Genomic DNA, 56924 nt, shown 5'->3' on the forward strand with positions numbered 1-56924 from the left:
GCCCGAGCGGATGTCCCACTCGTCCAGCCACTCGCCCATGGTCTGGGAGTGCACGGTGTGGACGTCCTCGTTGAGCAGTCCCCCGCGGCGCAGCTCACCCAGGATGGCGGGGATGCCGCCGGCGCGGTGCACGTGCTCGATGTGGAACTTCGTGGAGTTCGGCGCCACCTTCGCCAGGCACGGCACGCGGCGGGAGAGGGCGTCGATGTCCGAGAGGGTGAAGTCCACCTCCGCCTCCTGCGCGGCGGCCAGGATGTGCAGCACGGTGTTGGTGGAGCCGCCCATCGCGATGTCCAGGGCCATGGCGTTCTCGAACGCGGCCTTGGTGGCGATGCTGCGGGGCAGCACGGACTCGTCGTCCTGCTCGTAGTACTTCTTGGCCGACTCCACCGCACGGCGCCCGGCCTCCAGGAACAGCCGCTTGCGGTTGACGTGGGTGGCCAGCGTGGTGCCGTTGCCGGGCAGGGAGAGGCCCAGTGCCTCGGTGAGGCAGTTCATGGAGTTGGCGGTGAACATCCCGGAGCACGAGCCGCACGTGGGGCACGCGTTCTCCTCGATCTGGGCCAGCTGGGCGTCCGTGACGGACTCGTCCACGGCCAGGGACATGGCGTCCACCAGGTCCACGCGGTGCTCCACCACGCCCTCCACGCCCTCGCCGGACTCCATGGGCCCGCCGGAGACGAACACCACGGGGATGTTCAGCCGCAGCGCCGCCATGAGCATGCCCGGGGTGATCTTGTCGCAGTTGGAGATGCACACCAGCGCGTCCGCGCAGTGGGCGTTGACCATGTACTCCACGGAGTCCGCGATGATGTCCCGCGAGGGCAGCGAGTACAGCATGCCGTCGTGGCCCATGGCGATGCCGTCGTCCACCGCGATGGTGTTGAACTCCTTGGCCACACCCCCGGCCTCCTGGACCGCGGACGCCACCAGGTCCCCCATGTTCTTGAGGTGCACGTGACCCGGGACGAACTGCGTGAACGAGTTCGCGATCGCCACGATCGGCTTGCCGAAGTCCTCGCTCCCCATGCCCGTGGCACGCCAGAGGGCGCGCGCTCCCGCCATGTTGCGGCCGGTGGTGGACGTTGCTGAACGCAGCTGCGGCACTGTGGTTCCTTCCCGAAAGACAGTGCCGGGGCGGGCCGTCACTTTCCAGCCCTGCCCCGGCACACGTGTTGCGTCCCAGCCTACGCGCGGCCCCGGGGTGGGTTTCACATTCCGGGCACGGGTCTCACATTCCGAACTTCGGTCAAAGGCACCGTTCCTCCCGCCGACGACGCCGCACGGCCGTCTCCCCGCCCCGCCTCACCGTTCTCCGCCGTTCAACCGCCCCGCTGAGCAGGCTGCTCCCCTGTGCCTCGGTCCGCAGCGTCTGAGGTGCAGTTCTACCCGGAATTTTCGTGAAATCCGGGGCAGAACCGCACCTCAGGCGTTCCCGCCCCAGGGGCTGCGAAGGCGCCCCGCCCGCGGGAGCCTCCGAGCGGCGTCGTGCCCCGTGGCGCGGCGCCCCCGGCACCCGTTCCTAGACTGGACGGACGGCACGCCCCTTCGGGGGCACACGACTGCGCAGGAGCAGGAAAGACATGGGCAAGCACAAGAAGACACCCCGCCCGGACGACCACGCGGGCTTCGCCGTGGACCTCGAGGACGCCCGCGACCCGCTGGTGATGACCCTGGACATCGGCTCCACCGCCACGCGCGGCTCCCTGTACGACGCCACCGGGACGCCCGTGCGCCACTACCGGGACAAGGTGGAGCACTCTTTCACCACGGCGGGGGACGGCACCTCCGTGATGGACCCGGACCGGGTGGTCGAGGAGATCGCCCAGATCCTGGACCGCGTGTGCGACCGGGCGGAGCTCGCGGGGCGGGTGGGCGGCGTCGGCCTGGACTCCTTTGCGTCCTCCCTGGTGGGCGTGGACGCCCAGGGGAATGCGGTGACCGAGTGCTTCACGTACGCGGACTCCCGGTGCGCGCCGCAGCTCGCGGAGCTGCGGGAGGAGCTGGACGAGCTCGAGGTGCAGCAGAAGATGGGCGCGCGGCTGCACACGAGCTACCTGGCGCCGCGCTTCCGGTGGCTGCGTGAGACCCGGCCGGAGGACTTCGAGGCCGCGGAGCGGTGGCTGAGCATCGGCGAGTACGTGTGGCTGCGGCTGCTCGGGACCACCGCCGCGGGCACCGCGACCGCTGCGTGGACGGGGCTGCTGAACCGGCGCTCGGGCAACTGGGACCCGCGGATGCTCCGGATCGCGGGGATCACCGAGGAGAAGCTGTCCCCGATCCTGGAACCCCACGAGTCCCTGCCGGACGTGGACCCCGAGCGCACGGCCCGCTGGCAGGGGCTCTCCGAGGCGCGCTGGTTCGCGCCCGTGGCGGACGGGCTGTGCGCGAACATCGGGGTGGGTGGCACGGACGAGCGCACCATCGTGGCTTCCGCGGCCACCTCCGGGGCGATGCGCGTGCTGCTGCACCACCGCCCGCAGGACATCCCGCCGGGGCTGTGGTGCTACCGCATCGACTCCTCCCGGTGTCTGCTGGGTGGTGCGCTCAACGACGTGGGGCGCGCGGTGAGCTGGCTGCAGGGCACGTTCGCCCTGGACACCGAGGTGCTGAACGGGATCGCGGCCGCCCCCGTGAGCTCCGAGACCCCCGGCGTGCTGCCGTTCCTCACCGGCGAGCGTTCCACGGGGTGGGCCGGCAGCGCCCGGGCGGTGTTCTCGGACGTCTCCGCCGCCACGGACTGCCGGGCCATGGCCCGCGGGATGCTCGAGGGCATCGCCGGGTCCTACCGGAGGGTCGCGGACGAGCTGGAGCAGGCCGCCCCGCACGTGGAGCGGGTCATCGCCGCGGGGCGGGTGACCCAGGAGTTGCCCTCGTGGCTGCAGATCCTGGGCGACTACCTGGAGACCCCGGTGATCCACCAGACCATGAAGCGCTCCACGTGCCGGGGCAACGCGCTGCTCATGCTGGAGTCCTTGGCGCCGGACGTGGAGCGCGCAGATCCGGAGCCCGCGGGAACGTACTCCCCGCGCGAGGCGGCGCAGGAGCACTACCGCGGTGTCCATCGGAGGTTCGAGCACCTCTACGGCGCCACCGTGGCGGAGGCCTGAGGGCGGGACCGCGCTGCTGGGTGGGCCCCTGCCCGTGCCGCCCCGCTCCCTGCGGCCCGGGCGCCCCGCTTCCTGCGGCTCGAGCCCCACGTCCCGAGTCACTCGGGGCGAGGGGTTCCGTGGCGCCGCCGCCCAGGACTAAGTGCAGAATGTGCCGCTCCGAGCGCCAGATCCGGCAAATTCTGCACTTGATCTTCGGGTGGGCTCGGGGGGGGGACAGGGTAGTTCGCCGCTCGCGGTGTCCGCTTCATGCATTCACCGCCCGCCGACGACGCCGCTCCCCACCTCCCCCACGATCAGCGGCTCTCGTGCCCCCACCCTTGCGGCACGGCGCCCAGCAACGGGATGCGCTGTCCATGGATGGTCGGCAGGTCCGCCAGGTACTCCCGGTTGGAGACCTGCAACCGGTCGGGATCACCGGGCCAGCTGCCCAGCACCACACCGGCCACCCGCACCCCGCGGTGCAGCAGGGCCTCCAGGCTCAGCAACGTGTGGTTCAGGGTGCCCAGGTCCGGGCGGGCCACCAGGACCGTACGTACCGTCGTGTCGGTATCGCCCTCGGCGGGCAGACCACTCTGCACCGCCGCCGCCAGATCGGCAATGGTGTGCCGCTCTCCGTCCAGCTCCACGAGCACGCCCCCGCTGCCCTCCACAAGCACGAGGTCGTGGGATTCCTGTAATTCCACAATTTTCGCCACGTGGGTCGAGATCGACAGCAGCTCCACCCCGTCGATGGCCGCCGCGGGTGGGGGTGCCATGGGCTCGGTGAGTCGCTGCCCCTCCGCGGTGGTGAGCGCCTCGGAAGGCACACCGGCGGCGCGGACCAGCCGGGCGACGTCGTGCACGTCCCCGGGATCGTCGCCGCGTATGCCCGTCTGCTGCGGCTTGTAGACCGCGATCCGGCGGCGCCCCGCGAACCACCCGGCCACCGCCAGCGCTGCCGTGGCGTAGGTCTTGCCCACGTCCGTGTCCGTGCCGGTCACCAGCACGGTGCGCCCGAGGGACTCGAAGATGCCGTCCAGCGGATTGTTCATGAGGTCTCCTGCGTGGTTGTCGTGGGGGTGGGCGCGGGTGACGGGGCCGCGGTTCGGCACCCGCGGGGAGCGATCGCTCACTGCAGTGCGCCCGCACCGCGGACCCACCAGTACGGCCAGGGCTTCGTAGCGTTCACCGAGCCGGCAGTTCGGGCCCGGGCAGTCCCGCCAGCACTTCTCGGATTCTTGTCAGCGCGTCCGACAGTTCCTGCAGTTCCATGTTTCCCGGTGCCGTGATGCGCAGCCGACTGATGCCGTCCGGTACCGAGGGCGGGCGGAAGCATCCCACCGCGATGCCGCGGGCACGCAGCTGCTCCGCGGCCCGGACGGCCGCCTCCGGGGTGGCGACCGGCACGGACTGCACCGCCGCCCGGGCCTGCGCAATGTCCAGGGTCTCCGCCACGAAGCGCGCACGCTCGTGCAACCGGTCCGTCAGCTCGGGGGTCGTCCGAATGATCTGCGCGGCCTCGGTGGCTGCCGCCGCAGAGGTCGGTGCGAGTGCGGTGTCGAAGATGAACGGGCGGGCCGTGTTGACCAGGTGCTCGCGCAGCGCCTCGGACCCGAGCACCGCGCCGCCCTGCGCGCCGAGCGCCTTGGACAGGGTCATGGTCACGGCCACGTGCGGCGCGCCCGCGAGCCCGACCTCGTGCACCAGGCCCCTGCCGCGTCCGGCCACCCCGATCCCGTGGGCCTCGTCCACGAGCAGCAGGGCGTTCTCCGTGCGGCAGACCGCGGCCAGTTCCACGAGCGGCGCGTGGTCGCCCCACACCGAGTACACGGACTCCACCACTACCGCGGCGCGTTCCTCCGAGCGCTTGGCCAGCAACCGCCCCACGTGGGCCACGTCCGAGTGCCGCGCGATCCGCACCGGGGAACGTGACAGTCGCGCCCCGTCCACCAGGGATGCGTGCGCGTGGGCGTCCGAGACGATGAGCGTGTCCGCGTCCCCCAGCGCCGTGAGCACCCCCGTGTTGGCGGCGTAGCCGCTGGAGAACGCGAGGGCGGCGGGCTGGCCGGTGAGCTCGCACAGCTCCCGTTCCAGCACTTCGTGGATCCCCAATGTCCCTGTGACCAGGCGCGATGCGCGCGATCCCGTGCCGTGGGCGTCCAGCGCCTCGCGCGCCGCCGCCACCACGCGCGGGTCCCGGGACAGCCCCAGGTAGTCGTTCGAGGCGAGGTCCACGCACGCCCCGGGCAGCGTCCGCAGCCGACGCCGCAGTCCCGCTTCCTCGCGCCGCTGCCGCCGGTCGCGGAGCCAGTCGTCGAGGGGTCCCGCAGCGGTTGGGGCGGGGACGGCCGGGTGCTCCGGAACTGGCGCGTCATCCCCCGGCGCGGCCATGCGGAACCCCGCGATCGAGTGGGCGGGTGCGGGCGCCGTCGTGAACGCGTCCGGGCGGTGGGCCGTCATGCGCCCGCCCCGTCCTGCAACGGCGCATCCACCGCGTGGGGCGCGGCACCCCGACCCGTGCTCGTGAGCTCCACTTCCTGCGCGGCCCGGAGCAGGGCGTAGGCGATCGTGCGGACCTCCTCGTCCGTGCACACGTACGGCGGCATGGTGTAGAGCAGGCGGCCGAAGGGGCGGAACCACACGCCCTGCTCCAGTGCGGTGCGCGTGAGCAGCGCGGGGTCCGGTGCCTCGTGGAACTCCACGACCCCCACCCCGCCGATCACGCGCACGTCCTTGACCACGGAAAGGTCCGCGGCCACGGGCAGGAGCTCGCGCAGCGCGGTCTCCAGCCGCGCCACGTCCTCCTGCCACGACTCCCGGAGCAGCCGCACGGACTCCAGGGCCACCGCGCACGCGAGCGGATTCGCCATGAACGTGGGGCCGTGCATGAGCGCTCGCTGCTCGGAGGCGGTGATCACGGCGCCCACGGCCTCGGACACCAGCACCGCGGCGAGGCTCATGTACCCGCCGGTCAGGGCCTTGCCCACGCACATCACATCCGGGACCACGCCCGCCCACTCACTCGCAAACCACTTCCCGGTGCGGCCGAAGCCCGTGGCGATCTCGTCCACGATGAACACCAAGTCCAGCTCGTCCGCGAGCTCCCGCAAGACCCGCAGGCAGCGCGGGTCGTACGTGCGCATCCCGCCCGCGCCCTGCAGCACGGGTTCCACGATGATCCCGGCGAGCTCCTCCCGGTGCTCCCGCGCCGTGGTGCGCACGTCCGCGAGCCACTGCTGGACGGCGGCGTCGTCGGAGGCCCAGACGCTGCCGTCCGGGGTGGCGGCCGCCGGCGGGGGTGCCACGAACAGCTGCTCCGCCACCAGCCCGGAGAACTCGGCATGCATCCCGCCCTCGGGGTCGCACACGCTCATCGCACCGGTGGTGTCCCCGTGGTACCCACCGCGGACCGTGAGGATGCGGCGGCGCTCCGGGCGCCCGCGGGCCGCCTGGCACTGCACGGCCAGCTTGAGGGCCACCTCCACGCTCACCGATCCGGAGTCCGCGAAGAACACGTGCTGCAGCTCGGGCGGAGTGACCTCCACCAGCAACTCCGCGAGCTCCACGGCGGGGCGGTGCGTGAGGCCGCCGAACATCACGTGGGAGAACTGCGTGATCTGGTCCACGGCCGCGCGGTCCAGCTCGGGGTTCCGGTAGCCGTGCACCGCGCACCACCACGAGGCCATGCCGTCGATCGCCTCGACCGTCTGCCCCTCCGGAGTCACGAGGGTGAGGGTCACCCCCTCCGCCGCCTGCACGGTGCAGGGGGCGGGCCCGTCCAGCGCGGCGTACGGGTGCCACAGCAGCCCGCGGTCCCGCGCGGCCAGGCCCTCCCCCGCGGGAGTGTTCCCCGCCGTGCCGGGTTCAGGCATTCGGCGCCACCGAGGTGCCGGCCCCACGACGCCGCACGGTCGGGCTCAGCTCCAGCCTCACCCGGGTCTCGTCCTCGTCGCGCTCGGGGCCGTCACCCGAGCCCAGCAGCGCCGCGAGAGCCGGTGACATGCCGGTGCCGGTCGGCACGGACGACGTCACGGCGCTGCGCTCGAGTGCCCGGTCTGCAACGCTGCGGGAAGCGCTCCCGGGGGCGCCGCCGGCTGCCGCGGCAGACTCGCCGTGGGGCCCGTCAGAGGGGTCGTTCTCACCGCCGGGCGCAGAGCTGCCGTCGGCCGCGACCCCGGGACCAGCGGTCGAACCGCACGCGGAGCCGCACGGCGTCGTCGTCCGCTCCGCCACGCTCTGCTCCGCACCGGCCCCGTGGGCGGCATCCGCGAGCGCGGTGTCAAAATCCCGCTCGGCATCCGGACGGGCGCCCAGAACCGTGAATCCGGCGTCCGCGATCATGTCCAGGTCCGCCTGCGCGGCCTGGCCCTCGGAGGTGAGGTAGTCGCCCAGGAACAGCGAGTTGACCACGTGCAGGGCCAGGGGCTGCAGCGAGCGCAGGTGCATCTCGCGGCCACCCGCCATGCGGATCTCCTTGTCCGGGCACACGAAGCGCACCACGGCCAGGATCTTCAGGCACTTCTGCGGGCTGAGCTGCCACGTTCCGGCCAGGGGCGTGCCCTCGAACGGCATGAGGAAGTTGACGGGCAGCGAGTCCGAGCCCAGCTCACGCAGTGCGAACAGCGCCTCGACGAGCTGCTCGTCCGTCTCGCGCATGCCCACGATCAGCCCGGAGCACGGGGAGAGTCCGGCGTCCTTGGCGCGCTCCACGGTGTCCACGCGGTCCTGGTAGGTGTGGGTGGAGCAGATGGACTCGTAGTTGGACTCGGCGGTGTTGAGGTTGTGGTTGTAGGCGTCCACACCGGCGCCGCTGAGCGTTTCCGCCTGGCCGTCCTTGAGCAGGCCGAGGCACGCGCAGACCTCCACGTCCGGGTGCTGCTCCTTGAGCGCCTCGACCGTGCGGGTCACGTTGCCCACCTCGCGGTTGGACGGGCCGCGGCCGCTGGCCACGAGGCACACGCGGCTCGCGCCGCCCTTGATGCCGTACTCGGCCTGCTCCACGGCCTGCTCGGGGCTCAGCCACGAGTACTTGAGGATGTCCGTCCCGGCGTTCAGACGCTGGGAGCAGTAGCCGCAGTCCTCGGCGCACAGCCCGGACTTCAGGTTGACCAGGTAGTTCACCTTCACGGTCATGCCGAAGTGCTCGCGGCGCAGGCGCGCGGCCGCGGCCACGAGATCCAGCATGCCGGGGTCGTCGGTGCGCAGCAGTTCGAGGGCTTCGTCCGGGGTCACGGGGGTGCCGGCGAGGACGCGGTCGGCCAGCTCTGCGGGGTTCTTGAACATTGTTCAATTATTGAACGGTGTTCAGGAAAGTCAATTCGTGGTGCGGGTCACCCGTGCCCACAGGGTCCAGCGGATGCGCGGACGACGGCGCCGCGCACGGCCGCGCAGACCGTCACGCGCCGCTCGGTAGAGTTTCCGCGTGACCCGCACCCGGGCACGTGAGCAGGGAGGAACGCCGTGGCACTGGACCGCGATCGCGTGGTGGATGCCGCGTGGCACATCCTGCAGAGCTACGGGCTCGGTGACCTCTCCATGCGCCGCCTGGCCAAGGAGCTGGGCGTCCAGCCCGGGGCGCTCTACTGGCACGTGGCGAACAAGCAGGAGCTGCTCGCGGTCCTCGCGCAGCGCATGGTCGCCCCGCTCGAGACCCCCTCGGTCCGCCCCGCCCGAAACACCGACGACGACGCCGCAGCCCTCCTCCTCATCGCCCGGTTCCGTTCCGCGGTGCTCGCCGTGCGGGACGGCGCGGACGTGGTGAGCGTGGCGCACGCGCTGGACCCGTTGGGGATGCAGCCCGTCCCACTGCTCGTCACGGCGCTGACCGGCCGGGGCAGGAGTCCGGAGGACGCCGAGACGGTGGCCCTCACGCTCACCCGCTTCACCCTGGGCTCCGTCACCGCCCAGCAGACCCGCGAGTCGATGGACCTGCCCACCGCCACCATGGACGCCGAGTTCGAGGCGGGAGTGCGTGCGATCCTGGCGTAGCGGCGTCATCGTCCTCTGTCGTGTGCGAGCAGGACGGGGCAGAATGCCCGCATGGCCACGATCCCCTTCACCCTGCGAGCGCCCGCGCCCGAGGACGCCCCGGATATCGCGGCCGTCCACACGCAGTCCTGGCGGGAGACGTACTCAGGGCTCGTGCCGGAGCGGTTCTTGGGGGACGCCGCCCGGCAGGCGCGCCAGAGGATGTGGTCCCAGCTGCTTGCTGACCCCGCCGCGCGTGACCGGCTGCGTGTGGCCGAGGTGGGCGAGATGATCGTGGGGTTCGCGGGTGCGGGCCGCCCCGAGGAGAAGGACCCTGCACGAGAGCTGGCCCTGCGCATGCTCTACGTGCTGCGGGGCCACCACGGCACGGGGGCGGGGCAGGCGCTGCTCGACGCCGTTCTCGGCGAGGGGCCCGCCCAGCTGTGGGTTGCCGAGGCCAATCCCCGCGCGATCCGCTTCTACGGGCGCAACGGCTTCCGCGGGGACGGCACCGTCCTGGTGGACCCGGCCCTGGAGAAGCTGCGGGAGATCCGCATGGTGCGCTGATTCCGCTCTCCGACGCGCGGGCTGCGGCACAGGTGCGCAGCGGTCGGCACCGCTGAAGAAAAACCGGGCGTGCCCGCGGTTCCTGCGCGGCGATGTCGTGCGCCGCCCGTGCGCTCTGCTCGATGAAACCTCCCACCCCCGATGACATGCCCCCGCGTCACTTCCCCAGGTGCTGCGCCCCACGCGCTCCCCGTGCCACACTGACCGTGATCAGCATCACACCCGGTCAGCACGAGGAGCGCACATGAGCACAGCGGACGGCGTCACCCCGCCGGTCGACATGGACCCCAACGACAGCGCCGAGGTCCGCAGCGGCCTGAAACGCGTGGTGGCCGCATCGATGGCCGGCACGGTGGTGGAGTGGTACGAGTTCTTCCTCTTCGCCACGGCGTCCACCCTGGTGTTCGGCCCGCTGTTCTTCGTGGACACCGGCAACCCGCTGGACGGGATCATCAAGGCGTTCCTGATCTACGCCGTGGGGTTCATCGCCCGCCCGCTGGGCGGCATCGTGTTCGGGCACTTCGGGGACAAGTTCGGGCGCAAGCACCTCCTGCAGGTGGCCATCGTCCTGGTGGGCGCCACCACGTTCCTCATGGGCTGCCTGCCCACGTTCCACGCGGTGGGGTACTGGGCACCGGCGCTGCTGGTGGTGCTGCGCTTCGCGCAGGGCTTCGCGGTGGGCGGCGAGTGGGGCGGTGCGGTGCTGCTGGTCGCGGAGCACTCCCCCAACAGGGAGCGCGGGTTCTGGGCCAGCTGGCCGCAGGCAGCCGTGCCCCTGGGCAACCTGCTGGCCACCATCGTGCTGCTGATCCTGTCCCGCACCCTGAGCGAGGAGCAGTTCCTCTCCTGGGGCTGGCGCGTGGGCTTCTGGCTGTCCGTGTTCATCGTGGCGATCGGCTACTACATCCGCACGCGCGTGAGCGATGCCGCGATCTTCACCGAGACCCAGGAGGAGGTCATCGAGGCCAAGGGCGCCGCCTACGGCGTGGCCGAGGTGTTCCGCCGCTACCCCCGGGGCGTCTTCGGAGCCATGGGCATCCGGTTCGCGGAGAACATCCTCTACTACATCGTGGTCACGTTCTCCATCACGTACCTGTCCACGCAGCTGAAGATGAACACCTCCAACATCCTGCTCCTGCTGCTGATCGCGCACGTGGTGCACGTGGTCGTGGTGCCGCTCATGGGCCGGTTCACGGACCGGATCGGCCGCCGCCCGGTCTACGCCGCCGGTGCGGTGCTGGCCATCGGCTGGGGCTTCGTGGCCTTCCCCATGTTCAACACGAGGAACGAGTGGATCATCCTCGCCGCCGTGGTCCTGGGACTCGTGATCCACGCGTTCATGTACGCGGGCCAACCGGCGATCATGGCCGAGATGTTCCCCACCCGCATGCGCTACTCGGGGGTCTCCCTGGGCTACCAGGTCACCTCGATCGTTGCGGGCTCCCTGGCGCCCATCATCGCGACGACGCTGCTGCGCCGCTTCGACTCGTGGGTCCCCATCTCCATCTACATCACCGTCGCGTGCCTCATCACCCTGTTCGCCGTGGCCACGCTGCGCGAGACCAGGGGCATTTCCCTGCACGCGATCGACGCCGAGGACCGCCGCCGCCTGGACGCCGAACGCGGCGCCGGCACCTGAGCGCACCGCCTCCGGGGACGACGCCGCAGCGTCACCACCCCGGCCGGGCCCGCACTTCCGGTCGGCGCGGTTTCCCCGACGCAGAGGTCGCATGCCTGCCCACACCCCACGACTCCCTGGAATGCACGACGAAAGGACACTTCTCATGAGCACCGTCACCTGGATCGGCCTGGGCCACATGGGCGCACCGATGTCCGCCAACCTCGTGAAGGCCGGCCACGACGTCCGAGGCTTCGACCTCAGTGAGCCGGCCATGGCCGCGGCCCGCGAGGGCGGCGTGCAGACCTTCGCCACCATGAAGGAGGCACTGGAGGGCGCGGAGGTGGTGATCACCATGCTCCCCAAGGGCGAGCACTCCCGCGCCGTGTACCTGGGCGAGGACGGTGTGTTCGCGCTCGCCCCGAAGGACGCCCTGCTGGTGGACAGCTCCACCATCGACGTGGCCACCGCGGAGGACCTGCACCGCGCGGCGGCGGAGGCGGGCTTCGCGTTCGTGGACGCCCCCGTGTCCGGCGGCATCAGCGGGGCCGCGGCCGGCACCCTGACGTTCATGATCGGCGGCGAGGAGGACCCCGCACGGCGCGCGGCGACGGTCGTGGAGCCCATGGCCGGGCGCGTGGTGCACACCGGGGCCGCGGGCACGGGTCAGGCCGCCAAGATCGTGAACAACATGATGCTGTTCATCTGCCTGGAGGCGTGTTCGGAGGGCTCTGTGCTGGCGGACCGCCTGGGCCTGGACCCCAAGGTCTTCTGGGAGATCGCATCCGTCTCGTCCGGCAACTCGTGGGCGCTGCAGACCTGGTACCCCGTGCCCGGGATGACGGAGTCCGCGGCGGCGAACAACAACTTCGACGCCACGTTCTCGGCCACGCTCGCCGCCAAGGACATCGGTCTGGCCCTGGCCGCCGGTGAGCAGACGGACGTGAACCTGCCCGCCGCGCGGCTGGTGGCCGAGCGCTTCCAGGAGCTCATCGACGAGGGGCTCGCGGACAAGGACTGCAGCCTGATCGCCAAGTACGCCGCCCCGGACGGCACCATCCCCGGGTGGAACCCGGACACCAAGTGAGCACCTGACGGCACGCGCCGCAGCCGGACGTGCCACGCGAGCGGATGGCCCCCGGGGAAGCCCCGGGGGCCAGCCGGCCGCCGAACCCGAAATCTTTCCGCGGAGGCGCACACCGAGGGGGCTCGTCGGGGCGTCAGGCGGGAGCGCGGGACGCCACGGCACCGTGGGCCCGCGGCGCCGTGGCCCGGTACCGGCCCAGGAACAGCAGCACGATCAGCGCCACGTCCACCACGTCCCCGCCGAAGTACATGAGCTGCGCGCCGGCCTGGGCGTCCGCCGCTGCCACTCCCGCGGGTGGGTGGACGTACAGCCACTTCGCCAGCACGGAGTGGGCGGCGATGAACACCACCAGCACCGCGGCACGCACCCGGAAGGACGAGCGGTGCGGGTCCGGATCCGGTCCGGCGATCGAAGCGGTGAACACGTACCCGGCCAGGAAGATGTGCGTGTGGACCACCGCGTGCCCCAGCGCGGACGCGTGCATCCAGTGGAACAGCCCGGTGGTGTAGAGCAGCCACAGCCCGCCCGCGTTGAGCACGGCCGCCACCGCGGGGTTCGTGACGAAGCGGATGAACGGGAACCGCAGCACGCGCGTGACCCGCCGGGCGGCCGTGGTGGGCAGGCCGCGCAGCAGCACCCGCACGGGGGCCCCCAGCACCAGCAGCAGCGGCCCGATCATCCCGACCAGCAGGTGGCCCACCATGTGCGCGGTGAAGCTGCCGTGCCCGGCCTGCGCCACGGGACCCACGAGACCCGCACCAGTGCACAGCAGGCCCGCGGAGAAGCTGACCGGACGCCAGGGGCCCACGCGGCGTCGTCCGCGGCCGGCCCACAGCGACCAGCCGTACGCGGCGGCGGCGAGGACCAGGAGCAGCACCACGAGCCCCTCGAAGACGGGCCACCCGGCCGCCATTGCGTGGTTCGCGTGCTCGGCTCCCCCGTGCCGGCCGTGTCCGCCGTGCCCCGAGTGCCCCTCGTGCGCGGGAAGTGCCAGGAGCGCGGGGAGGAGCGGAGTCCCCACGGGCATCACGCGTCCCGGTAGGCGCGGGCGCCGCGACGCAGCACCAGGAACCCGATGAGCATCAGGATCACCGCCGTGCCGTTCCACACGAGGTCGTACGGCAGGATGTCCACGCCGTAGCGGATCTGGTGGATGCCCAGCAGCTTGTGGTCCACCACGCCGTCGAAGAGCTGGAAGAAGCCCGCACCCAGGACTACCGCGCCCGCCCAGTGGGGCCAGTGCACCCCGCCGCGTCGCCGCACGTCCGCCAGCAGGAACAGGCCCCAGACGGTGATGAACCACCCGAACGCGTGGAAGAAGCCGTCCGTCACGAGCGCCACCTCGTGCGTGGAGAGGTCGTAGAAGTGGTGCCACTGCAGGCCCAGGTGGAAGATGAACAGGTCGATCATGGATGCCGCGATCCCGCAGCCGAACAGGAACCCGGACAGCGCCGCGCGCTTGCGGGTGCGGGCGGCGTCGCCGTCGGACGACGGCGCGTGGCCGGCCGCACGTCCGTTCGTCGGGGATCCTGCGGGCCGCGCGGGATGCGCCGTGGGCCTGGGTTCTGGGTGCGCCATGTCCCCTCCTGGAACGTGTCCTGGTCCGGCCCTCGGGGTCCGGCGCCCAACCCGTTCGGGGCCGTGCGCTGCCGCCCGCCGTCGGACCGCGTGTCATCGTCAGCGTACTGATCCGTGGGGCGGCTCGCACGGCTGCCGCGCCGCCCCGCCGGACATGACAGCGGGTCAAAACCGCGTGGTACGGCGGAGGTCCCGGAAGACGTCTGCGGCGGCGGCCCGCGGCACCGGGACATGACGGAGGGGCGGCCCGCCCTCCCGGACGAGCCACCCCTCATCGTGCTCGTGCCGGCCCACCGGACCGGTCACGCGACGCCGCGGGAGGGCGGCGAGCGCCTCAGCGGCTCAGCAGCAGCGCCTCACCCTGACCGCCGCCACCGCACAGCGAGACCGCGGCCTTGCCGGAACCGCGGCGGGCGAGCTCCATGGCCGCGTGCAGCGCCAGCCGGGCACCGGAGGCGCCGATGGGGTGGCCCAGGGCGATCGCCCCGCCGTGGATGTTGACCTTATCCATGTCCACGCCCAGGTCCCGGACGGACTGCACGGAGACCGCGGCGAACGCCTCGTTGATCTCGATGAAGTCCAGGTCCGCCACGGTCCACTCGGAACGGGACAGGGCGTGCTCGATCGCACGCGAGGGCTGGGAGTGCAGGGAGGTGTCCGGACCGGCCACCTGACCCGGTTTGCCCACCACGGCGAGCCAGTCCAGGCCGTGCTCCTCCGCGTAGCCGCGCGTGGTCAGCACCATGGCCGCCGCGCCGTCGGAGATCGGGGAGGAGTTGCCCGCGGTGATGGTGCCGTCCTTGGTGAAGGCGGCCCGGAGCTTGCCCAGCCCCTCGGCGGTGGAGTCCGGGCGCACGCCCTGGTCCTCGGAGACGGTCACGGGATCGCCCTTGCGCTGCGGGATCTCGATCGGCGCGATCTCGTCCGCGAGGACCCCGTTCTGCTGCGCCTTGCCTGCCAGCTGGTGGCTGCGGGCCGCCACCTCGTCCTGCTCCTCACGCGTGATGGAACGCTCGGAGTTGCCGGTCTCGGTCAGCTCGCCCATGGGCACCTGCAGCTCCACGTCCACGAGGCCGTCGTGGGCCAGCGAGTCCGCGAGCCTCATGTCCCCGTAGGACGTGCCCTTGCGGGCCCCCAGAGCCAGGTGCGGGGCGTTGGTCATGGACTCCATGCCCCCGGCGACCACCACGTCCGCCTCGCCCGCGCGGATCATCCGGGCGCCCTCGGTCACGGCCACCAGACCGGACAGGCACACCTTGTTGAGGCTCATGGCGGGCACGGTCATGGGCAGTCCGGCGGCCACGGCGGCCTGCTTGGCCGGGTTCTGGCCGTTGCCGGCCTGCACCACGTTGCCCATGTAGACATAGTCGACGTCCTCCGGGGCCACCCCCGCACGCTGGAGCGCGTGCTTGATGGCGTGCGCCCCCAGGTCCACGGCGCTCTGGGACGCCAGCGCGCCCAGCAGCTTGCCCTGCGGGGTGCGGGCCCCGTTGACGATCACGATGTCGTTGGCGTTCTCGGTCACTGTTCCTCCTGAACGGGTACGGAATCCGGGGTCACATCCACCAGTTCCACCCGGTATGTCGCTTCGGTCTTCTCGGCCACTTCTGCTTCGGTCACGCCCGGGGCCAGGGTACGCAGCACGAGCCCCGTGTCCGCCACGTCGAACACGCACAGGTCCGTGATGACGCGGTCCACCACCCCCACACCCGTGAGCGGGAGGTCGCACTCGTGCTTGAGCTTCGCGGAGCCGTCCTTGGCCACGTGCTCGGTCAGCACCAGCACGCGCGGCGTCCCGGCCACGAGGTCCATGGCGCCGCCCATGCCCTTGACCATCTTGCCCGGGATCATCCAGTTGGCCAGGTCCCCCGTCTCGGAGACCTGCATGGCCCCCAGGATCGCCATCTTCACGTGCCCACCGCGGATCATCCCGAAGGACGTGGCGGAGTCGAAGATCGCGGCACCAGGCTGCAGGGTGATGGTCTGCTTGCCGGCGTTGATGAGGTCCGGGTCCTCGTCCCCCTCGTACGGGAACGGGCCCATGCCCAGCACGCCGTTCTCGGACTGCAGCACCACGCTCACGCCCGGGGGCAGGTTGTTGGCCACGAGCGTGGGTATGCCGATCCCCAGGTTCACGTAGTCCCCGTCCGCCAGTTCCGACGCCGCGATGGCCGCCATCTCGTCGCGTGTCCAGCTCATGCCGCGTCCCCCTCCGTGCGCCGCGCCTCCGCGTGCCGGGCCTGCGCATCCTGTCCGGCGCCGCCCGCGGGCCGCGGCCGCGTGGTGCGCTGCTCGATCTCCTTGGGCGCTCCCGAGTACTGCACCACGTGCTGCACGTACACCCCGGGGGTCACCACGTGGTCCGGGTTCAGCTCACCGGGGGCCACGATCTCCTCCACCTCGGCGAAGGTGATCCTCCCGGACGCCGCACACACCGGGTTGAAGTTGCGGGAGGTCCGGCGGTAGACCAGGTTGCCGTCCGTGTCCCCGCGCCACGCGTGCACCAGGGCCACGTCCGCCACGATCCCGCGCTCCTGCACGTACGTGCGGCCGTCGAACTCCGCGGTGGGCTTGCCCTCCGCCACGGGGGTGCCCACGCCGGTGGCGGTGTAGAAGGCGGGGATCCCGGCGCCGCCCGCGCGCAGCCGTTCGGCGAGCGTGCCCTGCGGGTTGAACTCCACCTCCAGCTCACCCTCCAGGTACTGCCGGGCGAACTCCTTGTTCTCCCCCACGTAGGAGGAGAGCACCTTGGACACCTGGCGGTTCTCGAGCAGCACGCCCAGACCCTTGCCGTCCACGCCCATGTTGTTGGACACCACGGTGAGATCCTTCACACCGCTGTCCCGCACGGCCTCGATCAGGTCCCGGGGGATTCCGGAGAGGCCGAAGCCGCCCACGGCGAGCGTCATCCCGTCCCGCAGGGTCTCGGCCAGCAGCTCGGCCGCGTTGTCTCTGAGTTTGGACATGGCCACCCTTTCACGTCACGCACACGTGTGATCCGCATCTCAGACTAGACGGTCCGGCTCCCCGCCGACGAACGCACCCCGGCCGATGAACGCACCTCGCGCCGGACGCGACGCACCCGACCCCGGACGACGACGCCGTTCCCACGCCCGCAGCCCTGCGGCACCTCCTGCGGCTCGACGCGGCAGCGCAGCCGGGTGAGACCGTCAGGACCGGGGCGGCGTCGGCGCGACAGGCGGGCGGCGTCGGCTCACGAGGCCGTCCAGCCCCCGTCCATCACGTAGGACGAACCGGTGACCATTCCCGCGGAGGGGCCGGCCAGGAAGGCGATCAGCTCACCCACCTCCTCGGGCTCCACGAGCCGCTTGATCGCGGCTTCGGTGAGCATGATCTTCTCGACCACCTCGGCCTCGGGGATCCCGTGCGCGGCCGCCTGGTCCGCGATCTGCCGGTCCACCAGCGGGGTGCGCACGTAGCTGGGGTTCACGCAGTTGCTCGTGACGCCGTGCGGGGCACCCTCCAGCGCCACCGCCTTGGAGAGCCCCTCCAGGCCGTGCTTGGCGGCCACGTACGCGGACTTGTAGGCGGAGGCCCGCAGCCCGTGCACCGAGGACACGTTGACGATCCGGCCCCAGCCCCTCTCGTACATGTGCGGCACGGCCGCGCGGATCAGCAGGAACGGGGACTCGAGCATGAGCGTGAGGATCCGGTGCAGGTCCACGGGGTCGAAGTCCTGGATGGGGGAGACCTTCTGGATCCCGGCATTGTTGACCAGCACGTCCACGTCCAGGCGCAGCTCCGCGAGCGCGGCGGTGTCCGTGAGGTCCACGGCCCACGCCTCGCCGGCCACCTCGTCCGCGAGGCGGCCGGCGGCGTCGTGGTCGATGTCTGCGACGACCACGTGGGCACCGCGCGCGGCAAGCGCCCGGACGGCCGCCGCACCGATGCCGCTGGCACCGCCCGTGACGAGGGCCTTGGTGTCGCTCAGGGTCTGTTCGGACATGCTCGGTCTCCTCCGCTGCCGCGGCCCTCCGGGTCGAGTGGCCTGGCTCACTCCAGGGTACGCACGCCATGATTCGCCCGTTCGCTCCCGTGTGGGGTTGGATGGGCGGACACCCGTTCGCGGGTGCCCATCCAGAGCGGCCCAGAGATCTGGCTCGACCACGCCGCAGCAACCGGGGCATCACCGGTGCTAATGCCAGAACCGATGGAGAGGACGCACCACCATGCCCATGAACACGGATCGGATCCAGACCAGTCACGTGGGATCCCTGCCGCGCACTCCCGAGCTGCTGGCCGCGAACGAACGGTTCCAGGCCGGGGAGATCGACCTCGCCGGACTGGGTGCCGCCCTGGACGCCGGGGTGGCCGACATCGTGCGCACGCAGCGCGAGATCGGCATCGACATCGTCAACGACGGCGAGTACGGCCACACCACGTCCGGGGCCGTGGACTACGGCGCGTGGTGGAACTACTCGTTCCACCGCCTGGGCGGGCTGACTCCCACGGACGAGGACCGCTGGCAGACCGCGGAGAAGCGCCGCTCGAGCCCCGGGAACGTGGTGCTCACGAGCTTCCCGGACCGCCGCGACCGCGAGCGCTTCCGGGAGGCGTACGAGGACCCCACGGCCGGGGTGCTCGCCCACCGCGCGTCCGTGCCCCAGCCGAAGATCACGGGTCCGCTGACCTACACGGGCCAGGACGCGGTGGCCGGTGACATCCGCCGGGTCAAGGACGCCATGGCCGCCACCGGTGCCACCCAGGGCTTCCTGGCCGCGCTGTCCCCCGGCTCGTGCGCCCGCGTGCGCAACGAGTACTACGCCACGGACGAGGAACTGCTCTACGCGTGCGCGGACGCCATGCGCGAGGAGTACACGGCCATCGTGGACGCCGGGCTGATCGTGCAGATCGACGACCCCTCCATCGCCGAGTCCTGGGACCAGGTCAACCCCGAGCCCACGGTCGAGGACTACCTGGACTTCACCCGGCTGCGCGTGGCGGCGCTGAACCACGCCCTGCGCGGGCTGCCCGAGGAGCAGATCCGCTTCCACCTGTGCTGGGGTTCCTGGCACGGCCCGCACACCACGGACCTGGAGCTGAAGCACCTGGTGGAGCTCATGCTCACCATCACCGCGCAGGGCTACAGCTTCGAGGCGTCCAGCCCCCGCCACGGCCACGAGTGGAAGGTGTGGCGCGACCACCCGCTGCCCGAGGGCAAGGTGCTCTACCCCGGCATGGTCTCCCACTCCACCAACGGCGTGGAGCACCCCGAGCTGGTGGCGGACCGGATCGAGCAGTACGCCTCCGTGGTGGGCAGGGAGAACGTGATCGCCTCCACGGACTGCGGCCTGGGCGGGCGGCTGCACCCGCAGATCGCGCTCGCCAAGCTCGGTTCCCTGGTGGAGGGCGCGCGCCTCGCCTCGGAACGGCTCTTCTGACCGCTCCCTGCCACCCCCGACCGGGCGACGACGCCGCACGCGGGCCCCGCGGGCACGGCACCTACTCCCGGTGCCGGGCCCGCGGCGGCGTCGTGCCGGCTACCCGCGGCCGCGCGTAACATATACGATTTAATACACGAAAGGGGTGACGTGCTTCACACGTGTCCCCTACACTCATTTTACGACCACTCGGTCGGTTAATGCACTGCTCCCGCCACTGGCACCCCACGGACCCCTCGGGTCCGACGATCCTGGAGACCCCACATGGCATCCACCACCGCAGCGCCCGCGCAGGGCCACACCATGTCACGAGAAGAGCGCAAGGTCCTTGCGGGCACGCTCGTGGGCACCACCATCGAGTGGTACGACTTCTTCATCTACGCCCAGGCCGCCGCGTTCATCCTGGCCACCCACTTCTTCGATCCCCTCAGCGCGGACAACCCCCAGCTCGCGCAGATCGTGACCTGGGCAACCCTGGGCATCAGCTTCCTGTTCCGCCCGCTCGGCGCCGTGGTGGCCGGTCACATCGGTGACAGGTTCGGCCGCAAGATCACGCTGGTGATGACCCTCTTCGGCATGGGGGCCGCCACCACGCTGATCGGCCTGCTGCCCACGTACGGCCAGATCGGGATGGCCGCGCCCGTCCTGCTGATCCTGCTGCGCATCCTGCAGGGCTTCTCCGCGGGCGGCGAGTGGGGCGGAGCGGCCCTGATGTCCGTGGAGCACGCCCCCGTGCACAAACGCGGCCTCTTCGGCGCCTACCCCCAGATCGGCGTGCCCATCGGCATGCTCTTGGCAACCCTGTTCATGTTCGGTCTGAGCACCGCGCTGACCCCCGAGCAGTTCGAGGCCTGGGGCTGGCGCGTGCCGTTCCTGTTCTCGATCGTGCTGATCTTCGTGGGCTGGCTGATCCGCCGCTCCGTGGACGAGTCCCCCGTGTTCCTGGAGATGCAGCAGCGCGCCAAGGAGTCTTCCGCCCCCCTGGGCCAGCTGTTCAGCAAGTACCCCCGCGAGATCGTCCTGGCCGCGCTGATCTTCGCCGGCAACAACGCCGCCGGCTACCTGGTGATCGCGTTCTTCGCGTCCTACGGCAACAAGGTGCTGCACATGTCCCGCCCGGAGACCCTGATCGCCTCCCTGGTGGGCGGCGTCGGCTGGCTCGTGTTCACCATGCTGGGCGGGTGGATGTCGGACAAGGTGGGGCGCAAGCGCACGTTCCAGATCGGCTACGGCATCATCATCCTGTGGGCCGTGCCCATGTGGTGGGTGCTCAACACCGCGTCCCTGCCGCTGTTCGCGCTGGCCATCTTCATCCTGACCATCGGGCTGGGCCCGTCCTACGGTCCGCAGTCCGCGATGTACGCGGAGATGTTCCCGGCCCGCATCCGCTACTCGGGCGTCTCCATCGGCTACGCACTGGGCTCGATCATCGGCGGGGCCTTCGCCCCCATGATCGCCCAGCTGCTCCTCAACAGGACCGGCATGGCCTGGACCATCGGCCTGTACATCTCCCTGCTGTCGCTGGTCTCCTTCGTCGCCGTGTGCTTCGTGCGCTCGTCCGACCAGGGCAAGGACCTGCACGTGGCCGAGGTGCACGAGGAGTACGTGAAGTCCCACCCCGGCGAGATCGTCCCCCCGGTGGCGGGTGAGCCGGAGGGCGACGTCGCCCCGGCCGCGGGCGCCGCGCGCCACTGAGCCGCCCCGTGGTGACCACCGGGAGGTGGCACCGCAGGGCCCCGTGAGCGGGCACGGTGAACGGGCTCGGCACCGCAGGGGTGCCGAGCCCGTTCGCCCGCACCCGGCCCAGCGGTCCGTGACGTCCCGATTGACGTGGCTCACACGATCGGGGAACCTGTGCAACGACCGGTCAGTTAATGCACCACTGAGGAGACGCCATGTCCGAGATGCCGCAAGCCTTTCTCGTCGGAGGAGCCCGCACCCCCGTGGGCCGCTACGGAGGGGCGCTGTCCTCGGTCCGCCCGGATGACCTGGCCGCCCTGTGCATCAGGTCCGTGGTGGAGGACGCCGGGATCGACCCCTCCCTGGTGGACGAGGTCATCCTGGGCAACGCCAACGGCGCCGGCGAGGAGAACCGCAACGTGGCCCGCATGGCGTGGCTGCTCAACGGCTACCCGGACACCGTTCCCGGCATGACGGTCAACCGGCTGTGCGCCTCCGGCATGTCCGCCATCACGATCGCCTCGCAGATGATCAAGTCCGGCGCCGCGGACATCGTGGTGGCCGGTGGCGTGGAGTCCATGTCCCGCGCCCCGTGGGTCATGGAGAAGCCCGCCACCGCATTCGCGAAGCCCGGTGAGGTCTACGACACCTCGATCGGCTGGCGCTTCACGAACCCCGCGTTCCTGGACGGCCCGCTCGCGCGCGACGGCAAGATGACCTACTCCATGCCGGAGACCGCCGAGGAGGTCGCCCGGGTGGACGGCATCTCCCGCGAGGACGCGGACCAGTTCGCCGCAGAATCCCACACCAAGGCCATTGCGGCCATCCGGGCGGGCCACTTCACGGCGGAGATCGTCCCCGTGGAGGTCAAGGGCCGCAAGGGCGCCGTCACCGTGGTGGACACGGACGAGGGGCCCCGTGAGGGCTCCACCCCCGAGGTGCTCGCCAAGCTGCGCCCCGTGGTCAAGGGCGGCTCGGTGGTCACCGCCGGCAACTCGTCCTCCCTCAACGACGGCGCCTCGGCCATCATCGTGGCCAGCGAGCGCGCCGTGACCAAGTACGGCCTCAACGCCCGCGCCCGCGTGGTGGACGGCGCCTCCGCCGGTCTCGCCCCGGAGATCATGGGCCTCGGCCCGGTCCCCGCCTCCGAGAAGGTGCTCGAACGCGCCGGCTGGTCCGTGGGGGACCTCGGCTCCGTGGAGATCAACGAGGCCTTCGCCACCCAGTCCCTCGGCTCCATCCGCCGCCTGGGCCTGGATCCGGAGATCGTGAACCGGGACGGCGGCGCGATCGCCCTGGGCCACCCGCTGGGCTCCTCGGGCTCGCGCATCGTGATCACGCTGCTGGGCCGCATGGAGCGGGAGCAGAGCGCCAAGGGCCTGGCCACCATGTGCATCGGCGTGGGCCAGGGCGCCGCCCTGCTCGTGGAGCGGGTGTGATCCTGCCGTGACGGACGCGAACACCGCCCACGACGACGCCGCCCGCGGCCCCCACGCGGACGGCACCGCCGCGGCGTCGACCCCTGGGAGCGGCACCGATGCGGCGTCGGCCCCCGGGAACGGGAGCGCCACGGACGGATCGTCCTCCGGCAACCCGGCGGACGGCGACTCCCCCGTGGCAGCCGCCGCCCCGCAGGAGCCGGCCACGGACGAGACGCCCGCATGGGCCGCGGAGTTCACCGCGCTGCGAGTGCGCGAACTGCCGGACCGCCTGCACGTGGCCCTGGACCGCCCGGACGTGCGCAACGCGATCGACCAGGTCATGGTGGACGAGCTGCACACGGTATGCGGATACCTGGAGCGCGAACCGAAGATCATGGTGCTGAGCGGCACCCGGGTGAACGGCAAGGGGATCTTCGCGTCCGGGGCGGACATCGCCCAGCTGCGCGAGCGGCGTCGTGCGGACGCCCTGCGCGGGGTGAACTCGCAGCTCTTCGACCGGATCGCCAAGTTGCCCATGCCCGTGATCGCGGCCCTGGACGGCTACGCCCTGGGCGGCGGCGCGGAGCTCGCGTGGGCCGCGGACTTCCGGATCGGCACGCCGCGCCTGAAGGTGGGGCAGCCGGAGGCCGGGCTGGGGATCATCGCCGCGGCAGGAGCATTGTGGCGGCTCAGGGAGCTGGCCGGTGAGGCACTGGCCAAGGACATCCTGCTGGCCGGGCGCATCCTCTCCGCGGACGAGGCCCTGGCGGCGCGGCTGATCACCGAGATCCACGAACCGGACGAGCTGCTCGCGGCGGCGGACGCGCTCGCGGACCGGATCGCCGCGCAGGACCCGCTGGCCGTGCGCGTGAGCAAGCGCGTGTTCGCCATGCCGCGGGAGGCCCACCCCCACGTGGACGAACTCGCACAGGCCATCCTGTTCGAGTCCCAGGCCAAGTTCGACCGCATGCAGGCATTCCTGGACCGCAAGAAAGAGCCCCGAAAATGAGCGACAACACCGCAGCAGCCGTTCCCGCCACCGTGGGTGTGCTGGGCGGCGGGCGCATGGGGGCGGGGATCGCCCACGCGTTCCTGATCGCAGGATCCCGCGTGACCGTGGTGGAGGTGGACGCGCCGGCGGCGGAGGCCGCGAAGGAGCGCGTGGAGTCGGACCTCGCCAAGTCCCTGGAGCGCGGGAAGATCGACGGCAACCTGGACGTGTGGACCGAGAACTTCACGGTCAGCGTGGACCACGCGGACTTCGGGGACTGCGAGCTGGTGGTCGAGGCCGTCCCCGAGCTCTGGGACCTGAAGGTCTCCTCCCTGCAGAACGTGGAGGCCAACCTCCGCGAGGACGCGTGGCTGGCCAGCAACACGTCCTCCCTGTCGATCGACGGGCTCGCCGCCGAGCTGGACCGCCCCGAGCGCTTCTGCGGCATGCACTTCTTCAACCCGGTGCCCGCCTCCAAGCTCGTGGAAATCGTGGTGGGCGAGCGCACCTCGCAGCAGCTGCAGGACCTCACGGCACGGTGGGTCGCCGGGATCGGCAAGACCCCCGTGACGGTCAAGGACGCTCCCGGTTTCGCGTCCTCGCGGCTGGGCGTGGCTCTGGGCCTGGAGGCCATCCGCATGGTCGAGGAGGGTGTGGCCTCCCCCGAGGACATCGACAACGCCATGGCGCTCGGCTACAAGCACCCGGTGGGCCCGCTCGCGCTGACCGACATCGTGGGCCTGGACGTCCGCCTGGGCATCGCCGAGTACCTGGAGAAGGAGCTCGGACCCCGCTTCGCTCCCCCGCAGCTCCTGCGGGACATGGTGGAGCGCGGTGAACTGGGCAAGAAGTCCGGGAAGGGTTTCTACGACTACTCATGACCCCGTGACCGCTGTCTGACCAGGTCAGAGGCATGTTGTGCGCTGCAGCCCGCCACCCGGAGGCCCCGAGTGGCGGGCTTCTTCCGGTCACGATTCGATCACGACTGGTTGCACACGCACATCAGATCCTTCAGGGTGGGGCATGTCCCACCCGAAGGATCCGGGCCCCCACCCGGAGGGGAGAAATGGGCCGGCGCCGGGGTGGGAACCCGGCGCGGGGAGAAGGGGAGAGAACCGGGGTTGGGACCCGGAGGGGGCGACGACGAGCGGTCCACGCAGCGCTGCGTGGGCCGCTCGTTCTCGTGACCGCGCCGCTGGTTCCCCGTGACCGAACGGCCCAGGCGCAGAGTCCCACCGCCGAGCAGACCGGCACAGGGCAGAGCCGCAGCGCCGGGATGCTCGGCCAGGTGACCGGGCAGAGCGCCACTGCCGCACGTACCGGGTTCGCCACCGGGGTGACAGGACCCCGGGGTGGACGGTGCCCACCCCGCCATGGTTCTGCCCGAGGTGGAGGACCCCAGCGCCGGGACGGGTAAGGAGACCGGCCGGGTCCCCGTGAACCGCCCGGTGTTCGGACCGCTGGAGGTGATCCCCCCCGAGAAGTGGTACGGCGGACAGGTGTGGGACGTAGCCACGGAGCATCCCGTGGACAAGTACGGCAACGTGTACCTGACCTACGACGAAGGCGTGACCGCCTTGACCTCCACGGCCAGGGGGCTGGGCTCGCACGGCACCATGCCCGGGGCCGAGAACCCGAAGTACCCCTTCCAGCGTGCGGGGCTACGACTGGATGCCACCGGTGAACCCATGGTCATCCAACGCTGCGTGGACCATGCGGGCAGGCAAACCGGAGGGGAGGCGTTGTGGGCCTGGCAGAACGGACGCCTCATGGCCCTCGAGGAACCCTCTGCGGGCGCACACGGTGCGACCCGCACGCCTGCCAGGAAGCGGCCCCTGCAGGCCACCGAGGCAAGCAGCCCGACCGCATCGCAGACGGAAGCCGCAGCGGCGTCGTCCCCGCCGCGCCGCCCTCGAGCGGAGCGCCCGGCTCCGGCTCCACGCTGCCCACAGTGAAGGACCCGTGCGCCGGCGTGTGCGATGAGACCGCCCGCGTGAAGCTCGAGCACCCCGCATTCGGCCCCATGGGGATCGTGCCCTGCACGCTGACCACCGCGCCGGACACTGCCCCCAGGGCAAGTGCCCCAGTTACGCCGTGTACCAGGACGGCCACTCGGTGGGGTACGTGGCGTCCCCGGAGAACACCACCGTGGTGTCCTTCGGCCCCGAGCCCGCGATCGGGGACCAGATGCGGGGGGCCCAAGGACCCTGTGGACAAGTACGGCAATGTCTACTTCTCGGACAGCATGAGCGCCCCGGTGATCAGCCCCACCGAGAGAAGCTACGACTCCCACGGCGCCCTGCCCGGGTCGGAGATGCCGCAGCTCCCGTTCCAGAGCGCGGGCGTGAGCATCGATCCCTCCGGGGAACCCACCGTGACCCACAAGGTTCTCGACAAGGACTACGTGTTCACCGGGGAGACGGTGAAGCGGTCGTGGAACGGCTCCCAGTTCGTGGTCACGAAGTAGCCCGCGCCCCGGCTGGCGGCGCCCGGCCCGGATCAAAGAGGAGTGGTCCCGCTGCGGCGGGGCCGCTTCCCATATGTGCGAGGGCCGGGGTGGTCGACCGCCGTCCCGCCTGCGCCGAAAGAGGCGGTCACGATCCGGTCACAGCCGGTTGCAATAGCAAATTACCTGACGGAGGATGGATGCATTGGCGATCACAGAGATCTCCGCGACCGAGAGGTGATTCAGATGCACTCCACGAGGACCAAGACCCTGACCGCCGCCGTCCTGGCCGCGCCGCTGCTCATGGGCTGCGCACAGGCAGGCGGACCCTCGCAGGCCGCCGAGGCGGCGCCGTCCCCCGCCGCGAGCACGGCCGCCACCGCGACCGCCGCCCCGAGCACCCAGACCCCGGAAACCCGGAGCGCGGATGCCCAGAGCACGGTGGCCACGACACCGGCGCAGTCGGTGCAGCAGTCCTCGAGCACCGCCCCCGCCCGCTCCGCGCTTCCCGCCGTCGAGGACCCGTGTGCTGGTGTGTGCACCGCGACGGGACGGTTCCAGATGAACCACCCCGCGTACGGACCCATGGAGGTCGTGTCCTACGAGCGCGTGATGCACGCAGACACCGCACCTCAGGGCAAGCAGCCCAGCTTCGCGGTCTACCAGGGCAATACCCCCGTGAACTACGAGGTCAACCGGGATGCCACCACCTTGGTCTCGTTCGGACCGGCCCCCGTGATCGGGGACCAGGTGTGGGACGTGGCAGGGAACACCCCCGTGGACACGCACGGCAACCTCTACCTCAGCTCCAGCAAGGGCGTCACGGTGATCTCCCCCACCGACGAGGGCTACTCGTCCAACGGCACCATCCCCGAGGCGAACGTCATCACACCGTACCCGACCAACCCGGCGGGGCTGACGATCGACGCCTCCGGCGAGCCCACCATCCTCGTCAAGGACGTGGCTCCGGGTGGGGCCCCGAACGGGAAGACCCTGAAGTACGTCTGGAACGGTTCCACGTTCGTGCTGAAGAAGTAGAAAGGGTTTGCTTCCTGCGTGCAGGACGGGCGCGCCCCCTCGGGGGCGCGCCCGTCTCTCGTGCTCGGCAATGGATCTGCGCACGCCGGGCGAGCGCTTCCGGCTCCGACCCGGGGCGCCTGCTGCACGCCGCCAACGCCGCGGCGGGCCGTGCACGGACGGGACGCCTTTCCTGGGGCCGCGCCTGCCCGCCGATGCCTCCGCGCCAGGAAACCACCCCTGCGACGGGGCCCTGCCTCAGCGCTCCACGAGGATCCCGTCCTCGTCCGCCCACAGGGTCTTACCGGGGCGGAAGGTCACGCCACCGAAGTTGAGGATCACATCCGTCTCCCCGAAGTCGTTGGGCGAGGACTTGCGGGGGTTGGTGCCCAGGGCCTTGACCCCGATCTCCAGGGTGGCGAGCTCCACCCGGTCCCGCACCGGGGCGTTGATCACCAACCCCGCCCAGCCGTTCTCCATGGCGGTGCGGGCCACGTTGTCGCCCAGCAGCGCGCAGTTCATGGAACCCTGCCCGTCCACCACGAGCACCGCGCCGTCACCCGGGGTGGCCACGAGCTCCTTGACGTCCACGTTGGACTCGAAGCACCGCACCGTGCGGATGGGCCCGGTGAAGCGGTGCACGCCGCCCACCGAGATGAACTGGGTGGTCACGGACTGCAGCTCGTCACCGCGCTCGTCGTAGAGGTCGCACGTGGAAATGCTCATGGGAGGGGCCTTTCGTCATGGACGGGGCCGCGCGGCGTCGTCGCCCCCGGGAGATGCTCCCCGGGTGCGGAAAGCCTCGACGGCGCTCCGGAACGGGGAGCCGCAGGCGCGAGAACGGTCGGCCACGCGGCAGCAGGAACGTGACGGACGTTACGCGAGGTCCGCATCCAGTTCAACGGTGGGTGCGTGGCGCTGCAGGAACCGGTAGACCTCGGTCTCGTCCACGCCGGGGAACGCCCCGACGGGCATGGCGGCGAGCATGTGGGTGGCCGGTCGGGCGGAGGGCCAGGACTGCCCGTCCCACTGGTCGGCGAGCGCCGGCGAGGGCTGCTGGCAGCACGCGGGGTCCGGGCACGTGGAGGTGCGGCGGTAGTCGGTGGCGCGGCCGCGGAACCACTTGACGTGCTCGTAGGGCACCCCGAAGGAGATGGAGAACTGCCCGTGCTCGGAGCCCTCCACACGCGCGGAGCACCAGAACGTCCCGTTGGGGGTGTCCGTGTACTGGAAGTGGGACAGCAGCCGGTTGGTCCCGGAGAACGCCTGGCGCGCGGAGAAGAACCGGCAGGCCCGCTGGCCCTCCACCGCGCCACTGTGGTCCGTGGGGAACTGCAGGCCGTCGTTCTGCCACGCCTTGTGGATGATCCCGGAGGAGTGCACCTTCTCGAAGTGCGTGGGGATGTCGAAGTGGTGGGTCATCAGGTTCGTCATCCGGTGCGCCGCGGTCTCGTGGGACACCGCGAACGCGTCACGCAGGTCGTCCACGGACAGCTCCCGCTGGGACTTGGCACGCGCCAGCAGGTCCACCGCGGAGGCCTCCGGGATCATCATCGCCGCCGCGAAGTAGTTGGTCTCCACCCGCTGCTCCAGGAACTCCCCGTAGTTGGCGGGGCGCTGGTGCCCCAGCAGGTGGTGCCCCACCGCCTGCAACAGCACGGACCACGGGGAGCCTGCCCCGGCGCTGGCCGGGAGGTAGAAGCGCCGGTTGCGCAGGTCCGTCACGGAGCGCGTGGAGTGGGGCAGGTCCGGGACCTGGTGGATCTCGAACCCCACGTGCTCCACCAGCCGCGAGATGTGGTGCTCGGACAGCGGCCCGCCCGTGTGCTTGATCGCGGACAGCAGCTCCGCGGCCATGGTCTCGATGCGCTCGAAGTAGTTGTTCACGCCCTGCATTCGGGCGCGCAGCTGGGTGTTCGCCCGGCGGGCCTCCTCCGGGGTGGCCGCCTGCTCCTCGAGCCGCTGCCCGAGCTGCTGCTGCAGCGCGGCGAGCGCCTCGAGCGCCTCGGTGCTCACCCCGGGGCCGATCCGCACGGTGGGCAGCCCGAGGGCCGCGTACATGGGTCCGCGCTGCGCCCGCTCCACCTGGATCTCCAGCTCCATGCGCCGGGACGGGGCCTTGGAGCCGAGCAGCTGCTCCACGCCCATGTCCAGCGCACCGGCGATCGCGGACAGGGTGCTGAGCTTCGGCTCGCGCTTGCCGTTCTCGATCAGCGACAGGGCGGACGGCGCCATGCCCACGGTGCGCGCGAGCTCCTCCAGCGTGATCCGCAGCCGTTTGCGGCGGTACCGGATGCGCCGCCCCAGCACGATGGGATCCGTGGGGTCCCCCGCCTCGTCCTCGGGCACGGCGGACCCCGCGCGCCCCTCGGACGCGGACCGGTCACCGCGACCACCGGACGACGACGCAGCGCCGCCGGGTGCCCAGCGGCCCGCGCCGGGGGCCGCGCCGCCGCCGGCTCGTCCGGTCCCTGCCTGCGCACCCGCATGCCCCGCTCCGGAGGACGGCACCCCGCGACCGGCGGGTGCGGCACGGCCCGCGGCACCGACTCCGGGCCCCCCGGCACCCGGGGTGCGCTCGGCAGTGGAGGCGGCGGGAGCGGCGTCGACGGTGCGACGGCGCCTGCGGGGTCCTGTGGTGGGGGTCATACCCCGAGTTTACGGCGATTTTTCGTCAACGTGAAGAAACGCGGTTCTTCACACCAAAAACCTCTATGCGGTAGTGCAGATCGCGGCAAAAGTGGAAGACATCAAGTTACCCGTGCGGAGCTTCCGCAGGCCGCCGGGACGGACGATCGAAGGAGACCGAGATGAGCACCGAGAACAGCAACCTCCGCAGCGCCGACGAGCTGGCCCGCGACTGGGAGGAGAACCCCCGCTGGGCGGGTGTGACCCGTGACTACGCGCCCGAGGAGGTCCTGCGTCTGCAGGGTTCCTTTCGAGAAGAGCACACCAACGCCCGCCGCGGCGCGGAACGACTCTGGTACCTGCTCAACTCGGAGGATTACATCAATGCTCTGGGCGCTCTGACCGGCAACCAGGCGGTCCAGCAGGTCAAGGCCGGGCTCAAAGCCATCTACCTCTCCGGCTGGCAGGTGGCCGGTGACGCCAACCTGGCGGGCCAGACCTACCCGGACCAGTCCCTCTACCCCGCGAACTCCGTCCCGCAGGTGGTGCGCCGGATCAACAACGCGCTCAAGCGCGCGGACCAGATCGAGCACGCCGAGGACGTCCACACCGTGGAGAACTGGATGGCGCCGATCGTCGCAGACGCGGAGGCCGGCTTCGGCGGACCGCTCAACGCGTTCGAGCTCATGAAGTCCATGATCGACGCGGGCGCGGCCGGTGTGCACTGGGAGGACCAGCTGGCCTCCGAGAAGAAGTGCGGCCACCTGGGCGGCAAGGTGCTGATCCCCACCCAGCAGCACGTGCGCACCCTGAACGCGGCGCGCCTCGCGGCGGACGTGGAGGACGTCCCCAGCATCATCATCGCCCGCACGGACGCCGAGGCCGCCACGCTGATCACCTCGGACGTGGACGAGCAGGACGCCGAGTTCATCACCGGTGAGCGCACCGCCGAGGGCTTCTACAAGGTCCGCAACGGTGTGGAGCCGTGCATCGCCCGCGCCAAGGCCTACGCCCCGTACTCGGACCTGATCTGGATGGAGACCGGCACGCCGGACCTCGACCTCGCCAAGAAGTTCGCGGAGGCCGTCCACGAGGAGTTCCCGGACCAGATGCTGGCGTACAACTGCTCGCCGTCCTTCAACTGGAAGAAGCACCTGGACGACGACACCATCGCCAAGTTCCAGCGCGAGCTCGCCGCCATGGGCTACCGCTTCCAGTTCATCACCCTGGCGGGCTTCCACGCCCTGAACTACTCCATGTTCGATCTGGCCCACGGCTACGCCCGCAACCAGATGTCCGCGTACGTGGAGCTGCAGGAGCGCGAGTTCGCCGCCGAGGAGCGCGGCTACACCGCTACCAAGCACCAGCGCGAGGTGGGCACCGGCTACTTCGACCTGGTGTCCCAGGTGGTCAACCCCAACTCCTCGACCATCGCTCTCGAGGGCTCCACCGAGAGCGCCCAGTTCTGATCCGTCCAGCGGTCACGAACTGCTCCTGAACCCGCGGGGGTCGCGGCACGGTCACTGGGGCCGGTGACTCCGGGACCGCGACCCCCGCGTTCACCTCGTCCGCACCGGAGGGGCTCCTCAGCCCTCCTGCGGACGACGAGCCGCCCCGGCACCGCATGTCAGCGGCGCCGGGGCGGCTCTGTGCCCGGGCGGCGTCGTCAGTGGCGGCAGCGGCGGCGGAACATCTGAGGCGGGACATGCCCACCACAGCAGGCAGATCCGCGTCAGATCGTGCCTCTAATGTTCTGGCTCCCCTGCTCAGGCCGCGTCCGGGGCATCCTTCAGGAAGTTCGTGATCCGCACCGTGCACAGCCGGCGGCCGGTGTCGATGTGCGTGATGACCACCTCGTGGCTCGTCATGGTGCGGCCCAGGCGGATGGCCGTGGCCACCCCGCGCACCCGGCCGCTCGTGGCGGAGGCGTGGTGCGTGGCGTTGATGTCCACACCCACGGCCACCTTGCCCATGGTGGAGCCGTGGATCACCGCGGCCCACGAGCCCAGCATCTCCCCGAGCGCCACGGACGCCCCGCCGTGCAGCAGCCCCAGGGACTGCCGGTTGCCCTCCACGGGCATGGTGGCCACGATCCGCTCCGCGGACTGCTCCTCCACCTCCACGCCCATCTTCCGGTCCAGCTCGCCCAGCTCGATGTTCCAGGGGTCGAACGCCCTGCCCTTCTGCTGGTCCGACGACGCCGCGCGCCGCCCGTTCTCCACGCGTGCGTCCGCGGGGGTCGGGTCCTCGTGCATGTCTGCTCCTCGTCTCATGGGGGGCACGACGCCGCTCGGGCGCGTTCCGCGCGGAAGGCCGCCGGGCGGCGTCGTGGGCCGGATGCCCGGGGTGACGGCCATGGTGCCCCTGTGTGACCTAGGTTATCCTGGGATCAATACTGACCGATCGTTCGGCTAACGGCCGCGACAGTCCGGAGGACCCCGCGTGAGCACCCAGAACCAGGCAGCCGACACCCGGCAGCCGCAGATCCTGCCCAGCTTCGTGAAGGGTGCGTGGTGGCGCCCGGAGGACCCGCAGAAGATCGCGGACGTGCGCGACGCCGCCACCGGCGAGCTCGTGGCCCGCGTGTGCACGGACGGGATCGACACCGCCGGGGCCGTGGAGCACGCGCGCACCGTGGGACAGGCGTCCCTGGGGACCCTGCGGATCCACGACCGCGCGCTGATCCTCAAGCAGCTGGCCCAGTACCTCGGGGAGCACAAGGCGGAGCTGTACGAGATCTCCTACGCCACCGGGGCCACCGCCAAGGACCACCTGATCGACATCGACGGCGGCATCGGCACCCTGTTCACGTTCTCCTCCAAGGGCCGGCGCGAGCTGCCGAACTCGAACGTGGTCGTGGACGGCGCCGTGGAGCAGCTCTCCCGTGACGGCTCGTTCCTGGGTGAGCACGTGTACACCCGGCTGCCCGGTGTGGCCGTGCAGATCAACGCGTTCAACTTCCCCGTGTGGGGCATGCTCGAGAAGTTCGCGCCCGCGTTCATCGCGGGGGTGCCCACCATCGTGAAGCCCGCGACCCCCACCGGGTACGTGACCGAGGCGTGCGTGCGGCTCATGCTGGACTCCGGGCTGCTGCCCGAGGGCTCCCTGCAGCTGGTCTCCGGCTCCGCGCGGGACCTGCTGGACCACCTGGACGCCCGCGACCACGTGGCCTTCACCGGTTCCGCGGCCACCGCCCGGTCCCTGCGTGCGCACTCCCACGTGCAGGAGAAGGGCGTGCGCTTCACGGCGGAGACGGATTCGCTCAACGCCGCCATTATGGCCCCGGACGTCACCGAGGACTCCCCCGAGTTCGAGGCGTTCGTGAAGTCCGTGGTCCTGGAGATCACCGCGAAGGCGGGCCAGAAGTGCACCGCGATCCGCCGGGTGATCGTCCCGCAGGAGATCAAGCCCGCCGTGATCACCGCCCTCAAGGAGCGCGCCGCCCAGCGCGCCGTGGTCGGGGATCCCCGGGACGCCGCCACCACGGTGGGCCCGCTGTCCTCCGAGGACCAGTACTTCGAGGTGCTGCGCTCCGTGCGCACCCTGATCGACTCCGGCGCCACCGTGGAGCTGGGTGGTCCCGAGGAGCTCTCCTCGGTCCCCCAGGACGGCGCGTTCTTCCCCGTCACCGTGCTCTCGTTCGACGATGCCCGCACCCCCGCCGTGCACGAGGTCGAGGCGTTCGGCCCGGTCACCTCCGTGCTCGGCTACTCGGGTGACGTGGCGGACGCCGTGGAGATCGCCGCCCTGGGTGGCGGTTCCCTGGTGGCCACGGTGTGCACCCACTCCCCTGAGCTCGCGGCGCGGTTCGCCTCCGGGATCGGCGCGTACCACGGGCGCGTGCTGTTCCTGGACCGCGACGACGCCAGGACCTCCACCGGCCACGGCTCCCCCGTGCCGCACCTGGTGCACGGCGGGCCCGGCCGCGCCGGCGGCGGCGAGGAGCTGGGTGGTGTGCGCGCCGTGAAGCACTACATGCAGCGCACCGCCGTCCAGGGCTCCCCGGACCTGCTGACCGGGATCACCGGGCAGTGGCACTGGGGTGCCGCCGCCAACACCGTGACCCGCGAGGACGTGGCGAACGGCACGGGCGAGCACCCGTTCCGGAAGTCCCTGCAGACCCTGCGGATCGGTGACCAGTTCGTCTCGGACCTGCGCACCGTCACACTGGAGGACATCCAGGAGTTCGCGGAGAGGACCGGGGACACCTTCTACGCGCACACGGACGAGGAGGCCGCCATGGCCAACCCGTTCTTCCCGCGCCGCGTGGCCCACGGCTACCTGCTGGTCTCCTGGGCCGCGGGTCTGTTCGTGGAGCCCGCCCCGGGTCCCGTGCTCGCCAACTACGGGCTGGAGAACCTGCGCTTCATCACCCCGGTGACCTACGACGACGCCATTCGCGTGACCCTGACCGCCAAGAAGATCACCCCGCGCGTCACGGACGAGTACGGCGAGGTGGCGTGGGACGCCCGTCTCACGAACCAGAAGGACGAGATCGTGGCCACCTACGACGTCCTGACCCTGGTGGCCAAGCAGTGGCCCACCCCGGACAGCGGAGCAGGCCAGGACGTGGCATGACGATCCACGTGACGGACACCCGCTGGGTGCTGCCGGACGGGTCCCGGTGCCGCCCCAGCCGGGCGCGTCTAGAGGATGTCCCCGCGCTCGTTCGCCTCCTGGCGGATGATCCGCTGGGGAGCACGCGGGAGGGCGAAGACATGGCCGCCTACGAGCGTGCCTTCCAGGAGATCGACGACGATCCACACCAGTTCCTGACCGCCGTCCGGAACGACGCAGGCGGCGTGGTGGGCACCATGCAGCTCACGGTAATCCCCGGGCTGTCCCGCGGGGGCGCACGCCGCCTGCAGGTCGAGTCCGTCCGGGTGTCCTCCAGCCTTCGCAGTCAAGGACTGGGGGAACGGATGTTCACCTGGGCGGAGACCGTTGCGCTCGCCTCGGGGTGCTCGCTGCTGCAGCTGACCACCGACACCTCGCGGCCTAACGCCCATCGTTTCTACGAGCGTCTGGGCTACCGCCCGTCCCATATCGGTTTCAAGAAGCAGCTGCAGAGCCCGGGGCCGCTCAGCGCATGATCGCGAGCGTGGTGCAGCCCAGGTCCGGGGTGGGGCGGAAGCCCAGGGAGCGGTAGAGCTTCACCACGTGGCGGTTCCAGGCGGCATCGTCCGTGGTGATGTACGTCTGACGGATGTGCTCGGTCTCGGCCATGACCTGTTCCAGCAGGGCGCGCCCCACTCCGCCACGCTGGTGCTCCGGGTCCACCAGGAGGTCCTGGATGTACGCAACCGTGGCACCGTCCCCCACCACCCGCACCAGCCCCACGAGCTCGCCCGCCTCCCATGCGGAGAGCACCAGCCACGAGTTCTCGGTCATCGGCCCGAAGTCCTCGGGACGCCGTGTGTAGGAGCTCCACCCCACGGCGTCGTACAGGCGGATCAGCGCGACGCAATCGATGGATCCGGAACGGGAGATTTCCATGCCGTCACCCTAGCCGCGTGGGCTTGCGGGCGGTACGGACATCGAGGCGCCCGCCGCGCGGAGACGCCCGCAAACATCCCGCCGCACGCTCCCTCGCCCCGGGATCTTCCGCCGTCGGCCACCATCTGGAAGGCTTGCTTCACACCGTTCAAGGAGCACCCCATGCGTCTCTACGCTGTTGTGATCGACTGCCGCAACCTCCACGCCCAGGCCCATTGGTGGGCCGAGGCACTGGACTGGGTAGTAGTCCAAGAGACCGCCGAGGAGGCAGGCATCGCCCCGCGCGCCAGCCCCACCACCGACATGGACGACAGGTCGGAATTCGACTCGGTTCAACCGGCCATCTGGTTCTTTCCGGTGCCCGAACCGAAAACGGTCAAGAACCGGATCCACCTGGACTTCGCCCCCCATGTCACCGAGGACTGGAACGCCGTCGTAGAGCGCTTCCTCGCCGCCGGAGCCCGCCGCGTGGACGTGGGCCAGCCCGAGGACGCCACGTTCGCCGTCCTCGCGGACCCCGAGGACAACGAGTTCTGCATCCTCTCCGCGCGCCGCAGCTGACGCAGTCGCCGCCGGGTGGGTTCCGGACTGCCGGGTCGCGCGGCATCAGTGGGCGCGCCTGCCCGTTCGCCCGCGATCGTGAGCGGGCCCCGCGAATCCCCGCGCTGCTCCGGGGTACCCGTGAGGGTGCCTAGGCGCGCAGGCCCGCGAAGACCATGGTCACCACGGTCGCGGCCAGCTGGTCCACCGTGCCCGAGCGGCCGGGCTGGTACCAGTCCACGATCGAATTGACCATCCCCAGCATCAGGCGCGGCGCGGACTTGCCGGAGATGTCCGTGCGCAGCTCCCCCTGCTCCTGCGCCTGCCGCACCAGGTCCTCCACGGTGCGGGTGAGGGTGCGACGCCGCTGCAGCGCCGCCTCCTCCACCTCGGAGTTCCCGCGCAGCCGCAGCAGCAGGGTCACGTACGGCATCTGGTCCACCAGCACCCGCACGGTTCCGTCCAGGATCCGTTCGAGCTTGTTCACGGGGCCGCTGCCGCTCGCGAGCACCTCCGCGAACACCGCTTCGAGTGCGTCCAGCGCCCGGTCCAGGGCCTGCTCGAGGATCTCCTCCTTGGACTGCACGTGGTGGTAGATCGCGGACTTCGAGATACCCAGGTGCTTGGAGAGCATCCCCATGGACGTGGCGTCGTAGCCGTAGCGGTTGAAGACGTCCACGCACACGGACAGCAGGGTCTCCCGGTCGTAGCCGGGACGGCCGCGCCGGGGTGCGGCAACGGCGTCGTCGGCCGTGGCGGTGGTGGTGCGCTCGGTGGGCATGGACGTGGGCCTCGATCTTCCGGGGACGGGATGTTCAGGTTACCGGCTCGTCACCCGACTCCCGTCCCGCGGAGGACCGGCAGCAGCGCCCGGGCTACTTGTCGCGACGGTCGTACACGCGGCGCAGCTTGCCCGAGGAGCGCTCCAGGGTGCCGGGCTCGGCGATGTCGATCGCGGCACTCGAACCGATCTTCGTCTTGATCTCGTGCTGCAGCCGGCGTCCGCCCTCCTGGGCCTCCGCCACGGTGGCGTCCTCGCGGCGCTCGATGTGGATGGTCATCTGGTCCATGCGGTTGGGCCGGGTGATCTCCAGGGTGAAGTGCGGGGACAGCGCCGGGATCTTCAGCGCGAGCTCCTCGATCTGGGACGGGAACAGGTTCACGCCGCGCAGGATGATCATGTCGTCCGAGCGTCCCGTGATGCGGCCCATGCGCCGGTGCCCCGGGCGGGCGGTGCCGGGCAGCAGCCGGGTGAGGTCGTGCGTGCGGTAGCGGATGATCGGCAGTGCCTGCTTGGTCAGTGCAGTGAACGCGAGCTCCCCGGGATGCCCGGTGGGCAGCACGGTGTCGTCGAACGGGTCGATGATCTCCGGACGGAAGTGGTCCTCCCAGATGTGGGAGCCGTCCTTGGTCTCGCACGACTCACCCGCCACACCGGGGCCCATAACCTCGGAGAGACCGTAGATGTCGCTCGCGGTGATGCCGAAGGTCTTCTCGATCTCGTGGCGCATCTCCTCGGTCCAGGGCTCGGCGCCCAGGACGGCGTGCTGCAGGGAGGTCTCGCGCGGGTCCAGGCCCAGCTTGCGGAAGCCGTCCGCAATGGTGAGCAGGTACGTGGGAGTGGAGAGGATGGCCTGCGGCTCGAAGTCCCGGATCAACTGGACCTGCTTCTCGGTCTGCCCGCCGGACATCGGGATCACGGCGCACCTCAGGCGCTCCGCACCGTAGTGCGCGCCCAGGCCACCGGTGAACAGGCCGTAGCCGTACGCGTTGTGCACCTTGTCACCGGGCTTGATCCCTGACATCCGGAAGCACCGGGCCACCAGGGAGCCCCACGTGAGCAGGTCCTCCTCGGTGTACGCCACCACGGTGGGCTGCCCGGTGGTTCCCGACGACGCATGGATCCGCCGGATCTCGGACATGGGCGTGGCGAGGGACTTGAACGGGTAGGCCTTCCGGAGGAACTCCTTGTCCGTGTACGGGAACTTGGCCAGGTCCTCGAGCTCGTGGAAGTCGTCCGGGTGCACCCCGTGCTCGTCGAAGAGCTCCCTGTAGGCGGTGACGTTCTCGTAGGCGTAGTGCAGGGTCCAGTTCAGGCGCTCGGTCTGCAGCGCCTCGATCTGGTCCCGGCTCATCAGCTCCTCGGGATCCGGCTGCGAGGGATCCTGGGAGTCCACGGGCGTGTACGGATTGGGCACGGAGCACGTTGTCATGGGATTCACGCTTTCTTCCGACGGGGAACGGTGCGGCTGCGGCCACGGAACTGGGCGATGACCTCGCCCTCCTGCGTGGAGACGGTGATGTCGCACAGGCCGCTGCGCCCGGCGACGGCGATCCGGCGGCCCTCGGCGACCAGCGTCTGGCCGGGGTGGGCGGAGCTCAGGAAGTTGATGTCCACGCCCTGCGCCACGGTCATGGTGGTGCCGTCCGGGTCCGGGTCGTTGCAGGTCATGGCGAAGCAGGAGTCGGCCAGGGCGAAGACCATCCCCCCGTGCGCGATGCCGAAGCCGTTGCGCATCTCCTCACGGACGACCATGGAGATCACGCAGTGCCCGGGGTCCGCCCGCTGCACACTGATGCCCAGCCACTCGGAGGCGCGGTCCCCCGTGAGAACAGGATGGTGTGGCATGCCGCGCTCCTCGCAGAATTTGTGAACGATCGGTCAGTAGACAACCGTGAAATGTGACGTGTGTCAACAAATTGCGGGCGGATTGCAGCGCCCCACCATTGACGTGCTCGGGCCCCGCGGGCGGAAAATGTGTTGACGACCACATGGAGGGCCTATATTCTGAACGAGCGGTCAGTTATTATCGTTGGCAGCGTACAGAGTTCATCCTCCGCTCCCATCTCACCCGTGAACCGAGGACACACCATGACTGAGCAGACCACCACTGCGGACCAGACGGACAGCACCGCCGAGCAGCAGCACTTCGACCACCTCATCCAGGAGGACTCCCGCGTGGAGCCCAAGGACTGGATGCCCGAGGCCTATCGCAAGAGCCTGACCCGTCAGGTCGCCCAGCACGCGCACTCCGAGATCATCGGCATGCAGCCGGAGGCCAACTGGATCACCCGCGCCCCGAGCCTCAAGCGCAAGGCCGTGCTGATGGCCAAGGTCCAGGACGAGGCCGGCCACGGGCTGTACCTCTACTCCGCCGCAGAGACCCTGGGCACCCCGCGCTCCGTGCTCAACGAGCAGCTGCTGAGCGGCAAGGCCAAGTACTCCTCGATCTTCAACTACCCGGCCCGCACGTGGGCGGACATGGGTGCGATCGGCTGGCTCGTGGACGGCGCCGCCATCTGCAACCAGGTGCCCCTGTGCCGCGCCTCCTACGGCCCGTACGGCCGCGCGATGGTGCGCATCTGCAAGGAGGAGTCCTTCCACCAGCGCCAGGGCTGGGAGATCCTCTACGAGCTCTCCCACGGCACCGAGGCCCAGAAGCAGATGGCGCAGGACGCCGTGAACCGCTTCTACGGCCCCGCCCTGCAGATGTTCGGCCCCCCGGACGCCGACTCCCCCAACTCGCAGCAGTCCATGGAGTGGAACATCAAGCGCTTCTCCAACGACGAGCTGCGCCAGCGCTTCGTGGACATGATCGTGCCGCAGGCCGAGGCCCTGGGCCTGACCCTGCCGGACCCGGACCTGAAGTGGAACGAGGAGCGCGGCCACTACGACTACGGCCAGCTGGACTGGAACGAGTTCATGTCCGTGATCAAGGGCTCCGGCCCGTGCAACGTGCAGCGCATGAAGCGCCGCCGCGAGGCCCACGCCGAAGGCGCCTGGGTGCGCGAGGCCGCCGAGGCCTACGCCCAGCGGCAGGCGCGGGAAGCCGCGGAGGCCGCTGCGGCGGCGTCGTCCGCGGAGACCGGCACGGAGATCGACGAGACCACCGTGATGGCGGGCCGCGGCTCCGCCGAGCTGATCGGAGCCTGAGCATGAGCGAGAACCAGAGCGGGAACTGGCCCCTGTGGGAGGTCTTCGTGCGCTCCTCGCGCGGTCTGTCCCACGTGCACGCGGGTTCGCTGCACGCCCCGGATGCCACCATGGCCGTGCGCAACGCGCGTGACCTCTACACCCGGCGCAACGAGGGCACGAGCGTGTGGGTGGTCCCCGCGGACGCCATCACGGCCTCTGACCCGGACTCCAAGGGCGGGTACTTCGAGTCCGCCCAGGGCAAGAGCTACCGCCACGCCACGTACTACACCAAGAGCGAAGGGGTGAAGCACCTGTGAGCGCCTTCGCCTCCCACGACTCCGCCACCAAGCAGTCCGCGGGCGTCGCCATCACCGCCGAGGACATCGCGGAGACCGGCGGCAAGGCTCCCGAGGCCGTGGCCCAGTACGCGCTGCGCCTGGGCGACGACGCCCTGATGCTGTCCCAGCGTCTGGGCTGGTGGATCTCCCGGGCACCGGAGCTCGAGGAGGACATCGCGCTCGGCAACATCGCGCTGGACCTCATCGGCCACGCGCGCTTCCTGCTGACGTACGCGGGCTCCGCGTGGGGCAGGACCGAGGACGAGCTCGCGTACTTCCGCAACGAGGAGGAGTTCCGCTCCGTGCGCCTCGTGGAGCAGGAGAACGGGGACTTCGGGCAGACCATCGCACGGCAGATGCTGTTCTCCTTCTACCAGTACGAGCTCTACTCGGCCCTGCAGTCCTCCACGGACCAGACCCTGGCCGCCATTGCGGACAAGGCCCTCAAGGAGGTGGAGTACCACCAGGACCACGCCGCCCAGTGGATCCTGCGCCTGGGTCTCGGCACCGAGGAGTCCAAGCGGCGCATCCAGGACGGGCTCTACTACATGTGGCCCTACCTGGACGAGCTGTTCGCGGACGAGCCCCTGCACGACGAGCTCGAGGGCATCGCCGTGCGCCCCTCCACCCTGCGCGAGCGGACCATGGAGCGGGTCACGGAGCTGCTGGCCCAGGCCGAGCTCGAGGTCCCCACCGTGGCCCAGGCCCGGATCTCCGCGGCCCCGCGGGACGGCGCCTACTCCGAGTACCGCGGGTACATCCTCGCCGAGATGCAGTGGCTCGCCCGCCAGCATCCCGGCGCCACGTGGTGAGTTCCATGTTCTCCCGCGTTCCTCCTCGTTCGTTGCCGCCCACGGGCGGCGTGGCGCCCCGGGAGGTCCCCCTGGGGCCCTCCCGGCGCCCGGACGATCCTGCCGACGCCGCCCTGTGGGACGTCGCCGCCACCGTGTGCGATCCCGAGATCCCCGTGCTCACGCTCGAGGACCTCGGGGTGCTGCGGGACGCCGTGGCCGGGCAGGTGGAGACGGTGGTGGTCATCACCCCCACCTACTCCGGCTGCCCCGCGATGGACACCATGGCCGCGGACCTCGAAGCGGCGGTCGCGGCCGCCGGCTACGAGAACGTGCGCGTGGTGCAGGTGCTGCGCCCGGCGTGGACCACGGACTGGATGTCCGCCGAGGGCAGGGCCAAGCTCAACGAGTACGGCATCGCCCCGCCCACCGGCCGGACGGCCGCCGGGCACAATTCCGGCCCGGTGCGGCTGAGCCTGGCCGTGAAGTGCCCGCGCTGCGACTCCCTGCACACGCGCGAGATGACCCGTTTCGGGTCCACGTCCTGCAAGGCCCTGTGGGTGTGCAACGACTGCAAAGAACCCTTCGACTACTTCAAGGTGCACTGATCATGAGCGAAACCGCGGACACCTCCACCCTGGAGGAAGCCACCGAAGCCAGCCCGGGCGGCGGCAAGCGCCGCGCCACGTTCAACACCCTCACGGTCTCCCAGGTGCGCAGGCTGACCTCCGACGCCGTGGAGGTCACGTTCGAGGTGCCCGAGAACCTCGTGGCGGACTACGACTACCTGCCGGGCCAGTACGTGGCCATCCGCGCCATGATCAACGGCCACGAGGTGCGTCGGTCCTACTCGATCTGCGCGGACCCCACACCGGGTGAGATCCGCGTGGCCATCAAGAAGGACATGGGCGGCGTGTTCTCCACGTGGGCCAACGAGCAGCTCTCCGCGGGCGACACCCTGGACGTGATGAACCCGCAGGGTGCGTTCACCTCCAAGGTCAACATCACCTCCATGAACGATCCCGAGAAGCTCGCGGAGAAGGAGGTGGCCAAGAAGCGCAACGTGCACCTGGTCGCGTTCGCCGCCGGTTCCGGGATCACCCCCATCATGGCGATCGCCCGCGCACTGCTGCGCGCCTCGGACACCGCCCAGATGGACGTGATCTACGCCAACCGCTCCTCCATGGACGTGATGTTCGCCGAGGAGCTGGGTGACCTCAAGGACAAGTACCCCGCCCGGCTGGCGGTGCACCACGTGCTGTCCCGCGAGCAGCGGATCTCGCCGCTGATGTCCGGGCGGATCGACCACGACAAGCTCGAGGAGCTGCTGGACCACGTGATCCAGGTGGACTCCGCGGACGAGTGGTTCCTGTGCGGGCCGTTCGAGCTCGTGCAGCTGTGCCGGGACGTCCTCAAGCAGCGCGGCGTGGACGAGTCCCGCGTGCGCTTCGAGCTGTTCACCACGGGCAAGCCCACCGTGCCGCAGGGTCAGCAGGGCCGCGTGGTCAAGGCCGACCCCAAGGGCGAGAACTACAAGATCGTGTTCAACCTGGACGGCACCTCGGCCCAGGTGGACTCGCCCAAGTCCGCCGCGGAGACCGTGCTCAACGCCGCCCTGCGCGTGCGCCCGGACGTCCCCTTCGCGTGCGCGGGTGGCGTGTGCGGCACGTGCCGCGCCAAGGTCACCGGGGGCGAGTTCGAGATGGACGAGAACTTCGCGCTCGAGAAGGACGAGGTGGACGCCGGCTACGTGCTCACGTGCCAGACCCGCCCCACCTCGAACGAGCTGCGCGTGGACTTCGACGCCTGACCCACCACTGTCACGACGACGCCGCACTGGGCCCCGGGCGGCGTCGTCGCGGTGCCTGCCCGCTCGTGGCGGGTGCGCGACTCCGCACGGCGGCACCCCACGGATGCGGTCGCGGCACCACGGCCGGCACGGTACGCCGTGGCCGCCCGGCGTGGGCACAAAGACGGCGGCGCCGCGCCGTCGCCCGGCCCACTGCGGCGCACCGCCACCTGTCAGCACTCTGCACGCGCAGCCCGAACCCCGAGGAGAACACCGTGATCGACCTGACCATCGAGGACGACATCGCCCGCGTGGTGCTCAACGCACCCGAGAAGCGGAACTCGCTGGACCTGAGCGCCCTGCAGGAGCTCGCCGCGGCGTACACCGAGGCCGAGAACGCGGGGGTCCGCGCCCTGCTGCTGACCGGTGCGGGCCGCGTGTTCTGCGCGGGCCGCGACATCTCCGGCGTGGACCCGGCCACGGACGACGCCGAGGGGTACCTCTCCGGCACCCTGGAACCCCTGATGCGGCAGATGTCGGGCTTCCCGGCGCCCACGTTCGCGGCGGTGCAGGGCGCGTGCCTGGGTGTGGGGCTGGGTCTGGCAATTGCCACGGACGTGGTCTACGTGGCGCAGGACGCGAAGTTCGGCTCGCCGTTCGCCAACCTGGGAGCCATCCTGGACTCCGGCGGGCACGCCCTGTTCACCGAGCGGCTCGGTGCTCACCGCACGCTGGACCTGATCTACACCGCCGAGATGATGTCCGGCGCCGAGGCCGTGGCCGCGGGGCTGTTCTCTCGCGCGGTGCCCGCCGAGGAGCTCGTGGAGTTCACCGAGCAGCGCGTGGTCCGCGCCTCCCGCGGTGCCACGCAGGCCTTCGTGGCGTCCAAGAAACTCGTGGCGCAGGTCCGTGACGAGCGCGCCGGGCTGTGGGAGTCCATGTCCCGGGAGAGCGGGGTCCAGGCCGCACTGTGCGCCACGGACGACTACCGCGAGGGCTTCGCCGCGTTCCAGCAGAAGCGCACACCGGAGTTCACGGGGAAGGGCTGAGCAGGCAGCACCCCGGAGCGGGCGCGGGCACCCCGCCGCCCGCTGCGTCTGCTCCGCTGGGGCAGAAATCAGGCGCGCGTTCTGCGTCTGCTGCGCTGCTGCACGGTGGCGGAGCGAATTCCGGTGCGCACGCCGGGCGCACTCGCGTGGCCTACGCTGAAGCCCATGGCCCCCACCCACGACAGCGAATCCCGCCGGCGCTCCTCGGGACGCACCGATCAGCCCCTCGAGGACGAGCTGGTCGAGGAGTTCAAGAACACCGTCCAGGAGGGCACGGACCGGCTGCACCGCACGTGGCGGGCGCTGCTGGTCACGGGACTCTTTGGCGGGATCGACGTGGGTCTGGGCATCATGGCCATGCTCGCGGTCATGGACGCCACGGGCTCCAAGCTGCTGGCTGGCACGGCGTTCGGCATCGGTCTGCTGGCCCTGCGCCTGGCCCACTCCGAGCTGTTCACCGAGGACTTCCTGCTCCCCATCAACGCGGTGGTGGCCGGGCACGGTTCCTGGTGGTCCCTGGTGCGGCTGTGGGTCGTGACCCTGGTGACCAACCTGGTGGGCGGCTGGGCCTTCATGTGGGTGGTCGTGGCGGCCTTCCCGGACTTCTCGTCCACCCTGATCGAGAGCGCCACGGGCTACGTCTCGGACGGCTTCGGCATGGAGACCGTGTGCCTGGCGCTGCTGGCCGGGTCCACCATCACCCTGATGACCCGCATGCAGCAGGGCACGAACAACGACATGATGACCGCCGTGATCTCGCTGATCGGCGGATTTCTGGTGGTGGGGCTGGGGATGCTCCACGGCGCCCTGAACTCCATCGTGATCTTCGGGGCCATGCACGCCGGGTGGGACTACTCCTACCTGAGCTGGCTCGGGTGGTTCGTGTGGGTGATCCCGCTCAACATGCTGGGCGGACTGGTCATCATCTCCCTGCCACGGCTGTTCCGCACGTGGGAGCTGCTCATGGCGGAGCGCCACGGGGAACGGATCTCGGACGCCTCCCCGGACGAGGAGGACTGAGCTCGCAGCCCTGCACCGACGACGCACGATGGACGGGCAGGGCCTCGGCGGGGCGTCGACACCGTTTAGCTGTCCGAAGAAGCGCCCGCCGGGCCGTGGAGCCGCACCGCGCTGATCGTTAGCGTGTGACCATGACGACTTCCGTGTTCGACCTCGACGCCTTCGACCGCTCGGTCCGCCCCCAGGACGACCTCTTCCGCCACGTCAACGGCACGTGGCTGCGCACCGCGCAGATCCCCGACGACAAGGCTGGCACCGGTGCCTTCGTGGAGCTGCGGGACCAGGCCGAGCAGGCGGTGCGCGAGATCATCACGGGCGCGAGCGCGGACGGTGAGCAGGCGGCGTCGTCCGGGGCGGAGCAGAGCGCGGAGACCAAGATCGCGCTGCTCTACCGGTCCTTCATGGACACCGAGCGGATCGAGGAGCTCGGCGCCGCACCGCTGCGCGAGGACCTGGACGCCGTGGCCGCGATCGACTCCCCGCGGGCCCTCTCGCGCTGGTTCGGCACGGCCATGCGGCGGGGCATCGGTGCAGCACTGGACATCGACCTGGACTCGGACCCGGGTGACCCGCAGCGCAACCTGGTGTTCGTGGGCCAGTCCGGGCTGGGCCTGCCGGACGAGGAGTACTACCGCGAGGCGCAGTACGCGCCCATCCGCGAGAAGTACGTGGGGCACGTCCAGAAGATGCTCGAGCTCGCCGGGTTCGACGACGCCGCGCGGCAGGCTCGCGCGGTCGTGGATCTGGAGACGCGCATCGCCTCCCACCACTGGGACAAGGTCACGGTCCGTGACCTGACCAAGATGTACAACCCCATGAGCTTCGCGGAGCTCACCGGTCAGGTGCAGAACCTGGACTGGGACGCGGTGCTGGAGGGTGTGGGCCTCACGCCCGAGCACCTGGCCACGGTGATCAACGCCCAGCCCAGTTTCCTCACCGGTCTGGACGCGCTGCTCACGCAGGACGAGCTCGAGGCGTGGAAGTCCTGGGCCCGCTGGAACGTGGTGTCCGCGCGCGCCGCGTACCTCCCCGAGGCGTTCGTGGCGGAGAACTTCGCGTTCTACGGAACGGTGCTGTCCGGGACGCCGCAGCTGCGCGAGCGGTGGAAGCGCGGCGTCGGGCTGGTGAACGGCGCGCTGGGCGAGGCCGTGGGCAAGCTGTACGTGGCGGAGCACTTCTCCCCCACGGCCAAGGACCGCATGGACGAGCTCGTGGCCAATCTGCTGGAGGCCTACCGCGACTCCATCGAGACGCTGGACTGGATGACCGAGGACACCCGGGCGGAGGCCCTGAAGAAGCTCTCCGGGTTCACCCCCAAGATCGGCTACCCGGAGAAGTGGAAGGACTACTCCGCGCTGGAGATCCGCGGGGAGGACCTCGTGGGCAACGTGGTGCGGACCACCGAGTTCGCCGTGGCGGAGCTCGCCCGCAAGGCCGGGCAGCCCGTGGAGAAGCACGAGTGGCTGATGACCCCGCAGACCGTGAACGCCTACTACCACCCGCTGCGCAACGAGATCGTGTTCCCCGCAGCCATCCTGCAGCCCCCGTTCTTCGACGAGGGCGCGGACGACGCCGTGAACTACGGCGGCATCGGCTCGGTGATCGGGCACGAGATCGGCCACGGCTTCGACGACAAGGGCTCCACGTGCGACGGCGAGGGCAGGCTGCGCAACTGGTGGACGGACGCGGACCGCGCAGCCTTCGAGGAGCGCACCGCCCGCCTGGTGGGCCAGTACGCGGCACTGTCACCGGCCCAGTTCGAGGGCGCCGACGACGCTCCCCACGTCAACGGCGAGCTCACCCTGGGCGAGAACATCGGTGACCTGGGCGGCCTGTCCATCGCCTACAAGGCATGGCGGAGCGCACAGGACAAGAAGCAGACCCCGGACACCGAGAGCATCGACGGCTACACCCCGGCCCAGCGGCTGTTCATCTCGTGGGGCTACGTGTGGCAGGAGAAGTCACGGGACGAGGCACTGCGCACGCGCATCGCCACGGATCCCCACTCCCCCGCGGAGTTCCGGGCGGGACAGACACCGCGCAACGTGGCCGCGTTCTACGAGGCGTTCGACGTCACGGAGGGCGACGGCATGTGGCTGCCCCCTGAGGAGCGCGTCACCATCTGGTGACCCCCGCGGCACCACGACGACGGGCGGTCCTCTCGATCCCGAGGGGACCGGCCGCCGTCGTGGTCGGCTGCGGGGCGTCAGACGCTGGAGTTCATGCTCTGCTGGAACTCACTAAACATGACGCCCCACATGGCCAGGACGAATCCGATCCACAGCAGGCCCAGGACCAGCAGCGCCACGCCCACCCAGCCGAGCACCTTCCCGGGGGTGGCGCGGCCGCCGAGCTTCTCCGCCTTGCTCGCCTGCCACACGGCGAACGGAGCGAGGATCGGGAGCACCGTGACGGCCAGGATGCCCAGAACCAGGGACGTGTCCGCGCTCTTGCTCGCCTGCGCATAGCGCTGCGCGTCCTCGGGACCACCGGGAACGTACTCCCACCGGCCGGCCGGTTGCGCATAGGGGTGGTACTGGTTCGTGACCACGGGTACTCCCTGTCCGCCCCGGGTGTCCACGGCCTGACGGCCGTGACCGGGTTGGTCCTGGCCGCCCCACTGGTTCCTGCTGCTGTCCCGGGCTGCAGCGGGCTGCCCGTAGGAGGTCTGCGCACCCTGGGACGCCCCGTGGTCGCCGGCAGCGGGCTGCTGGCCCGCACCTCCGCGCGGTGCGCCCTCGTGGGCGCGGGAATCTCCGGTCGGCTGGTTGCTCGAGCTCAAGGTGGGTCCTCCGTGCTGTCGTCATGTGCAAGTGCAACCATCCTCTCCCAGGGCAGGATGACGAACAAGGCGCCCCCTGGATCCGGTTCTCCGCTCCCCTCGTGCGCCCCGCTGCACCTACCATCGGGGGAGGACCCCGGATTCCGACCCCGAGGAGAATCGTGAGCCACCCCGAGGACCCAGGCGAGCGCCGTCGTGATGCGCTCAGCCACCGCCTCCTGCGCGGCGGGACGGAACCGGACCCGCGCTTCACCCTGGCCAACGAGCGCACGTTCCTGGCGTGGATCCGCACGTCCCTGGCCTTCCTGGCCGGGGGGATCGCGATCGAGGCGTTCACGGGGGATCTCTTCGACCTGCCCGTGCGGAAGTTCCTGGTCATCGTCCTGCTGCTGCTGGGGATGCTCCTGAGTGCGGGGGCCGCCGTGCGGTGGCTCAACGTGGAACGCTCCATGCGGCACAGGGCACCCCTCCCCCTGCCGTTGATCGCACCCCTGGTGGCGGTGGGCGGGGCGATCGCGTCCGGTGTGCTCGTGGTGGTGGTCCTGACGCGATGAGTCCCGCTCCGGCCGCGGCGCCCTGTCCGCACGAGGATCCCGGGCTGCAGCCCGAGCGGACCGTCCTGTCCTGGGGGCGCACCATGATGGCGTTCTGCACGGCCGCGGCCGTTCACCTCCGGTGGCTGCCCACCCACGGCGGCTTCGTCCTCGTGCTGTTCGGGCTGTCCCTGTCCCTGGCCGGAGGCATCTATGTCAGCCAGCGCATCCGATATGCCCGGGCCGCTCTAGGGGTCGCGGGCGAGAAGCTCGCGCCGGATGCCATTTCCGTGATGACCACGGCTGGAGCGTGCATGCTGCTGGGTGTGCTGGGAATCACCGCGATGCTGTTTTTCTGAGCACTTGTCATCACTTCGGCGGGCCCTGGCGTGGGAATGCCGGGTCTGGTTCGCGAAAGCCTCATAATTGCGGTCAGTCGCAGCGCATCCGCTCGACGCCGGACCAACACATGCCTGGGAGGGCCCAGTGTCTTCATCTTCGTCCGGTGGGGGAAACGCAGAGGTGGCCACGACGCCACCCGGCAGCAATGTGTCCCACCACTCCGATCCTCAGCCCGGCCGTCAGGACGATCCCTCCGACGGCTCGCTGCAACGCTCGCTCAAGTCCCGCCACCTGACCATGATCGCCATGGGCGGTGCCATCGGCACCGGCCTGTTCGTGGCGTCCGGCAACTCCATCAACACCGCGGGCCCCGGCGGCGCGCTCCTCGCGTACGCGGCCATCGGCTTCATGGTGTTCCTGCTGATGCAGTCGCTCGGGGAGATGGCCACCCACCTCCCCGTGGCCGGCTCCTTCGAGGAGTACTCCACCCGGTACATCAGCCGCTCGTTCGGCTTCGCCATCGGGTGGAACTACTGGTACAACTGGGCGATCACCGTGGCCGCGGAACTCGTGGCAGCCGCACTGGTCATGCGCTACTGGTTCCCGGACGTGCCCGCGTGGATCTGGTCCGCGCTCTTCCTGGCCATCCTCTTCGCCCTCAATGCGCTCAGTGCACGCGCATACGGCGAGGGCGAGTTCTGGTTCTCGCTCATCAAGGTGATCACGGTGGTCATCTTCCTGGTCCTGGGCGTCCTGATGATCCTGGGCGTCCTGGGCGGTCCCTCCCCCGGGTTCCACAACTGGACCGCGGGTGAGGCGCCGTTCGTCAACGGCTTCACGGGCATCATGGCCATCTTCATGGTCGCGGGCTTCTCCTTCCAGGGCACCGAGCTCGTGGGTGTGGCCGCCGGCGAGGCCGAGAACCCCCGCGAGACCGTCCCCAAGGCCATCCGCACCGTCTTCCTGCGCATCCTGCTCTTCTACATCGGTGCGATCGCCGTGATCGGGTTCCTGATCCCCTACACCGATCCGCACCTGCTCGCGAGCGAGGTGGAGGACGTGTCCATCTCCCCGTTCACCCTGGTGTTCGAGCACGCGGGCGTGCTGGCCGCGGCATCCGTGATGAACGCCGTGATCCTCACCGCCATCCTCTCGGCGGGCAACTCCGGGCTGTATGCCTCCACGCGCATGCTCTATGCTCTCGCGAGGAGCGGCAAGGCCCCGCGGTTCCTGGCGAAGGTCAACCGTCGCGGCGTGCCCATGTACGCGCTGCTGGCCACCACGCTGATCGGGATGTTCTGCTTCCTCACCACCCTGATCGGCGAGGGCCAGGCCTACGTCTGGCTCATCAACGCCTCTGGCCTGGCCGGGTTCATCGTGTGGATGGGAATCGCCTGGAGCCACTACCGCTTCCGCAAGGCGTACGTCCTGCAGGGCGGGGATCCGAAGAACCTCCTCTACCGTGCGCGGTTCTTCCCCATCGGTCCCGTGGTCGCGCTCATCATGTGCGCCATCGTGATCGTGGGGCAGGGGTACAGCATCTTCACCTCCGGGGACGTCAACCCCCTGAGCCTGCTGTCCTCCTACCTGGGCCTGCCGATCTTCCTGGCCCTGTGGCTGGGCCACAAGCTGGTCACCAAGGACAAGGCCGTGGACCTGCGCACCGCGGACGTGACCCCCGGGCACTGACGCGCGAGGCAGGGAGGTGAGCGGGCGGCGTCGTCCGACGGCGCCCGCCCACCCGCCCCGGTGCCCGCACCGTTCGCCGCCCCCCACCGCCTCGGTTGCAGAACCGCCCCGCTCCCGGACAGGGAAGCGGGGCGGTTCCGTGCGTGGCAGCACCGTGGAATCCGGAACTCCCGCCGGCCCGGCCGGGAGCCGTTCACAGCTCCCCACCGGTGTCCGGTGGCAGCCGGTGTCCGGTGGCAGCCGGTGGGCGGATCAGTCCGCGATCAGGTCCCGCACCACGATGGTGTCGTCCCGGTCCGGGCCCACACCGATCGCGGAGATCCGGCACCCGGACATCTGCTCGAGTGCCTGGACGTAGTCGCGTGCGTTCTGCGGGAGGTCCTCGAGCGTGCGCGCAGCGGTGATGTCCTCGCTCCAGCCCGGGAAGCTCTCGTACACGGGCTTGGCGTGGTGGAAGTCGGACTGCGTCATGGGCATCTCGTCGAAGCGTTGGCCGTCCACCTCGTAGGCCACGCACACGGGGATCTGCGGGATCCCGGTGAGGACGTCCAGCTTGGTGACGAACAGATCCGTGAAGCCGTTGATGCGTGCGGCCTGGCGGGCCATGACGGCGTCGTACCAGCCCGTGCGGCGTGGACGGCCCGTGTTGACGCCGAACTCGCCGCCCGTGGTGCGCAGCCGCTCGCCCATGTCGTCGAAGAGCTCGGTGGGGAACGGCCCGGCACCCACGCGCGTGGTGTAGGCCTTCTGGATGCCGATGACGCGGGTGATGCGCGTGGGGCCCACGCCCGAGCCCACGGAGGCGCCGCCCGCGGTCGGGTTGGAGGACGTGACGAAGGGGTAGGTGCCGTGGTCCACGTCCAGGTAGGTGGCCTGGCCGCCCTCCATGAGCACCACCTCGTCCCGGTCCAGGGCCTCGTTGAGCAGGCGCGTGGAGTCCACGATCATGGGCGCGAGCCGGTCCGCGAATCCCATGAAGTACTCGACGATCTCGTCCACCTCGAACGCGCGGCGGTTGTAGAGCTTGACCAGCAGCTCGTTCTTCTGCCGCAGGGCACCCTCGATCTTCTGCCGCAGGATGGACTCGTCCAAGACGTCCTGCACGCGGATCCCCAGCCGTCCCACCTTGTCCATGTAGGTGGGGCCGATGCCGCGGCCGGTGGTGCCGATCGCGCGCTTGCCCAGGAACCGCTCGCTGACCTGGTCGAGTGTCTGGTGGTACGGGGCCACCAGGTGGGCGTTCGCGGAGATCCGCAGGTGCGAGGTGTCCGCGCCGCGGGCCTCCAGACCGTCGATCTCCTCGAACAGCGCCTGCGGGTTCACCACCACACCGTTGCCGATCACTGACGTGGCGTTGGGGCTCAGGATGCCTGCGGGAAGGAGCTTGAGCTCGAACTTCTCGCCGCCCACCACCACGGTGTGCCCGGCGTTGTTGCCGCCGTTGGGCTTGACCACGTAGTCCACGCGGCCGCCCAGGAGATCGGTGGCCTTGCCCTTGCCCTCATCGCCCCACTGGGCGCCGACTATCACGATTGCTGGCATGGAAACACTCTCTATCCGGGTGTGGCCCGATGGCCGGAGGAACCAACGGCCCAGTCTACCCGGCGGGGCCACCGGGATCCCGGTGGCGGCTTCCGCCCCCGGAGATCGGGGACGAACCCGGCCGAACGGCTCGACGCACCGGGCTCTTTCAGGTGTAACACAGGGAATTTTTACGAAACTTTTGCTTTTTCAGAGGCCAGGGCGCACTCTGAGCTCACTGTGATCTATCTCACGGAGCCCCCCGATCGCCAGAGGACACGACATGAATCATGAGACACGAGCTGGTCGTGGCAAAGCCGCCAAGACCTGCATGGCCACCGCACTGGGCCTGACGCTGGCCCTGGGGGCGGTGCTGCCCGCCAGCGCCGCCACCATCCCCCCAGCGCCCAAGACGGACGACCTCAACACCCAGGACCCGGACCGACTGATCAGTTCCGAACTCAAGCACGCCGAGGGTCAGGTGGCCGTCTTCGTGCAGCTGAAGGGGCAGAGCGCCTTCGAAGCCACCCAGCCCGCCGGGGTACGCACCGGTGGACAGAACCCGGTCCGGGCCGCCGCGCAGGTCCAGGCGATCCGCCAGTCCGTGGACACCGCCGGCTCCTCCCTGGCGTCCGAGTCCAAGTCGGCGGTGCTGTACACCACCGCCAACGCCATGCGCGGGGTGGCCCTGAAGGGTGATGCCGAGCAGCTGCGGCAGCTGGCCAAGCGCTCCGACGTCGTCAAGATCTCCAAGATCGTGTCCAAGTACCGCAACAACGCGGGCTCCGTGGTGGACACCAACACGCTGAACGCCTGGACCCAGACCGGTCAGACCGGCCAGGGCGTCAAGGTCGCCATCATCGACTCCGGCATCGACTACACCCACGCCGACTTCGGCGGCCCGGGCACCACGGATGCCTACGAGAAAGCCAAGGCCTCGACCGATCTGCCGGGCAAGGACTCCGGTCTGTACGACCCGAAGAAGCTCGTGGGCGGCTACGACCTCGCCGGCGACGACTACGACGCCCGCCCGGGCGGCGGCGCCGCGAAGCCGGACAACAACCCGCTGGACTGCGAGGCCGGTGGCCACGGCACCCACGTGGCCGGCACCACCGCCGGCTACGGCGTGGGCGAGGACGGCAAGACCTTCACGGGCGATCCCACCAAGCTGACCAAGGAACAGGTCGGGAAGATGAGGATCGGCCCGGGCACCGCGCCCAAGGCGGAGCTGATCGGTCTGCGCGTCTTCGGCTGCGAGGGTTCGACCGACCTGGTGATCGACGCCCTGGACCGTGCGCTGGACCCCAACAAGGACGGGGACTTCTCGGACAAGGCCGACATCGTCAACATGTCCCTCGGCTCGGACTTCGGTCCGGCCGACGACCCGCAGAACGACCTGATCGACGCCCTGTCCCGGCAGGGCATCCTCTCGGTCATCGCCGCGGGCAACGCGGGGGACGCCCACGAGATCTCCGGCTCCCCGGGCAGCGCGCGCTCCGCACTGACCGTCGCCAACTCGCAGGGCAGCACCGCCGTCCAGGACAAGGCCGAGGCGCTCTCCCCGGACAGCGCCAAGGGTGAGCTGACCGGCTCCTACAGCGGGAGCTACGACTACCGCGGTGCCAAGCCCGAGGATCTCCAGGGCGACATCGTGGCGGCGCCCGCGGAGAACAAGTTCGGCTGCACCCCCTTCTCGCAGAACTTCGCGGGCAAGTGGGTCATGCTCGACTGGGAGGACAACGGCCCGTTCCCCTGCGGCTCGAAGGTCCGCTTCGACAACGTGGCCGCCGCCGGCGGCAAGGGCGTGGTCCTGGAGTCCGACTACACGGTCGACCCCTCCGCGATCGCGGGCAACGCCAAGATCCCGGGTCTGCTGATGGGCAAGAAGTCCGTGGACAAGATCAGGCCCGCGGTGCAGGCCGGCGGGGCGAGGATCAAGCTGGCCCCGGAGTGGATCGGTGCCGCCAGGGCGGAGACCGGCCACAAGGACCAGGTCAACGACTCCACCTCCCGCGGCCAGCACGGCAGCAACGGCGTCATCAAGCCCGACGTCGCCGCGCCCGGCACCAACATCGGCTCGGCCGGTGTGTCCCAGGGCAACGGCGTCTCGGTCAAGACCGGCACCTCAATGGCCACCCCGCACGTGGCCGGCATCGCCGCCCTGGTGCAGCAGAAGCACCAGAACTACAACCCTCAGCTGCTCAAGGCCGCCGTCATGAACTCGGCCGTGCACGACGTGCACGCCGCGAACGGAGCCACCTCCGCGGTGGACCGTGTGGGCTCGGGCCGCGTGGACGCACTGCGCGCCGTGAACCAGGACGTGCTGGTCTACGACAAGGCGGACCCCTCGCTGGTCTCCTCCACCTTCGGGGTGGCGGAGATCAAGGACGGCAAGCAGACCTTCTCCCGTGAGCTGGTCCTGGACAACACCGGCGGCGCCGCGCACACCTACACGGTGCGCTTCGACGCCTCCACCGATGTTCCCGGCGTGACCATCTCCGCACCGAGCTCGGTCAGCGTCGCCAAGGGCGGCAAGGCCACCGTCAAGGTGACCGCCACCGTGGACCGGGCGCAGCTGAAGAAGACCCACGACCCCTCGGAGGCCGTGACCCAGCTGAACCGTGCCCGCCAGTTCCTGGCCACCGAATCGGGCCGTCTGGTCCTGACCGAGAACGGTCAGGACACCCGCGTCCCGATGTCGATCGCCCCGAAGCCCGCGGCCGACATGCGCGTGGACAACGCCAAGCTGGACAAGTGGGACAAGGACGGCAACACCGCCGTGTCCCTGGCCGGCACCGGCGTGGACCAGGGCGGCTGGAAGTCGGCCCTGGGCGCATTCGAACTGGGCGCGTCCTCCGACCGTCTGGACTCCACCAAGCTGGCCCGCGGCAACTCCCAGTTCGCGGACCTGCAGTACGTGGGCACGTCCTCCAACATCCCGCAGCTGAAGGCCGACAAGGGTGACGTCGCCAAGGACGGCCTGATCAACTTCGGCGTCTCCAGCTGGGGCAACGCCTCCACGATCAAGCCAGACGTGGAGATGCAGATCGCCATCGACACCTCCGGTGACGACCGACCCGACTACATTGCGGCCCTGGGTCGCACGGACGGGCTGGACTACCCCTTGGTGAACCTCTACGGATACGTCAACGGCGAGCTCACGGTGATCGACAGCCAGCCGCTGAACGGTTCATGGGGCGATGTCGACACCAGCACCTTCGACACGAACGCCATGGTGCTGCCAGTCAGCGCTGCGAAGCTGGGCATTGATCCCGCCAAGGCCGACACCAAGCTGAGCTACCAGGTGGACACCTACTCCGCGAACGTCCAGGGCGCGGTGGACCACTCGGGCGTCATCGAGTACAACCCGGTCTCCCCGAAGGTCTCCTTCCGCGGGGAGAAGCTCAACAACTCGCTGTTCACCGATCTGCCCGGCAAGAAGCTGACCGCGCACCGCGGCTCGGCCACGGCCGAGGGTGAAGCCCTGTTCCTGCACCTGCACAACGGCACCGGGGATCTCTCCGGCATCCGCAAGGGACAGGACGGCGCCAAGGCAGAGGTCAAGACCGTGCAGTCCGCAGCAACGCCTCCCAAGTCCCAGAACCCGCTTTTCACGGACGTGCCCAAGGACCACGTGTTCTACTCCGAGATCTCCTGGCTGGCGGGCAAGGGCATCACCAAGGGCTGGCCGGACGGCACCTTCCGCCCCAACCAGTCCGTGAACCGTGACCAGATGGCCGCCTTCCTCTACCGGATGGCGGGATCCCCGGCGTACACCGCTCCCACCAAGTCTCCCTTCAAGGACGTGCCCACCAGCCACGTCTTCTACAAGGAGATCTCCTGGATGAGCGAGCAGGGCATCACCAAGGGCTGGCCGGACGGCACCTTCCGCCCGACCCAGCAGATCAACCGTGATCAGATGGCCGCCTTCTTCTACCGGATGGCGGGATCCCCGGCGTACACCGCTCCTGCGAAGTCTCCGTTCAAGGACGTGCCCACCAGCCACGTCTTCTACAAGGAGATCTCCTGGATGAACAGCCAGGGCATCGCCAAGGGCTGGGACGACGGCACCTTCCGTCCCGTCCAGCCGGTCAAGCGCGACCAGATGGCCGCCTTCCTCTACCGCTACGACCAGCAGAAGTAGCGGCTGAGAGCGGGATCCGGCACTCCGGCTGATCTCCCGCGACGGCAAGGGTCCCGTGGTCTCCACAGTGTGGAGACCACGGGACCCTTCTCCGTGTCCCGGTACCCACTCACCGACCGTAGAGTCGAGTGGCCTCTTCCCGTTTGACGCGCACCGCCTCGGCAAAACCCGCGGGCGCGGTCAGCTCCTCCAGGGCCACGGTGTCCGGCTGCGGACCGGCATGCACCAGGGACCAGCGGGACCCCGCGTCCACCACGGACTGGTGCTTGACGTCGTAATAGCCGGGTTTGCCGTTGAGCGCGATGCCCCGGGCCCCGTGCAGGGCCGCCACCAGGTGGTGGTGGAAGCGGGTGGTCAGCCAGACCTGGTGCGGGCCGAAGACGAAATCCCCGTCCCACGCGGCCTGGAACGGGATGAAGCCCTCCGGAGCCACGAGATCGCGCAGCCGGTCGAAGCCCAGATGGTCGTCCCCGGGAATGGCCTCGAGGTAGCGCACGGATTTGCGCGGCAGATCCCACCGCTGCAGCTGCGCCCTGGTGAAGTCCAGCATCTTCTCGAAGGACCCCTCGGCCAGGGTGTCCGACTGCACGCACACCACCGCTTCGCTCGGCGGGCCCGCGCTCCGGGTTCCCGCGCTGGACCCGTCACCCCTGTGTCCGGCGAGGAGTCCGAGGGCGCGGGCGTGCCGCGGGTCCTCCGCCAGCAGGAAGGCATCGTCGAAGCCCACGGGGATCCCGGCGGCCTCGGCGCTGGGACGGTCCCGCACGCTGAGGTGGTCCAGGTCCGTGAGCGGGTCCCCGGCGAAGGGCATCAGCCCCTGCCCGGTGGCGAACACCTTCGCCCCGGTGAGCTCGCGGATGGCGCGCATCGCCTCGACGATCCGCAGGTTCCCGGACCAGTCCGCGTGCAGCACCCCGCCGCCCAGCAGATGCACGGTGCCCGCCTCGCGCAGGGCGAGCAGACCGGCGTCGTACTTCGGGGAGCCGAGGTCGTGGATCAGGCTGCGCATGGAGCGGTCCAGCCCGTGGTCCATCTCGTGCATCGCGCGGAAGAGGGTGTTGACCACGTGCAGTCGGGGGTGGATGCCGCGCAGCAGGGCGGTGACGGTGCCCGGTTCCCGCACGTCCAGCCACACGTCCGTGGTCGGTGCGACCTTCGCGAGGTGGTTGACCCAGGCGGCCGCGATCAGCTCGTCCCCGAAGTTCGGGTAGCCCGCCCACGAGATCAGGTAGATCGGCGGCTTGCGAGCGGGAGGGACCCGCCGGTGGTCCTTCAGAAGAGTGCGCATGGATGCAGGGTACCCAGGGGTGACACAGCCCACCGCCGGGTTGCAGGGCCTCCCCGAGCACCGGGTCGACGGCGCTCCACCGGCTGCCGCACCGCGCGTCCCCGCACAGGGGTCGGCAGGGCCGTCGGGCCGGTCCCGCCGGCCGCACGCAGGAGGGCGGGTGGCCACGGCCGGCTCCGTGCGCCCGGGTAA

At 70.3% G+C, this 56924-nt stretch carries 50 protein-coding genes and 1 riboswitch (1 of these 51 running past the window's edge); of the genes, 29 read left to right on the top strand and 21 right to left on the bottom strand.

All coding sequences use genetic code 11. The features are described from left to right. Window positions 1-1107, bottom strand: the 5' portion of a protein-coding gene (ilvD, locus tag C1C97_RS06655) for a dihydroxy-acid dehydratase (RefSeq protein ID WP_121030784.1). Its footprint begins 732 nt before the window's first position; only the first 1107 of its 1839 coding nucleotides appear in the window; the start codon lies at window positions 1105-1107; the stop codon falls past the left edge of the window. A 476-nt stretch (window positions 1108-1583) separates the two neighbouring features. Here ilvD and C1C97_RS06660 point away from each other — a divergent pair, with 476 nt between their 5' ends. Next, the gene (locus tag C1C97_RS06660; RefSeq protein ID WP_121030786.1) at window positions 1584-3110 is read left to right on the top strand and encodes a gluconokinase; all 1527 of its coding nucleotides are present in this window, start codon (window positions 1584-1586) and stop codon (window positions 3108-3110) included. 296 nt (window positions 3111-3406) lie between these two features. Here the strand turns inward: C1C97_RS06660 and bioD are convergent, their stop codons facing one another. From bioD to bioB, 4 genes are all read right to left on the bottom strand, one after another. After that, complete coding sequence (bioD, locus tag C1C97_RS06665; RefSeq protein WP_121030788.1) at window positions 3407-4144, bottom strand: dethiobiotin synthase; 738 nt, start codon at window positions 4142-4144, stop codon at window positions 3407-3409. A 133-nt stretch (window positions 4145-4277) separates the two neighbouring features. Then, window positions 4278-5483 (bottom strand): 8-amino-7-oxononanoate synthase, encoded by a 1206-nt coding sequence (locus C1C97_RS06670; protein ID WP_121031409.1) that lies wholly within the window; start codon window positions 5481-5483, stop codon window positions 4278-4280. A gap of 65 nt (window positions 5484-5548) precedes the next feature. Beyond that, window positions 5549-6964, bottom strand: coding sequence for an adenosylmethionine--8-amino-7-oxononanoate transaminase (gene bioA / locus C1C97_RS06675; RefSeq protein ID WP_121030790.1), 1416 nt, complete (start codon window positions 6962-6964; stop codon window positions 5549-5551). Beyond that, window positions 6957-8375, bottom strand: coding sequence for a biotin synthase BioB (gene bioB / locus C1C97_RS06680; protein ID WP_110920798.1), 1419 nt, complete (start codon window positions 8373-8375; stop codon window positions 6957-6959). Before bioB ends, bioA begins: the two co-directional genes overlap by 8 nt. A gap of 177 nt (window positions 8376-8552) precedes the next feature. Here bioB and C1C97_RS06685 point away from each other — a divergent pair, with 177 nt between their 5' ends. From C1C97_RS06685 to mmsB, 4 genes are all read left to right on the top strand, one after another. After that, a complete protein-coding gene (locus tag C1C97_RS06685) occupies window positions 8553-9080 on the top strand; it encodes a TetR family transcriptional regulator (protein ID WP_110920799.1) in 528 nt (175 codons plus the stop codon). Window positions 9081-9131: 51 nt separating this feature from the next. Then, window positions 9132-9626 carry a GNAT family N-acetyltransferase gene (locus tag C1C97_RS06690; RefSeq protein ID WP_121030792.1) on the top strand — a complete coding sequence of 165 codons (495 nt, stop codon included), beginning with the start codon at window positions 9132-9134 and terminating at the stop codon, window positions 9624-9626. 280 nt (window positions 9627-9906) lie between these two features. After that, the gene (locus C1C97_RS06695) at window positions 9907-11265 is read left to right on the top strand and encodes an MFS transporter (protein ID WP_110920349.1); all 1359 of its coding nucleotides are present in this window, start codon (window positions 9907-9909) and stop codon (window positions 11263-11265) included. A gap of 145 nt (window positions 11266-11410) precedes the next feature. Beyond that, the gene (gene mmsB / locus C1C97_RS06700) at window positions 11411-12331 is read left to right on the top strand and encodes a 3-hydroxyisobutyrate dehydrogenase (protein ID WP_110920346.1); all 921 of its coding nucleotides are present in this window, start codon (window positions 11411-11413) and stop codon (window positions 12329-12331) included. Window positions 12332-12464: 133 nt separating this feature from the next. On the opposite strand, the gene C1C97_RS06705 is transcribed toward mmsB, so the two are convergent. From C1C97_RS06705 to C1C97_RS06730, 6 genes are all read right to left on the bottom strand, one after another. Next, on the bottom strand, window positions 12465-13358 hold the full coding sequence (locus C1C97_RS06705; RefSeq protein ID WP_233542788.1) for a cytochrome c oxidase assembly protein: 894 nt from the start codon (window positions 13356-13358) through the stop codon (window positions 12465-12467). Further along, window positions 13358-13909: a DUF2243 domain-containing protein gene (locus tag C1C97_RS06710; RefSeq protein WP_121030794.1), complete on the bottom strand. Its 552-nt coding sequence runs from the start codon at window positions 13907-13909 to the stop codon at window positions 13358-13360. The genes C1C97_RS06705 and C1C97_RS06710 overlap by 1 nt, the downstream gene beginning before the upstream one ends. Before the next feature lie 334 nt (window positions 13910-14243). Further along, on the bottom strand, window positions 14244-15434 hold the full coding sequence (locus C1C97_RS06715) for an acetyl-CoA C-acetyltransferase (RefSeq protein WP_121030796.1): 1191 nt from the start codon (window positions 15432-15434) through the stop codon (window positions 14244-14246). Then, window positions 15431-16108, bottom strand: coding sequence for a CoA transferase subunit B (locus tag C1C97_RS06720; RefSeq protein ID WP_110920343.1), 678 nt, complete (start codon window positions 16106-16108; stop codon window positions 15431-15433). Before C1C97_RS06720 ends, C1C97_RS06715 begins: the two co-directional genes overlap by 4 nt. Next, a complete protein-coding gene (locus C1C97_RS06725; protein WP_121030798.1) occupies window positions 16105-16875 on the bottom strand; it encodes a CoA transferase subunit A in 771 nt (256 codons plus the stop codon). Before C1C97_RS06725 ends, C1C97_RS06720 begins: the two co-directional genes overlap by 4 nt. A gap of 248 nt (window positions 16876-17123) precedes the next feature. Further along, entirely contained in the window at window positions 17124-17876 is a 753-nt protein-coding gene (locus C1C97_RS06730; RefSeq protein ID WP_121030800.1) for a 3-hydroxybutyrate dehydrogenase, read from the bottom strand. 124 nt (window positions 17877-18000) lie between these two features. After that, a riboswitch (SAM riboswitch) is annotated at window positions 18001-18087 on the top strand. A 12-nt stretch (window positions 18088-18099) separates the two neighbouring features. Between C1C97_RS06730 and C1C97_RS06735 the strand changes: the two genes are divergently transcribed. The 8 genes from C1C97_RS06735 (at window position 18100) to C1C97_RS12330 (ending at window position 26887) form a co-directional block, all read left to right on the top strand. Continuing rightward, a complete protein-coding gene (locus C1C97_RS06735; protein WP_121030802.1) occupies window positions 18100-19311 on the top strand; it encodes a cobalamin-independent methionine synthase II family protein in 1212 nt (403 codons plus the stop codon). Between the two features lie 264 nt (window positions 19312-19575). Then, window positions 19576-21006, top strand: a complete 1431-nt coding sequence (locus tag C1C97_RS06740; protein ID WP_121030804.1) for an MFS transporter — start codon at window positions 19576-19578, stop codon at window positions 21004-21006. A gap of 200 nt (window positions 21007-21206) precedes the next feature. Continuing rightward, window positions 21207-22430 carry a thiolase family protein gene (locus C1C97_RS06745; RefSeq protein WP_110920338.1) on the top strand — a complete coding sequence of 408 codons (1224 nt, stop codon included), beginning with the start codon at window positions 21207-21209 and terminating at the stop codon, window positions 22428-22430. A gap of 175 nt (window positions 22431-22605) precedes the next feature. Further along, the gene (locus C1C97_RS06750; RefSeq protein ID WP_121031411.1) at window positions 22606-23421 is read left to right on the top strand and encodes an enoyl-CoA hydratase/isomerase family protein; all 816 of its coding nucleotides are present in this window, start codon (window positions 22606-22608) and stop codon (window positions 23419-23421) included. Next, a complete protein-coding gene (locus C1C97_RS06755; RefSeq protein ID WP_110920337.1) occupies window positions 23418-24284 on the top strand; it encodes a 3-hydroxyacyl-CoA dehydrogenase family protein in 867 nt (288 codons plus the stop codon). The genes C1C97_RS06750 and C1C97_RS06755 overlap by 4 nt, the downstream gene beginning before the upstream one ends. Window positions 24285-24776: 492 nt before the next feature. Beyond that, the gene (locus C1C97_RS12405) at window positions 24777-25358 is read left to right on the top strand and encodes a hypothetical protein (protein WP_199712208.1); all 582 of its coding nucleotides are present in this window, start codon (window positions 24777-24779) and stop codon (window positions 25356-25358) included. Between the two features lie 254 nt (window positions 25359-25612). After that, entirely contained in the window at window positions 25613-25870 is a 258-nt protein-coding gene (locus C1C97_RS12410) for a hypothetical protein (RefSeq protein WP_199712209.1), read from the top strand. Between the two features lie 225 nt (window positions 25871-26095). Next, a complete protein-coding gene (locus C1C97_RS12330) occupies window positions 26096-26887 on the top strand; it encodes a hypothetical protein (RefSeq protein WP_158591136.1) in 792 nt (263 codons plus the stop codon). Between the two features lie 237 nt (window positions 26888-27124). Here C1C97_RS12330 and rraA read toward each other — a convergent pair whose 3' ends face one another. Next, the gene (rraA, locus tag C1C97_RS06775) at window positions 27125-27592 is read right to left on the bottom strand and encodes a ribonuclease E activity regulator RraA (RefSeq protein ID WP_121030807.1); all 468 of its coding nucleotides are present in this window, start codon (window positions 27590-27592) and stop codon (window positions 27125-27127) included. Window positions 27593-27742: 150 nt separating this feature from the next. Next, window positions 27743-29215, bottom strand: coding sequence for an XRE family transcriptional regulator (locus C1C97_RS06780; RefSeq protein ID WP_121030809.1), 1473 nt, complete (start codon window positions 29213-29215; stop codon window positions 27743-27745). A 461-nt stretch (window positions 29216-29676) separates the two neighbouring features. Here C1C97_RS06780 and aceA point away from each other — a divergent pair, with 461 nt between their 5' ends. Then, the gene (aceA, locus tag C1C97_RS06785; RefSeq protein WP_110919781.1) at window positions 29677-30963 is read left to right on the top strand and encodes an isocitrate lyase; all 1287 of its coding nucleotides are present in this window, start codon (window positions 29677-29679) and stop codon (window positions 30961-30963) included. 297 nt (window positions 30964-31260) lie between these two features. On the opposite strand, the gene C1C97_RS06790 is transcribed toward aceA, so the two are convergent. After that, complete coding sequence (locus C1C97_RS06790; RefSeq protein ID WP_199712210.1) at window positions 31261-31749, bottom strand: hotdog fold thioesterase; 489 nt, start codon at window positions 31747-31749, stop codon at window positions 31261-31263. A 187-nt stretch (window positions 31750-31936) separates the two neighbouring features. Here C1C97_RS06790 and paaZ point away from each other — a divergent pair, with 187 nt between their 5' ends. Together paaZ and C1C97_RS06800 are read left to right on the top strand one after the other, a co-directional pair. After that, the gene (gene paaZ / locus C1C97_RS06795; protein WP_121030811.1) at window positions 31937-34072 is read left to right on the top strand and encodes a phenylacetic acid degradation bifunctional protein PaaZ; all 2136 of its coding nucleotides are present in this window, start codon (window positions 31937-31939) and stop codon (window positions 34070-34072) included. Beyond that, window positions 34069-34587 carry a GNAT family N-acetyltransferase gene (locus tag C1C97_RS06800; protein WP_121030813.1) on the top strand — a complete coding sequence of 173 codons (519 nt, stop codon included), beginning with the start codon at window positions 34069-34071 and terminating at the stop codon, window positions 34585-34587. The genes paaZ and C1C97_RS06800 overlap by 4 nt, the downstream gene beginning before the upstream one ends. On the opposite strand, the gene C1C97_RS06805 is transcribed toward C1C97_RS06800, so the two are convergent. Beyond that, window positions 34577-34990 (bottom strand): GNAT family N-acetyltransferase, encoded by a 414-nt coding sequence (locus tag C1C97_RS06805; protein ID WP_110919778.1) that lies wholly within the window; start codon window positions 34988-34990, stop codon window positions 34577-34579. The genes C1C97_RS06800 and C1C97_RS06805 overlap by 11 nt on opposite strands. Window positions 34991-35152: 162 nt before the next feature. Here C1C97_RS06805 and C1C97_RS06810 point away from each other — a divergent pair, with 162 nt between their 5' ends. Further along, on the top strand, window positions 35153-35551 hold the full coding sequence (locus C1C97_RS06810; protein ID WP_110919777.1) for a VOC family protein: 399 nt from the start codon (window positions 35153-35155) through the stop codon (window positions 35549-35551). 130 nt (window positions 35552-35681) lie between these two features. Here the strand turns inward: C1C97_RS06810 and C1C97_RS06815 are convergent, their stop codons facing one another. The 3 genes from C1C97_RS06815 to C1C97_RS06825 form a co-directional block, all read right to left on the bottom strand. Next, a complete protein-coding gene (locus tag C1C97_RS06815) occupies window positions 35682-36311 on the bottom strand; it encodes a TetR/AcrR family transcriptional regulator (RefSeq protein WP_121030815.1) in 630 nt (209 codons plus the stop codon). 94 nt (window positions 36312-36405) lie between these two features. Beyond that, window positions 36406-37743, bottom strand: a complete 1338-nt coding sequence (locus C1C97_RS06820) for an AMP-binding protein (RefSeq protein WP_199712228.1) — start codon at window positions 37741-37743, stop codon at window positions 36406-36408. A gap of 5 nt (window positions 37744-37748) precedes the next feature. Beyond that, the gene (locus tag C1C97_RS06825; protein ID WP_110919774.1) at window positions 37749-38159 is read right to left on the bottom strand and encodes a hotdog fold thioesterase; all 411 of its coding nucleotides are present in this window, start codon (window positions 38157-38159) and stop codon (window positions 37749-37751) included. A gap of 243 nt (window positions 38160-38402) precedes the next feature. Here C1C97_RS06825 and paaA point away from each other — a divergent pair, with 243 nt between their 5' ends. The 8 genes from paaA (at window position 38403) to C1C97_RS06865 (ending at window position 46562) form a co-directional block, all read left to right on the top strand. Then, window positions 38403-39464: a 1,2-phenylacetyl-CoA epoxidase subunit PaaA gene (gene paaA / locus C1C97_RS06830; protein WP_110919773.1), complete on the top strand. Its 1062-nt coding sequence runs from the start codon at window positions 38403-38405 to the stop codon at window positions 39462-39464. Window positions 39465-39466: 2 nt separating this feature from the next. Next, the gene (paaB, locus tag C1C97_RS06835; RefSeq protein WP_110919772.1) at window positions 39467-39763 is read left to right on the top strand and encodes a 1,2-phenylacetyl-CoA epoxidase subunit PaaB; all 297 of its coding nucleotides are present in this window, start codon (window positions 39467-39469) and stop codon (window positions 39761-39763) included. Then, on the top strand, window positions 39760-40596 hold the full coding sequence (paaC, locus tag C1C97_RS06840) for a 1,2-phenylacetyl-CoA epoxidase subunit PaaC (RefSeq protein WP_121030819.1): 837 nt from the start codon (window positions 39760-39762) through the stop codon (window positions 40594-40596). The genes paaB and paaC overlap by 4 nt, the downstream gene beginning before the upstream one ends. Window positions 40597-40601: 5 nt before the next feature. Continuing rightward, window positions 40602-41183, top strand: coding sequence for a 1,2-phenylacetyl-CoA epoxidase subunit PaaD (gene paaD, locus C1C97_RS06845; protein ID WP_233542790.1), 582 nt, complete (start codon window positions 40602-40604; stop codon window positions 41181-41183). A gap of 2 nt (window positions 41184-41185) precedes the next feature. Next, window positions 41186-42385: a 1,2-phenylacetyl-CoA epoxidase subunit PaaE gene (gene paaE / locus C1C97_RS06850; protein ID WP_121030821.1), complete on the top strand. Its 1200-nt coding sequence runs from the start codon at window positions 41186-41188 to the stop codon at window positions 42383-42385. Between the two features lie 254 nt (window positions 42386-42639). Beyond that, window positions 42640-43413: an enoyl-CoA hydratase/isomerase family protein gene (locus C1C97_RS06855; RefSeq protein WP_121030823.1), complete on the top strand. Its 774-nt coding sequence runs from the start codon at window positions 42640-42642 to the stop codon at window positions 43411-43413. Between the two features lie 165 nt (window positions 43414-43578). After that, window positions 43579-44433 (top strand): formate/nitrite transporter family protein, encoded by an 855-nt coding sequence (locus tag C1C97_RS06860; protein ID WP_110919768.1) that lies wholly within the window; start codon window positions 43579-43581, stop codon window positions 44431-44433. Window positions 44434-44564: 131 nt separating this feature from the next. Then, complete coding sequence (locus C1C97_RS06865; RefSeq protein ID WP_121031424.1) at window positions 44565-46562, top strand: M13 family metallopeptidase; 1998 nt, start codon at window positions 44565-44567, stop codon at window positions 46560-46562. Window positions 46563-46639: 77 nt separating this feature from the next. Here the strand turns inward: C1C97_RS06865 and C1C97_RS12500 are convergent, their stop codons facing one another. Then, window positions 46640-47215, bottom strand: coding sequence for a DUF4190 domain-containing protein (locus C1C97_RS12500; RefSeq protein ID WP_233542791.1), 576 nt, complete (start codon window positions 47213-47215; stop codon window positions 46640-46642). 161 nt (window positions 47216-47376) lie between these two features. On the opposite strand from C1C97_RS12500, the gene C1C97_RS06875 reads away from it, so the two are divergent. The 3 genes from C1C97_RS06875 (at window position 47377) to C1C97_RS06885 (ending at window position 49779) form a co-directional block, all read left to right on the top strand. Continuing rightward, window positions 47377-47769, top strand: coding sequence for a YidH family protein (locus C1C97_RS06875; RefSeq protein WP_233542792.1), 393 nt, complete (start codon window positions 47377-47379; stop codon window positions 47767-47769). Continuing rightward, the gene (locus tag C1C97_RS06880) at window positions 47766-48107 is read left to right on the top strand and encodes a DUF202 domain-containing protein (protein ID WP_121030827.1); all 342 of its coding nucleotides are present in this window, start codon (window positions 47766-47768) and stop codon (window positions 48105-48107) included. Before C1C97_RS06875 ends, C1C97_RS06880 begins: the two co-directional genes overlap by 4 nt. 190 nt (window positions 48108-48297) lie before the next feature. Continuing rightward, a complete protein-coding gene (locus tag C1C97_RS06885) occupies window positions 48298-49779 on the top strand; it encodes an amino acid permease (RefSeq protein ID WP_456073098.1) in 1482 nt (493 codons plus the stop codon). Window positions 49780-50031: 252 nt separating this feature from the next. Here the strand turns inward: C1C97_RS06885 and C1C97_RS06890 are convergent, their stop codons facing one another. Then, window positions 50032-51321: an adenylosuccinate synthase gene (locus C1C97_RS06890; protein WP_110919903.1), complete on the bottom strand. Its 1290-nt coding sequence runs from the start codon at window positions 51319-51321 to the stop codon at window positions 50032-50034. A gap of 262 nt (window positions 51322-51583) precedes the next feature. Here C1C97_RS06890 and C1C97_RS06895 point away from each other — a divergent pair, with 262 nt between their 5' ends. Then, entirely contained in the window at window positions 51584-55444 is a 3861-nt protein-coding gene (locus tag C1C97_RS06895; RefSeq protein WP_121030831.1) for a S8 family serine peptidase, read from the top strand. A 109-nt stretch (window positions 55445-55553) separates the two neighbouring features. Here C1C97_RS06895 and C1C97_RS06900 read toward each other — a convergent pair whose 3' ends face one another. Further along, the gene (locus C1C97_RS06900; RefSeq protein WP_110919905.1) at window positions 55554-56732 is read right to left on the bottom strand and encodes a polysaccharide pyruvyl transferase family protein; all 1179 of its coding nucleotides are present in this window, start codon (window positions 56730-56732) and stop codon (window positions 55554-55556) included. Window positions 56733-56924: the final 192 nt, after the last annotated feature.

It is taken from the genome of Kocuria tytonis (genome assembly GCF_003226895.2).
Taxonomy (GTDB): Bacteria; Actinomycetota; Actinomycetes; order Actinomycetales; family Micrococcaceae; genus Kocuria; species Kocuria tytonis.

What these genes read in the sequence shown, in the direction of transcription:
- C1C97_RS06660 (WP_121030786.1), top strand. Translation starts at nt 1,584, where the DNA reads ATGGGCAAGCACAAGAAGACACCCCGCCCGGACGACCACGCGGGCTTC.
- bioD (WP_121030788.1), bottom strand. Translation starts at nt 4,144, where the DNA reads ATGAACAATCCGCTGGACGGCATCTTCGAGTCCCTCGGGCGCACCGTG.
- C1C97_RS06670 (WP_121031409.1), bottom strand. Translation starts at nt 5,483, where the DNA reads ATGGCCGCGCCGGGGGATGACGCGCCAGTTCCGGAGCACCCGGCCGTC.
- bioA (WP_121030790.1), bottom strand. Translation starts at nt 6,964, where the DNA reads ATGCCTGAACCCGGCACGGCGGGGAACACTCCCGCGGGGGAGGGCCTG.
- bioB (WP_110920798.1), bottom strand. Translation starts at nt 8,375, where the DNA reads ATGTTCAAGAACCCCGCAGAGCTGGCCGACCGCGTCCTCGCCGGCACC.
- C1C97_RS06690 (WP_121030792.1), top strand. Translation starts at nt 9,132, where the DNA reads ATGGCCACGATCCCCTTCACCCTGCGAGCGCCCGCGCCCGAGGACGCC.
- C1C97_RS06695 (WP_110920349.1), top strand. Translation starts at nt 9,907, where the DNA reads ATGGACCCCAACGACAGCGCCGAGGTCCGCAGCGGCCTGAAACGCGTG.
- mmsB (WP_110920346.1), top strand. Translation starts at nt 11,411, where the DNA reads ATGAGCACCGTCACCTGGATCGGCCTGGGCCACATGGGCGCACCGATG.
- C1C97_RS06705 (WP_233542788.1), bottom strand. Translation starts at nt 13,358, where the DNA reads ATGCCCGTGGGGACTCCGCTCCTCCCCGCGCTCCTGGCACTTCCCGCG.
- C1C97_RS06710 (WP_121030794.1), bottom strand. Translation starts at nt 13,909, where the DNA reads ATGGCGCACCCAGAACCCAGGCCCACGGCGCATCCCGCGCGGCCCGCA.
- C1C97_RS06720 (WP_110920343.1), bottom strand. Translation starts at nt 16,108, where the DNA reads ATGAGCTGGACACGCGACGAGATGGCGGCCATCGCGGCGTCGGAACTG.
- C1C97_RS06725 (WP_121030798.1), bottom strand. Translation starts at nt 16,875, where the DNA reads ATGTCCAAACTCAGAGACAACGCGGCCGAGCTGCTGGCCGAGACCCTG.
- C1C97_RS06730 (WP_121030800.1), bottom strand. Translation starts at nt 17,876, where the DNA reads ATGTCCGAACAGACCCTGAGCGACACCAAGGCCCTCGTCACGGGCGGT.
- C1C97_RS06735 (WP_121030802.1), top strand. Translation starts at nt 18,100, where the DNA reads ATGCCCATGAACACGGATCGGATCCAGACCAGTCACGTGGGATCCCTG.
- C1C97_RS06740 (WP_121030804.1), top strand. Translation starts at nt 19,576, where the DNA reads ATGGCATCCACCACCGCAGCGCCCGCGCAGGGCCACACCATGTCACGA.
- C1C97_RS06745 (WP_110920338.1), top strand. Translation starts at nt 21,207, where the DNA reads ATGTCCGAGATGCCGCAAGCCTTTCTCGTCGGAGGAGCCCGCACCCCC.
- C1C97_RS06755 (WP_110920337.1), top strand. Translation starts at nt 23,418, where the DNA reads ATGAGCGACAACACCGCAGCAGCCGTTCCCGCCACCGTGGGTGTGCTG.
- C1C97_RS12405 (WP_199712208.1), top strand. Translation starts at nt 24,777, where the DNA reads ATGGTTCTGCCCGAGGTGGAGGACCCCAGCGCCGGGACGGGTAAGGAG.
- C1C97_RS12330 (WP_158591136.1), top strand. Translation starts at nt 26,096, where the DNA reads ATGCACTCCACGAGGACCAAGACCCTGACCGCCGCCGTCCTGGCCGCG.
- rraA (WP_121030807.1), bottom strand. Translation starts at nt 27,592, where the DNA reads ATGAGCATTTCCACGTGCGACCTCTACGACGAGCGCGGTGACGAGCTG.
- aceA (WP_110919781.1), top strand. Translation starts at nt 29,677, where the DNA reads ATGAGCACCGAGAACAGCAACCTCCGCAGCGCCGACGAGCTGGCCCGC.
- C1C97_RS06790 (WP_199712210.1), bottom strand. Translation starts at nt 31,749, where the DNA reads ATGCACGAGGACCCGACCCCCGCGGACGCACGCGTGGAGAACGGGCGG.
- C1C97_RS06800 (WP_121030813.1), top strand. Translation starts at nt 34,069, where the DNA reads ATGACGATCCACGTGACGGACACCCGCTGGGTGCTGCCGGACGGGTCC.
- C1C97_RS06805 (WP_110919778.1), bottom strand. Translation starts at nt 34,990, where the DNA reads ATGGAAATCTCCCGTTCCGGATCCATCGATTGCGTCGCGCTGATCCGC.
- C1C97_RS06810 (WP_110919777.1), top strand. Translation starts at nt 35,153, where the DNA reads ATGCGTCTCTACGCTGTTGTGATCGACTGCCGCAACCTCCACGCCCAG.
- C1C97_RS06815 (WP_121030815.1), bottom strand. Translation starts at nt 36,311, where the DNA reads ATGCCCACCGAGCGCACCACCACCGCCACGGCCGACGACGCCGTTGCC.
- C1C97_RS06820 (WP_199712228.1), bottom strand. Translation starts at nt 37,743, where the DNA reads ATGACAACGTGCTCCGTGCCCAATCCGTACACGCCCGTGGACTCCCAG.
- C1C97_RS06825 (WP_110919774.1), bottom strand. Translation starts at nt 38,159, where the DNA reads ATGCCACACCATCCTGTTCTCACGGGGGACCGCGCCTCCGAGTGGCTG.
- paaA (WP_110919773.1), top strand. Translation starts at nt 38,403, where the DNA reads ATGACTGAGCAGACCACCACTGCGGACCAGACGGACAGCACCGCCGAG.
- paaB (WP_110919772.1), top strand. Translation starts at nt 39,467, where the DNA reads ATGAGCGAGAACCAGAGCGGGAACTGGCCCCTGTGGGAGGTCTTCGTG.
- paaD (WP_233542790.1), top strand. Translation starts at nt 40,602, where the DNA reads ATGTTCTCCCGCGTTCCTCCTCGTTCGTTGCCGCCCACGGGCGGCGTG.
- paaE (WP_121030821.1), top strand. Translation starts at nt 41,186, where the DNA reads ATGAGCGAAACCGCGGACACCTCCACCCTGGAGGAAGCCACCGAAGCC.
- C1C97_RS06860 (WP_110919768.1), top strand. Translation starts at nt 43,579, where the DNA reads ATGGCCCCCACCCACGACAGCGAATCCCGCCGGCGCTCCTCGGGACGC.
- C1C97_RS06865 (WP_121031424.1), top strand. Translation starts at nt 44,565, where the DNA reads ATGACGACTTCCGTGTTCGACCTCGACGCCTTCGACCGCTCGGTCCGC.
- C1C97_RS06880 (WP_121030827.1), top strand. Translation starts at nt 47,766, where the DNA reads ATGAGTCCCGCTCCGGCCGCGGCGCCCTGTCCGCACGAGGATCCCGGG.
- C1C97_RS06890 (WP_110919903.1), bottom strand. Translation starts at nt 51,321, where the DNA reads ATGCCAGCAATCGTGATAGTCGGCGCCCAGTGGGGCGATGAGGGCAAG.
- C1C97_RS06895 (WP_121030831.1), top strand. Translation starts at nt 51,584, where the DNA reads ATGAATCATGAGACACGAGCTGGTCGTGGCAAAGCCGCCAAGACCTGC.
- C1C97_RS06900 (WP_110919905.1), bottom strand. Translation starts at nt 56,732, where the DNA reads ATGCGCACTCTTCTGAAGGACCACCGGCGGGTCCCTCCCGCTCGCAAG.